Origin of the sequence: Solitalea agri, from assembly GCF_023914155.1 — a bacterium.
Lineage (GTDB): Bacteria > Bacteroidota > Bacteroidia > Sphingobacteriales > Sphingobacteriaceae > Solitalea > Solitalea agri.
In genome coordinates, this window is the sequence record NZ_JAMWYS010000050.1 from 1 (window position 1) to 57,671 (window position 57,671).

Consider the following 57,671-nt stretch of genomic DNA (forward strand, 5'->3'; position numbering starts at 1 on the left):
AATTCTCAATCAAAAAATATACAGTCAATTCTCGGCAACTAAAAAGGCTGCCCCTTTTGAGACAGCCTCTTTTCATTAAACCCTCAATGGGTTTGATTTAACCTTGAACAGTTTTTAGCTTCTTTCTTTTTTTTATCTTTGGCCACTATATGAATTTATCTATCAACGAAATTATTTCTGTAACAATGATCCTTTTTGCGATCATTGATATTCTGGGCTCTATTCCTATTGTTCTTGAATTACGTAACCGCGTAGGTCATATTCAGTCGGAAAAGGCCACTTTGGTAGCCATGGCATTAATGATCTTATTTCTTTTTGTTGGAGAGAAGTTATTGAATATTATCGGCGTTGATGTTAAATCGTTTGCTATCGCCGGTTCACTGGTTATTTTTTTTATTGCGATGGAGATGGTACTAGGAATTCATTTTTTTCGCGATCAAATGCCTGAAACTGCCTCAATAGTTCCTTTGGCATTTCCACTAATTGCCGGAGCCGGAACTATGACCACTCTCCTATCATTAAAAGCCGAGTATCAAACTATAAATATCGTTTTAGGCATTATTATCAACTTACTTTTTGTTTATTTTGTACTGAAAAACGTAAGCATACTGGAACGGATTCTGGGTAAAAATGGGGTGGAAATATTACGAAAGGCCTTTGGCGTAATTTTGTTGGCAATTGCCATCAAGTTGTTCAGAAACAATACCGGTTTATAATCTTAAAATAGTTTTACGAACCGGGTCAAATTGATTAACTAAAACAATAAATACATACATAAACAAGGTTGATAATCCAAAGTGATCAACTATGAACAGATAAAAACATGGGAAGAGCATTTGAAGCGAGAAAGCAAAGTAAAATGAAGCGTTGGGGTAAAATGGCCAAGCTATTTACCCGTATCGGTAAAGATATTGTAATTGCTGTTAAAGCCGGCGGTCCCAACCCGGAATCGAATGCGCGCTTACGCGTAATTATGCAGAATGCCAAAGGTGCTAACATGCCGAAAGATCGCATTGAAGCAGCTATTAAACGTGCAACCGATAAAGATACATCTAGCTACGAAGAGATTGTATACGAAGGATACGGCCCTTACAAGGTTGCTATCTTGGTTGAAACTTCTACCGACAACATCAACCGTACCGTTGGTAATGTTCGTAGCTATATTACCCGCTCAGGAGGAACTTTAGGTACCTCAGGTTTATTGAACTTTATTTTCGAACGCAAAGCCGTATTCCGCATTGCTGCTGACGGAGTTGACGTTGAGGAGCTTGAACTTGATCTGATTGACTTTGGCGCTGAAGAGGTGTTCCAGGATGAAAATGAGATCACTATTACTACCGAGTTTGAAGATTTCGGTAAAATGCAAAAAGCTCTTGAAGATAAAGGAATGAACATTATCAGCTCTGAGTTCGAGCGCTTTTGTACTACCTTTAAAGAAGTTACAGCTGAACAAGAAGCTGAAGTTCAGAAATTGATCGACAAATTAGAAGAAGACGATGACGTGAATGCTGTATATCACAATATGGCTCCTCGCGACGAGGCATAAGTCACAATATACTCATAAAAAATCCCATCCAAAAGGTGGGATTTTTTTATTGCCCATGCTACGATGAAAGATCCTGCCAGATTTCTCATAAGGAATAAATCTTAATACGATTAATTAAATTTACACTACAAACCAAAAGACAAATCACTTACTTTAGCATCATATGAAAAAAAGCATCACAATCTTCGTTTTAGCACTATTCACTTCTGTTTCCTTGTTTGCTCAAAGTGCCAACAAAGCCGACAGCCTTTACCAGGTAGCCCTTAACTTTTATGATAAGCAAGATTCGCAGAACGCTATTGTTAACTTCGAAGAAGTTTTAAAGCTGAACCCTAAACACGTTGATGCCCTATATAACCTGGCTGTTTTGCAATATGAACTTGGCAACAAGCAAAAGGCAATCGAACTGTTTCAACGTTCGGCGGCTTTGGGCGATACGCAATCAAAAGAAATTTTGAAACAGAAACTGAATGTTCGCTTAAATTACGCTGATACAATGGACATTGCTGATGTAGACAAGCTACCACAATTACTTTTAGATGGAAAAGCCGAGGATCTGCTATTTAACAACAGTATCAACACCAAATTATTAAAGGAAATTGCCAATAATATTGTCGCATCAAAAGATATAAAGTCTCGGGTCTTTGATATAGAAGCGGCTAATAAAAACATTGATGTAACTACCATCAATGAAGTAAAATTAAAGGTGGGCCTGCTATTTGGTAAAGATGGCTCCATTACGGTCATTCCAACCGATGAGAATTTCATCGACCGAAAATTAGTGTTAGAAATGATGAAAGCTTCGGCAAAACTCGGAAAAGTTACGCCGGCACAATATGCTGATAAAGTTGTTTGCACAAGGTATTATTCAATTCCTTTGATGTATTACAAGGAAGAAAATAAATAACCGCTTAAAATGCCGTTGCTAAATCTTCAAAAGTATTTCCGCATAGCACTTTTCAACTTCTTTATTCTTTCATTAGTTGGCTTGCTGTTGCGATGGCTTATGATTAGTCCGATCAAAGGGCTGAACTATCAGTACATTTTACATGCTCATAGCCATTTCGCTTTTAGTGGTTGGGCATTTATGGCTTTAATGCTGGCACTTAGCCACTGTTTCATTCCGGCGAAATTATTTGAACAAAAGAATTTCAAAAACCTGATTTGGTTGACTGTTTTTACAGCCTATGGAATGTTGCTTTCATTTCCGTTTAAGGGTTACTTCGTTGTTTCTATCGCTTTCTCAACATTATTCATTGGAGTAAATGCCTGGTTTATCGTATTCTTTTTCAAAGCAACGTATAACAACCCCAAAACGCTTTCCCTTAAAACAGCCCAACTGGGCTTAATATTTTTAGGTTTATCATCCATCGGCCCATTTACCTTAGGGCCTATTATTGCCAATGGCTTATCAGGCTCTCCGTTTTATTATAATGCCATTTACTTTTACCTGCATTTTCAATACAATGGTTGGTTATGCCTAGGCGTTTTATCATTACTAATAAATCTAGTTGAAAAAAAAGGATTTATATTTCCCCCAATCAGTTCAAAACTGATTTATTCGTTGTTGCTCATCTCGGTTTTATTAACCTATTCACTTTCGCTCCTATGGAACAAACCGCCGGCATTAGCTTATGTTATTGGAGGTCTTGGAGCCCTGCTGCAATGTTTTGCATTATTATTTCTGTTTAAAACCTTTCAATGGAGAATACTATTCTCCTTGCCACGACTTCAAAAAACGTTGCTGCTTTTAGGTGTATTGGCTTTCACTCTAAAAGCCAGTATGCAACTACTCTCTGCCCTTCCCTATTTTGCTGATCTAGCCACTCAAATCCGCCACCTGATCATCGGTTATCTGCACATGGTATTTTTAGGTTGTTTTAGTTGTTTGGTTTTGTTTTACAGTATTTATAACAAGCTGATTTTAGTTTCCAAACCATTTTCTACTGCAGCTTATTTATTTATTGCAGGTATTATTATTACCGAACTATTGCTATTCGGTGGAAGCCTACTTATGAACAGCAAATCATATATCCCTCATTTTCAACACATTTTAATCTTGGCTTCAGCAATCCTTCCTCCAGCGCTATTTGGCCTTTGGTTCTACTCAAAAAAAGAGTAGAAAAATAAAAGACCTTTTTATCTTTTATTTGAAATATGTTTTTATCTTTGACTTATAAACGAAGATAAAATATGAACACCATGGAAATATTAGATGTTACCGTTCTGGAACCTAAACACAAGCATCCAACAATCTTTAACCGATTTGATCAACTTCAAGCAGGTGAAGGTTTTATTATTCATAATGACCATGACCCTAAGCCGCTTTACTATCAGTTATTAGCTGAACGCGGAGCGACATTCAGCTGGGAATATCTAATGGAAGGCCCTGAATGGTGGAAAGTTCGAATCACTAAAAATTTAGTTGGCGAGAATGACAGCACCGTAGGCGAATTGGTAGCAAAGGATTTCCGCAAGGCTGAAGTATTTAAAAAATTTGGAATCGACTTTTGTTGTGGCGGTAAGAAATCGGTTAAACAAGTGTGCTCCGAAAAAGGAGTAAACTATGACGAATTACAAACCGCACTAAATGCTACAGAAAGCATTGGTACCAAAGCAGAAAACTATGATCAATGGTCGGTAGAGTTTTTAGTTGATTATATTGTAAATAAACATCACACCTACGTAAAGGATTCATTGCCGGTAATGCTTGAATTTGCTCAAAAGGTTGCAAGAGTTCATGGCGCCAATCACCCTGAAAACATTGAAATTGCAGAGAACGTTCATGCGCTGGCAGCTGAACTTAACATGCACCTGATGAAAGAGGAACGAGTACTCTTCCCTTATATTCAGCAATTAGGTAAACTAAAAAGAGAAAACAAACAAGCAGGAACTCCAACATTCGGCACGGTTAAAAACCCTGTAAATATGATGGAAATGGAGCATGATTCAGCAGGAGAATTAATGCAGGCTATCAGTAAACTGTCTAATAACTATACTCCACCAGCTGATGCCTGTACTACCTACCGTGTCTTATATGCGAAACTCAAAGAGTTTGAAGATGATTTACATAATCATATTCATTTAGAGAACAATATTCTATTCCCTAAAGCTATTGAACTTGAAGCAGAGCTGATGGGTAAAGATGTGTCAGTTGAACCATCTGAAAATTCATGTTCTGTAAAACCTTAAAACTATGGAAACAGAAAACTTGGTATTGCTTGATGTAAGGCCATTGCTTGCTCAAAAGCAAGATCCGTTTAAACAAATTATGGAGACGGTAAACACACTCCCTACTGGTAGTGGGTTGCATCTGATTACTCCATTCGAACCCGTTCCGCTCTATGTGATCATGCAATCGAAAGGGTTTGTTTGCCGGACAGAGCGCATAAGTAACAATGAGGTACATACCTATTTTGAACCTGAATCACTAGCGGTTAAAAGCCATTCTAACGAACCTGAAATCAATTTAGATTTCAACGACGAAACATTTACAAGTCTTGTGAATGCCTTTAAAGGCAAATTGCACGAAGTGGATGTAAGAGAACTTGAAATGCCGCAGCCCATGCTCACCATCCTGGCTGAGCTTGAGCACTTACCTGCAGATCATGCATTACTGGTCCACCATAAAAAAGTACCACTTTTCTTGCTTCCTGAATTAAAGGCACGCGACTTTGAGTACCTGATCTATAACAAAGAAAAAGTAGAGCTTCTAATCTTCAGATAACATTAATCTATAAATCATGAGCCACGCTGTATCAGTTAAAACCGTTTCTGCCAAAATGATCTCTGCTCATTATATGGCCGGGAGCATCGCTTATCTGATAGTGTGTGTGCTAGTGTTAATGTCCGGTAACGCGTTTGCCGGGCATTTTTTCCATCCACAACTATTGGCCATGGTTCATTTAGCCGCTTTAGGCTGGATCAGCATGATCATTATTGGCACCACCTACCTCTTGGTTCCGGTTATCCTCGATGTTAACTTATACAGCAACAAACTCGCTTATTTCAGCTTTTTCAGCCTGATAGCAGGCGTTATCGGATTGGCGTGTACATTCTATCACTTTATAACAGGTCCTTTGATGCAAGTTGCTGCATTGCTGTTATTAGCAAGCATCGGGTCATATTGCTTTAATCTTTGGAAAACTACGACAAAACATAAAGCAGAGAATATTCAAGCTGATTTTATTCAAACGGCATTGCTCTGGCTGCTGGTAACTGCAATATTAGGTACGTTACTGGTCTTCAATTTTAGCTACGCCTTTTTGCCTGAAGATCACTTACACTATCTGAAGCTTCATGCGCATATCGGTTTTGCAGGCTGGTTTCTATTATTAGTTATGGGCGTGCTTTCTAAACTGATGCCAATGTTTTTACTTAGTAAAACAACTAACAGTAAACAATTAAGGCTTTGTTGGTATTTGGTAAACGGAGCCATTTGCGGCTTTCTTATCGATATGTTTTTCAACCAGGGCCGGTTAAGCATTGTTTGCTGGCTGTTAGGAGCAGCAGGCATTAGCTGTTTCGCCAACTTCCTGTACTCCGTTTGGAAAAACAGAATGAAACGTAAAGTTGACTTGCCCATGAATACTACATACAAAATGCTGACGCTGGGTCTTGTTTCAGTTATTATTGCAGCCGTTTTATTGATCCTAAATAACAATGAGGTTTTTCTGCAATTGGCAAAAACATATGGCGTGCTATTTTTAGGTGGATTTCTAACCGGACTGGTTCTGGCCCAAACATTTAAAATTTTGCCTTACATTATTTGGCTCGAACTATTTAAAGATATGGCAGGAGCGGAGAGTATCCCACAGCCTGCCGATTTGTACAATAAAAATTGGTTCAATTTGCAATTTACATTTTACATACCTGGATTAGTGCTGTTAATCGCGGGTATCATACTAAAAAGTACAACAGTAATTTCGTTTGGAGGAATGTTATTGCTCCTCAGCGCCTTTTTTTATACTAGCAACATAATAAAACTGATCAGAATGAACGTTAATTGAAATAATGTATGGAAATCGATATTCTGAAAAATAAACCTTTTTTTATCGCGGAATTATATGAAAATTTACGCAGTGTTATCGATCCTGAACTGGGGTTAAATATTGTTGACCTTGGTTTAATTTATAACATTGAGGCATTGGAACCTACAAAAGAAATCAATGTCACCATGACACTCTCCACCAAGGGTTGTCCCGCCGGAGATTTCATCATTAACTGTATTTGGGAACGATTGAAAAATCGTTATTCGGATTGGCAGATTGATGTGCAACTTGTATGGGAACCCGAATGGACTGTAGATAACATTAGCGAACTAGGTAAAACTCAACTTGGATTAAACTAAAAGATATGCTTTCGAAAACCTGTGAATATGCAATCAGAGCTCTTATTTACATTGTTTATAAGAGTGGGGACGGCAATAAGCTGGGAATAAAAGATATTGCCAAGGAAATTGGTTCGCCTGAGCATTTTACAGCCAAAATATTGCAAACACTTTCGAGGCAGGGAATTATTTCTTCTACCAAAGGCCCTAATGGTGGTTTTTACGTAGAAAAAGATACTGCTCCTATACCTATTATCAATGTAATGATAGCCATTGATGGACCAAAACCCCTGGGTACCTGCGTACTTGGACTAAAAGAATGTAACGACTTACAACCTTGCCCGTTACACGATAGTTACAAGGGGATCAAGCAATCATTATTCACCCTTTTCTCAACTAAAACCATTCAGGATTTAGCTGCGGATGTGGCTGATGGTAAAGTCATAAAATTCACTTTAGAAACTAATTAACAACATAATTTAATTTATATAATATGAAAACCAATAGATTATCAGAAAAAAGGACAAAAAGAACTCTATTTCCTTATTTAGCACTTACTATCGTTTCATTATTCCTTGCGTCTTGCGGAGGTTCACAAAACAATACCGATTCCAATCAAACCGCCGAAAACACTGAAGCTACCACTACCGAAAGCAGTGCCGCTGCAGCAGTAGATACCAAAGCACATAGCGACAGTAAAGGGGTTGGAAAATTTACTGAAGTTAAAATTGAAGCATTAAACACTGACTTAGCTAAAAATGGTGAAACCGTATTCACTGCAAAATGTTCGGCTTGCCATAAAACTACCGATCAAAAAGTTGTTGGTCCGGGCTTAAAAGGTGTAACCGAACGCCGTACTCCTGAATGGATCATGAATATGATCACCAATCCTACTGAAATGACCAAAAGTGATCCGGTTGCTAAAGCACTTTTAGAAGAACACCTAACTCAAATGACTTTCCAAAATGTTACGGATGATGAAACTCGCCAAATTTTGGAATTTTTACGTCAAAACGACGGAGCCAAATAATTTTAACTACTAACAGATATAAAGGTCTTTTTATTACCTAATAATAAACTACATGACACCGTTCATCAAACATTCAAAATTAATGTTAGCTGTAGCTGTCGCCACAGCTGCATTTACCGGTTGTAAACCCAAAAAAGCGGAAACTGTAATCTCAGGGGATGCTGCTCAAAAGGTATACGTTGCTCCTGGTAAATTAGACGAAGTTTATTTGTTTGCTTCAGGAGGCTTTAGCGGACAAGTTGCTGCTTACGGTATACCTTCAGGTCGCCTGCTTAAAGTGATTCCGGTATTTTCTCAAAACCCAGAAAACGGATGGGGATATACTGAAGAAACTAAAGCTATGTTAAATACTTCTCATGGTTTTATTCCATGGGATGATGCTCACCACCCTCAGCTTTCTAAAACCGATGGCATGGACGATGGCCGTTGGTTATTTATCAATGGTAACAATACCCCACGTATTGCTCGTATCAATCTGGCTACTTTTAAAACTGAAGAAATCCTTGAGGTTCCAAACTCCGGCGGTAACCACTCTTCTCCTTATTGTACCGAAAATACCGAGTATGTGGTTGCGGGTACTCGTTTCAGCGTGCCTATTGGAAACAATACTGACGTGCCGATCACTTCCTATAAAGAAAACTTCCGCGGAGCTCTTTCATTCATCAATGTTGACCAAAAAGAAGGCAACATGAACATTGCATTCCAGCTATTGGTACCTGGTGTTGACTATGATTTGGCTCGTAGCGGTAAAGGTGTTTCACATGGTTGGATGTTCTTCTCATGCTACAACTCAGAACAAGCTCACACTTTACTTGAAGTAAATGCCAGTCAACGTGATAAAGACTTTATCATGGCGGTAAACTGGAAAAAAGCTGAAGAATACGTAAAACAAGGTAAAGGCAAAAAAATGCCAGCTACGTATTATCATAACAAATACGACGAAAAAACACATTCAGCTAAATCAACCGTAGAGAAAGAAGTATTAACTCTTGATACACGTGAATTAAAAGACATCGTTTATTTCATTCCTTGTCCTAAATCTCCACACGGAGCCGATGTAAGCCCTGATGGCGAAAACATTGTAGCCAGTGGTAAATTGGCAGCGGTAATTCCTGTATTCTCATTTAAAAAGTTAACTGATGCAATTGCTAAGAAAACTTTTGATGGTGAATTCGATAATGTTTCAGTTGTTAAATACGAAGCTGCTTTGGCCGGTGAAGTTCAAAAACCAGGCTTAGGCCCTCTGCATACCGAATTTGATGATAAAGGTTATGCCTATACTTCAATGTTCGTTTCATCAGAAATTGTAAAGTGGAAAGTTGATACCCGCGAAGTTGTGGATCGTGTTCCTACTTATTATTCAATTGGTCACTTATGTGTAGTTGGTGGTGATAACAAAAAACCTTACGGTAAATACGTGATCGCCTTAAACAAAATCACCAAAGATCGCTACTTACCCACCGGTCCGGAATTAACGCAGTCGGCTCAATTGTTCGATATTTCGGGTGAGAAAATGAACTTATTGCTTGACTTCCCAACTATTGGCGAACCACACTATGCACAAGCTTGTCCTGCAGAAGTGATCATGAAAAATCAGAAAAAAATATTTGAACTGAGCAAAAATGAGCACCCTTACGCTGCTAAAAACGAGCAAGAAACTAAAGTGGTTCGTAATGGAAAACGTGTAGATGTTTGGATGACTGCTATTCGTTCTCACCTTGCACCTGATAATATCGAAGGTATTAAACAAGGCGATGAAGTATATTTCCACGTTACCAACTTAGAGCAAGACTGGGATGTACCTCACGGTTTTGCCATCAAAGGTGCTGAAAATACTGAGTTATTAATTATGCCAGGTGAAACTCAAACTATAAAATGGACCCCTAAATCAACTGGAGTGTTCCCTTTCTATTGTACCGACTTCTGCTCGGCGCTTCACCAGGAAATGCAGGGTTATGCCAGAGTTTCTGCTGCAAACTCAACCGTTGCTTTGAAATATGGCGTGGGAGATACCGCTCCTAAAGACCAAGTAGCTCAGAAATAGACACTAATCTGTTTCAGCCTGCAACAACCGTAACCGTTATTTTAGTGCCGGTTACGGTTGTTTTACCTCCTGAAAAGGAGTTCGATTCATCCCCAGGAGAATCAAATCTTAAAATTACACTTACATGAAAAAGTCTTCACGAATATTGGTGCTGGTGTGTGCATTACTGATGCTCGGCGCTTATATTTTTCCAATCTGGACCATTTCATTGGAAGCCCCGCAATATCCCGAAGGCTTGCAAATGAATATATTGATCAATAACATAACCGGCGATGTGGATAAGGTTAACGGTTTGAACCATTACATCGGAATGAAGCACATCCATGCCGAGGAATTTGTAGAACTTAAAGCACTGCCCTACCTTATAGCATTTTTTATAGGTTTCGGCTTGTTAACTTATTGGAAAAATAGTAAAAAATTGTTGTACGCCTGGACAGTTATGCTGCTTGCATTTGGTATTGCAGGTGCTGTTGATTTTTATCTTTGGGAGTATGATTACGGCCATAACCTCGATCCAATGGCGGCAATAAAGGTTCCGGGCATGTCGTATCAGCCTCCGTTGTTAGGATACAAGCAATTATTGAACTTTTTGGCTGGTTCATTTCCGGCAATTGGCGGTTGGATGGTGATCACTCCTATTCTTACTGCATTTACAATTAGTATTGTAGAATTACGTTCGAAAAAGAAAGTTAATCATGAGAAATTATCTGCTTCTTCTGCTGCTGTTAACCGCGGCTTGTAATAAGAAAGGTCCACAATCGATCAGCTATGGTTCTGATGCCTGTGACATGTGCAAAATGAACATCATGGACGATAAATTTGGAGCCGAGATCGTTAACAAAAACGGCAAAGTATTCAAATTCGATTCGGCAGAATGTATGGTTGATTATGTGCTTACCGGTACAGAAAACCTTGAACAGTTTTATGTTACCGATCATTCGCAACCAAAGGAATTAATTAACGTACAGAAAGCATTTTTCCTTCACGGAGAAAACATTAATAGCCCAATGGGAGGTCATTTGGCTGCCCTTGGTACAAAAAAGGAGGCCGAAAAAATGCAACAACAATCAGGTGGTGAATTGTTAACCTGGGAACAAGTGAAAAAGCTTCGTACTCACTAAACATTATTCATCTACCCTATTCATAAAAATTTTCATTTTGTTTTATAAAAGCATTGGCGGTTTCAGCAACTTCCAATGCTTTTTTGTTCTAAGTCTTAGCCATAATATCTTCCTAACTGATTGATTTAACAATTTTAAAATAAAAGATAAAAAGGTCTTTTATTTATTTATTTGATTGTATATTTGCTTTATAATCTTTCAAGATGGCACGAAAAATAGTATTCCTTTTCATACTGCTTATAGCCCAATGCAGCATTGCATTGGCACAGCAAAAGCTGATCGTGGGTCCCAAAGAAAAATACACCACCATTGAAAAAGCACTGGCTGCCAGTAAAAATGGTGATGAAATCATTGTAAAAAAAGGGATCTACACTTCCTTAAATATTACCATTAATAAAAGCATAACTCTTACCGGACAAGGGCAACCCGTTTTAGATGGTAAGGGTAAAGACGAAGTATTGACGATTTTAGTGAACGGGGTAACAGTTAACGGTTTTATTATTAAAAACACCAATATCGGTTCTTCAAAAGATTATGCCGGTATTCGTGTTTTTAAGGCCAATAACGTTAAAATCATTAACAACACCTTACAAAATACATTTTTCGGTATTTATTTATCTGATGCAGATGATATACTGGTAAAAAACAATAAACTGACCGGTACCGGCCACCCTACTCAATCAGGCAATGGCATACATTTATGGCAATGCAATCGCATTAAAATAGAAAACAACACCATTCGCAGGCACCGCGATGGCATTTATTTCGAATTTGCCAAACAAAGCTTGATTCAAAACAACCTTAGTGAGCAAAACAACCGCTATGGCTTACATTTTATGTTTTCTGATGATGACAAATACATTGATAATACCTTTAGAAATAATGGTTCGGGAGTAGCTGTAATGTATACCAAGCGAATTACCATGCTCAAAAATGTATTTGAAAAGAATACAGGCAGCTCGTCATATGGTCTTTTGCTGAAAGACATCAGCGATAGCCGTATTGAACACAATAAATTCAGTTTAAATACTACCGGAATATATTTTGAAGGCTGCAGCCGTATTAATGTTACCAATAATGACTTTTTGCAAAACGGCTGGGCCATACGTTTGCTGGCCAATTGCGAAAGCGATCATTTCGAAAACAATAATTTCAAAGGAAATACTTTCGATCTATCTACCAATGGCACTCATTTTCAAAATAAATTCATTAATAATTATTGGGATAAATACGAAGGTTATGATATGGACCGCAACAAAATAGGCGATGTTCCCTACCGTCCGGTAAGCTTATACTCACAGGTACTTGAAAAAATGCCTTACGCTGTTATGTTAATGCGCAGCCTGATGGTAAACTTGCTGGATAAAGCTGAAAAAGCCATCCCTTCAATAACTCCTGAAATTATTAAAGACGAACAACCACGCATACAATCTATAGCAAGATGATAGAGATAAACCAACTACGTAAATCATTTGGCAAACTGGACGTGCTGAAAGGCATTTCAACAACTTTTGAACCGGGGCAGGTTATTTCAATATTAGGACCCAATGCTTCGGGGAAAACTACACTCATAAAATCGATATTAGGTATGGTCATTCCTGATTCAGGCACTATTTTGTTTGAAGGGAAAGACACCAGCATCGACCCATACTACAAAAAAAAGATTGGGTATATGCCGCAGATAGGTCGCTATCCCGACAATATGAAAATAGGCCAGTTGTTTGAGATGATGAAAGATATTAGACAAGAAAAGGCACATGATGAAGAACTGCTGCACCAATTTGATTTACCTTCCATGTTTAATAAGCCGATGCGAACTCTTTCTGGAGGGACACGGCAAAAAGTAAGTGCGGCTTTGGCCTGCTTGTTCAACCCACCGGTACTAATACTGGATGAACCCACAGCAGGTCTTGATCCGGTGGCTGCCGAAATATTGAAAGCGAAAATTCACAAGGAAAAAGAAAAAGGTAAACTGATACTGTTAACCTCGCACATTATGAGCGAAGTTGACGAACTCGCCGACCAAATTCTGTACATGATGGAAGGTCAAATTAAGTTTAATTACACCATTGCCGATTTGAAAGATATAACCGGTGAAAACAAACTCGGAAAAGCAATTATGGAATACCTTAAAGCTGAAACTTATGTTGAAAGTAACTAAATACGTTTTGCATGATATTGTGCGCAATAAAATTCTTATTGCCTACACTGTATTTTTGTTTGTGCTCTCATGCTGCATGTTTTACCTTGACGAAAATCCTGATAAAGCCGTAAGCAGCTTGTTAACCATTATCAACATTATAGTGCCGCTGGTTTCGATGATCTTCACTACCAGCTATTTTTACAATTCGTACGAATTTATTGAACTGCTGGTGGCCCAACCATTAAAACGGACCAATATTTTGCTGGGCGAATATATAGGAATTGCCGGCTCACTTACTGTGGCCCTGATAATTGGCTTGGGCATTCCTATTTGTATGTATGCGCTAAACCCATTAGCCTTGACTTTATTCTATACTGGTATATTACTATCACTTATTTTTACGTCACTTGCTTTTTTATGCTCTGTTGCCACACGAGATAAAGCAAAAGGCATGGGATTGTCGTTATTGATTTGGTTCTTCTTCTCGGTAATTTATGATGGATTGATCCTTGGCATATTGTACAGTTTTAGCGATTACCCCTTAGAAAAAACGGTACTGGTACTTACTGCATTTAACCCCATTGATTTGGGGCGAATAATTGTGATGCTCCAAATGGACGTTTCAGCCTTAATGGGCTATACCGGCGCATTATATAAAACGATATTAGGTACAAACTGGGGGCTATTTATTTCTGTAGCCATCCTGCTGGTTTGGTTCATTGTTCCCTTATTAATCTGTGTGAAAATTTTTAAAAAGAAAAATCTATAACCTGGTTTTTTATCTTTCTAAAAACTTAAAAACAAAGTAGAAGAGGTCATTTTTTTAGTTGTGTAGCCTGGTTGAATTTCATTATTCTCCAGGCTTTTTTATTATGTAAATCATTAAAAGTTAAAAATATATCATAAAAACAACACAAAATCAATGATTTACATCTAACTCTTATAATGCTTTTTTGGTAAATTAGATAAACCCCAAAAGCGATCTTTTATGAAAACATTCAAAAAAAAACAAATCAGAAACCTATTTACCTCTTTAACAATTATTGCTGTTTCCGTTTTAATGGGATGTGGTGGTGGATCAGAAAAAAAAGAATCTTCAGAATCCTCGGATGCTGAAAACACTGAAGGCACAACTGAATCAGCAGCTGTAGACACAAAGGCTCATAGTGACAGTAAAGGTATCGGCAAATTTACCGACGTAAAGCTCAATGGTTTTGATGTTGAGCTTGCCCAAAAAGGAGGAGCGGCTTTTACTTCAAAATGTTCGGCCTGTCATAAAACAACCGACCAAAAAATTGTAGGCCCTGGTTTAAAAGGCGTAACCGAACGTCGTACACCCGAATGGATCATGAACATGATGACCAACCCTCAAGAAATGACCCAAAAGGATCCGGTAGCAAAAGCGCTTCTGGCAGAACACCTTACCCAAATGACCTTTCAGAATGTTTCTGATGATGAAGCCCGACAAATTCTGGAATTCCTTCGACAAAACGATGGAGCTAAGTAATGTTATCCTTCCTATGCCCAATCATTTTAAGGCCTTAAAAAGTTTAATGGACTAAAACTTAGAAGTAATATTTATTAAACCTCTTTTAATTTGACAGCGTTATTCACCAATTGGCTCTAGATGAGTTACTGAGTCCTCAATGGTAGGCGCGTGGAACTTTATTAATTCCGAAATGTTAAGGGTACAATTATCTGGTTCCTGAATTTCTGCTTCCTTATTGGTAGGATCTTTAAATTTCACTAATTCTGCTAAAGTCATTTCAACAGGTTCCTCAATGTTTCCTTCTGGTTGAGCTTCAATTTTAAACTTTACTAGTTCATCCAAGGTTTGAGTTTCAGAAGGCAATTCATTCACCGGAGCTTTGAACATTATACTTGTATTCGCATGGTAAACCTTTGCCACAGCAATGGAATTTTTAAGCATTACAGGTGACAAGCATGAACTTACCTCTGTTGTCTTATTCTCCAATACTGTATCGGTAGGCATAGTTATAGAAGCGAAAGATTTTTTTAAAGGGACGGTCGACTTATGAGTTCCCCACTGTGAGCTAACAGTCACAACTCCTAATGATAAAGCTATTACTGAGACCATTTTAAAATTTGTTTTAATCGATTTTACAGTTTCCATAGTATTAATATTTAGGTATCTAATTTTTGTTTTTCTGCTTTGTTGTTTGGTAATGATGCCCAAATTTACAATGAGTAGCTGCAATAGATGTTAAATTAACATAACAAGTAAGTTGTATTTAGGTAAATTATATATTACTGAAATTTAAGAAGTTACGACTTACTCTTGCTGAAATTATATTTTGTAAGGTTAGGTTTATTCAAGGGGAAATTTCATTTTTTGGATCAAAAAGAATGTTTAAACAATTAAATTTTATATAAAAATAATTTGCTTAACAAAAACTGCGATCTGTAAAAAATACAAAAGCCCCTCAAAAAGGAGCTTCATGAATTACCAAAAGCAGATTTTAACCGTTGAAAAACGATTATGTAAAACTCAAAGAATGAGAATTTATGGATTATTTTTTGATCAGCCTTGCCACAAACATAGTATCCGCGAAATTTTCATAGCCTTTTAACAGCTGGGAACGCTCAATTTCAAAACCAAGCTCCGAGCTGATAAACTGTACCACTTCTTCGTTTTCCTTTTTAAAAGCTGAACAGGTGATATAAATGAGGGGCTTACCAGGTTTAAGCCATTTTACAATGTTTGCAGCTATACGCTTTTGAAGCGAGCTGAACCAATCAATTTTTCCCTCTTCAAAGTTCGAAACCATTTCAGGTGTTCTCCCCCAGGTACCGGAGCCACTGCATGGTGCGTCCAAAATAATTCCATCAAACTCCCTACCTGGTAAAAATGGTTCTAAATTCTTTGTAAGATCCAGTTCCTTTCGATGATACCCTTTTATTCCGGCTGCTTTAAAACGTTCATCAAGGTTATCCAAAATGCTCTCACGAATGTCGGAAACGAGAAGTTTAATACCCGGTTCCTGCTCATAAAGCATCAACGATTTACCCCCTGAGGCCGCGCAGCAGTCCCACCATTGCTCCCACTGTGCCGGTTTAAAATAAGCACCCGTTAATTGTGAGCTATAATCCTGTATTTCAAAAGGACGAGGAATATCACCTTCGAAAAGATGATCTAACTTAGTAGTATTCTTAAAAGCAAAACAGGTAGAAGAAAGCTCCTCAAACGGAATTTCGAATTCTCTGAGTTTTAGTTTAACTCTTTCGTTTTCCCCTTTCCTTACCCGTATAAAAAGCTTTGGCTGATTTAATTGCGAAAGAACAAAGGCCTCCTTATCTACCCCATCTGACAATTCATTTGAAAAGGGAAATAGTAAAGATGGGTTAAATGCCGGATATAAGGTCTTTAAATAAGTGAACTTTTCATCCAGGGGAAGTTCTATCTGTTGATTAAAAACAGGTTGCAATTGATCGAGCAAAGGGCTGAATGACGAGCGGCATAAGAACTGGGCCACTAACAAACACTCTTCCACCGACTGCTTTTGAAGGGATTTGCCTAAACGAAAAAAAGAATAAACAAGGTCTGAAGCCATTTTACGGTCTTTCGATCCCATTTGTTTATTTTTCCGAAAGTAATTTGCTAAAAAACGAGAAAGCGGCATCTCGAAATTATACTCTTCGATAATAGATGCCGCTATCCTTAATTGGTTGTCGAACCTCATTTTTGTTCTACAAACTTGGAGTTTTCAACCTTTAAAACTTTAAGGCTTTCATTTAAAAAGCCATTTTCAGTTTTAACAAATTGAAAATTGTTATGAATACCGTTATAAAACTTGTTGATGTACTTATCGTAATCGGTTATGTGCGATGATAAAAGCTTTGCAAAGAAGTAACCGATATCAAAACCTTTAATAGCATACTCATTAGGATCAGTAGCGTAAACCTGTTTGTACTTTGTAAAGAAAGCTGCCGTTCCCGGATCGTTCTTTTCAATATGATAGGACGAAGTAAAATACACATTATACTTCTCCAGGTTTTTCAAACCTAATGAATTAGTCAGTTTTTCCGAGCCAGGATAAGCAAAAATGGTAAAGTTGTAATCCTTGGCATTTTTATCCAAAAACTTCAAGAGAGATTGCCAGAAAGCTTTGTTTGCTGAAGACACCAACAGGATATTATTTTGACCTTTCACCAATTTAGCGACCATTGGATCAAAAAGATTAGTTGTGGTTCGATATTCGTTGATCGCCGTTCCAATACTTTGCTCTTCAAAAGCTACTTTAAACGGTTTTACAAAATTATCCTCATCCGAGTCAGAACCTTTTAGGATCATTACCCTATTAGTTTCAAACTTTTTAATAATGAACTCCGCAGCCTTCCTTGCATGGATCTCCAATGGGCAAACAGGCACAATAAAGAATGGATTTCCCTTTACAACTACACGCGGTGAAAGCGGAGAAACAAAATACTGTTGATTTTCGACCGAAATAGGGTTAACTGAACGGATTTCTGCAGGATACAAAGGTCCAATAACCAAATTACTGTTAATGATCGCCTGTTTACGGGCTATATTTCGAGCCTCAACAGAATCGTCTTTACTATCAAAAACCTGTAATTTAATTTTATTACCACTTTGGGTAGCTGAATCCAAACCCAAACGGAAGCCCTGATAAAAATCGAGGGCTACAGCCGAAGGCTCAATATCTTTTTTAGTACTTGCCGTTGATAAGTCAACTTGATCAACATTGAAAGGCAACACTAATGATATTACCGGAATTTTATTTGAATTACGAGAAAACACCGCTGGTTCCTTCGCACTTTTCGCAACATCTTCCTTAACCGTATTTTCCACTGGTTTACTTGAACTTACCGGAGGAGGTACAGCTTTCTTTGAACAAGAAGAAACTGTAATAGTAGCCGTTAAAACAAGCGCACCTAAAAAATTATTCCCACTCAATAGTTGCAGGCGGTTTAGAACTGATGTCATATACAACTCGGTTAATTCCTTTTACGTTATTGATGATCTCGTTAGAAATTTTTGCTAATAACTCATATGGCAAATGGCACCAATCAGCGGTCATACCATCAACTGATTCAACGGCACGTAAGGCGATCACATTCTCATAGGTACGCTCATCTCCCATCACACCTACCGACTGTACCGGTAAGAAAATAGATCCAGCCTGCCATACTTTATCATACCAACCAGAACTTCTCAAATTCTCGATATAGATGGCATCTGCCTGTTGCAATATATGTACTTTTTCAGGAGTAACATCACCTAAAATACGAATTGCCAAGCCTGGACCAGGGAAAGGATGGCGACCCAATAATTCATCAGCAATACCTAATGTTCTTCCAACGCGACGTACTTCATCTTTAAATAATGAGCGTAATGGTTCTACTACTTTAAGTTTCATAAAGTCAGGTAAACCACCTACGTTATGGTGAGACTTAATGGTTGCTGAAGGACCTTTTACCGATACTGACTCAATAACATCAGGATAAATCGTTCCTTGTCCTAACCATTTAACATCTTCAATTTGGTGTGCCTCATCATCAAACACTTCAATAAACACTCGGCCAATAGCTTTACGTTTTGCCTCAGGCTCTTTTAAACCTGCAAGTGCATCGTAAAAACGTTGTTTAGAGTCAACTCCTTTTACGTTAAGGCCCATGCCTTCGTATTGTTTTAATACGCTCTCAAACTCGTTTTTGCGTAATAAACCGTTATCAACAAAGATGCAGTAAAGGTTTTTACCGATAGCTTTGTGTAATAATACTGCTGCTACGGTAGAATCTACTCCTCCTGAAAGACCTAAAACCACTTTATCATCACCTAATTTTTCTTTCAAATCGGCAATGGTAGTATCTATGAACGAGTTTGGCGTCCAGTTTTGTGACAAGCCACAAACCTGTACCAGGAAATTATCCAGTAACAATTTACCCTCCAAAGAGTGTGTTACCTCCGGATGGAATTGGATACCATATGTCTTAGTGTTTTTAATATGGAAAGCAGCCACGCGAACACTGTCGGTGCTGGCAATAATTTCAAAATCTTCCGGAACCTCAGCAATTGTATCACCATGTGACATCCATACCTGCGAGTTATCCGTCAAACCCTTCATCAACTCATGGTCGTTGTTGATCGTGCTTAAGTTAGCGCGACCGTACTCACGGATCTTAGAAGGTAAAACATTACCGCCCATGGTTTGCGCCAGGAACTGTGCTCCATAGCAAACACCCAATAATGGATATTTATTATGAAACAGCGATAGATCAACGCTAGGGGCATTTTCTTCACGAACTGAGTGTGGTGACCCTGAAAAGATGACACCTTTTACGCTTTCATCAAACTCAGGAAGGTGATTATAAGGATGAATTTCACAGTAAACATTGAGTTCTCTAACTCTACGGGCAATTAATTGAGTAAACTGAGAACCGAAATCAAGGATGATAATTTTTTCCAGCATGCGCAAAGATAGGCTTTTCAAATAAATTTGACAGAAGAAGTTGAGAATTAGTCAGTCTGAAGTACCTAGTCCGCAATAAACAGTCGGCAGTAGTCCAGTCTGCATGAAGTTAACATTGCTCAGACAGATAGGTTTATATAAATCTGCCCTGATTTCGAACTGGAGACTGTGAATTGGAGACTGCCTAATGGAGACTAGACTGAAGACTAATGACTGGAGACTGAATACTGCCTACTAGAGAGTGCCCACCGGTTCATACTTAGCAACCTCTACTCCAAACTTCCGTAAAAAGTCAACACCTTCATCGCTTGGCAACCCTTTATACTCTGCATATGATTTCAAATAATGAACCTTTTTAATTCCTGAGGTAAAAATAATTCGGGCGCAAGGCAAACACGGAGATAAGGTAATATATAGTGAAGACCCTTCTAACGAGGCGCCATTTTTTACAGCATACAAAATGGCGTTTTCTTCGGCATGTAATGCCAATGAACAGCTTCCTTTCGAATCTCTTGCGCAACCGTGCTCCGGCCACTCTTCGTCGCAATTATGCGTTCCGGCAGGAGGGCCATTATAACCAATTGAAATAATACGGGTATCTTTTGCCAGTACTGCTCCCACATGTGCTTTCACACAATGTGACCGTTCTGCCAGTTCAATAGCCAAATGCATGAAAATATCGTCAAACGCTGGTCGCTTCATTTATTGCTTTGTTCTGATTAAAGTTCAAAATAAACACAAATAATTTGGGTTTTTAAGCTAGAAGTAAGATTTTTACCGAAACCTTTTGGAAACTTTCGGATGCTTTTGGCCATTATTGCGGGAATTCTTGTTGGATTAGTACTCTCTTTACTTACAGGCCCGACCTTTTTTTCATTACTTAAAATAAGCATCAGTAAAGGCTTTAAATCAGGCGTTTATTTTGCATTTGGCGTATTTTTAAGCGATATTATTTACATACTTTTAGCTGTAGTTTTCAGCTTATTGATTGGATTTGAAGAGCAATACCGACAAATAATTTATATTGTTGGTGGCTTGTTTTTAACAGGTATTGGTGGCTTTTATATCTTTAAAAAAGTAAAAATAGTTTACGAACCTACCAAAGTGCTGAAAAATACCGCTTACTTTTTCAAAGGCTTTTTAATGTGCATGCTTAATCCAATGATGCTGTTTTATTGGATCACCATTTCTACAAAGGCGAAAGAAACTTTTCAGGCTCGTGATATTCATTCACATTTTGAACCATCAGAATTGCTAGCCTTTTTTCTGGTAGCTACTTCATTGACCATCCTTACCTCCGATATTTTCAAATCATACTTTGTAAGCAAATACCGGAGTAAAATCAGCGAGCGACATATACTTTGGCTTAATCGTGTGGCAGGAACCATTATTGCTGGCTACGCCATTTTCCGATTGCTGATTCCTGTTATTTTAAAGCACGTTTAAAGAAGTTGGATTTTAGAAGTACGAAGTTAGATTTAGAATCGGCATAGAAGTTCTTACTGGTTGATAATCATAATCAACAAATCATAATCTTGTACTTTCTGCTTTGAATTTCTATTTAATCATAAATCTAAAATCCGAAATCACCAATCCCTCCTCCTATCTTACACTACAATTACCTATTTTTCAGTAACTTAGCTTACTAAAATCCTACACTATGACTACACACGCCATTAACTGGTTTGAAATTCCTGTTTCGGATTTTGAACGAGCGAAGAAGTTTTATTCGCATATTTTAGCATTTGATATGGTTGAAATGCTCATGGGTACTGACAGAATGGGCTTTTTCCCGAGCGAAGCAGGAAGCGTAAGCGGAGCCATTGTGTCCGGGAAAAATCATCATCCGGGACCAACGGGTGTATACATTTATTTGAATTGTGGCGATGACATGTCGGAAGTGTTAAACAAAATACCTGAAGTTGGCGGCAAAATTGAAACACCAAAAACAATCATCAACCCGGAGTATGGTTATTACGCATTTATTATAGATTCTGAAGGGAATAAAATTGGTTTGCATTCTCATCATTAAACCCACCCATTTTATCTCGATAAATAGGAACGTAAAAACGAAGGGACGAATATTTCTATTCGTCCCTTTGTAAGTTATTAAGTTAACAACATTATGTTAATTATGCATAAGCACGTTGGTTTCTGCCTTCCATAAAGTTAATAAAGGCTTTGTTTACCACTTTATTACCTCCCGGAGTTGGATAATCACCGGAGAAATACCAATCACCTGAATCATTAGGACAAGCTTTATGTAAATTATCCAAGGTTTGGAATATTACTTCTACTTCAGCATTAATACCTTCAGGAGTTACGATTCTTGATATTTCTTTCGAAATTTCATCATCGGTAAAAGGCTCATAAATTTCCTTTACAAAGTTTTTAACTTCTTCTTTCGGAAGTTTCTCCTGCGCTTTACATTTATCGTAAACATCTTTGATCAATTGCTCTTTTCCTGCTTTCTTAAGCAACGAAATTGCAGCCTGAAAAGCCACAAATTCACCCATACGGCTCATGTCAATACCATAGCAATCAGGATAACGAATTTGAGGAGCTGACGAAACAATAACGATCTTTTTAGGTCCAAGTCGATCGAGTATACGGATGACACTTTGCTTAAGTGTGGTTCCTCTAACAATTGAATCGTCAATGGCTACCAAATTATCAATGCCTTTCTGGATAACACCATAAGTAACATCATAAACATGGTTTACCAGGTCATTACGATCAGAATCTTGGGTAATGAATGTACGAAGTTTGGCATCTTTAATAGCCAGTTTTTCAACCCGAGGTTTCAGCTTCAAAATCTGATCGATCTTTTCATCTGTAAGCTGATCAGCATTTTTCAGCAAATCTTTTTGCTGGCAACGGATATAATCATGAACACCTTCCACCATTCCGTAAAATGCAACTTCAGCGGTATTTGGTATAAATGAAAATACTGTATTTTGAAGATCTTTATTTACCGAGTCGATAATAGCCGGAATTAGTAGCTTACCAAGTTTTTTACGTTCCTGATAAATACTTGTATCGCTTCCTCTTGAAAAATAAATACGTTCGAATGAACACGATTTACGCTCAAGTGGTTCGCGGAACATTTCCTGCGAATAGCTTCCGTCTTTTTTAATGATTAAAGCGTGACCAGGTTTTACTTCAGAAATCGATTCTACAGGAATATTAAAAGCAGTTTGAATGGCTGGTCGTTCAGAAGCCACTACAATTACTTCATCATCAATGTATTTAAATGCCGGACGAATACCAGATGGATCACGCATTACAAACGCATCACCATGGCCCATTAATCCACAAATAGCATATCCACCATCCCAGGTTTTTGCTGAACGTGTTAATATTTTATTAACATCTAAATGATCAGCGATAAGCTTTGAAATTTCAACATTCGAGTAACCATCTCTTTTAAATTTATCAAACAAGGTTTGATTCTCATCATCTAAAAAATGACCGATTTTCTCAAGCACGGTAACTGTATCAGCTCTTTCTTTAGGATGCTGACCCAATTCATATAGCTGTGCTAAAAGCTCTTCAACATTGGTCATGTTGAAGTTACCAGCAACTACCAGGTTACGTGTTTGCCAGTTATTCTGGCGTAAAAACGGATGGCAGTTCTCAATACTGTTTTGACCGTGGGTTCCATAACGCAGATGCCCCAACAGCACTTCGCCCATAAAAGGCATATGCTCTTTCAGCCATTGTGCATCATGAAGAAGTTCAGGATTTTTTCTATGAAGGTCGGCATATTTACCTAAAACATATTCGAAGATTTCGGTTACGGCTCTTGAAGAAGTAGAGCGTTGGCGGCTAATGTATCGATTTCCAGGTTCGATATCTAATTTGATGGTTGCAATACCGGCCCCGTCTTGTCCACGGTTTACCTGTTTTTCCATCATTAAATACAGCTTGTTTAAACCGTATAGCGCCGTTCCGTATTTTTCCTGATAATAACTTAAAGGTTTACGTAATCGGATGAGTGCTATACCGCACTCGTGTTTAATCGCATCACTCATGAAAAAGTATCCTTCGGACTAAGTCCTTTTTTGAAGCCGCAAAGCTACTAATATTTTATTCAAACTTTTAGCAAATAGCCAATTTGAATATTTATAATAATATCATTTCCATGTAAATTGTTTTACGGCTAACAAACTGATAATCAACAACTATCCAAACAGTATAAAATTTACACGATTACAATCCTATCGCAACCCCGTCACCTTCATAACTGATTGGTTAATCCATACTTTGCCCGAAGGTGAGTAGATTATTATCGGGATCGAGCAACGAAAATTCTTTTTGCCCCCAAGGCTTTGTTTGTAACCGCCCATTAGGATGTATATCCAATTTTTTCTCCAATAGCCATTGGTACAAACTCTCAATATCATTGGTTCGGATGTACAATTGTCCATAATTTTCGGCCGGATCCAATTCTTTAAATTCAAAAAAGTGAATTTGAATCTGATCCTTTTGCACCATCAGGTAGCCCTCGAAATCGGCGGCCCCAAACTCAACAAACTCCAATTTATTTAAATAGTAATCCCTCGTAATTGCCTTATTACGCATGGGTAGTTTTGGATTGATCGATGTTAACATAAGTTCACCATGTTTTTATACTCCTAAATATCACAAGGATTGAGCAATAAAAGAAAATGAATTATTTATCAATTTCAGAAACCATTTTAAGCTTTAATGTACCACCCTTTAAAACATTACCTGTTCCTATAAGCAAATCAACATGAGCGCTAACCTTTAAAACTGATATAAAAAGAATAAGAAAAATGTATTTCCGCATGGTTTATGTTATCAGCTACTTTCTATGATTGGAAATATCACCTAAACCAACTTTGGACAACGTAAGAAGCGAATCAGAATATAAAGATACCTAAGCAGAAAAATGCTTCTTCGCCATTCGCTGAGCAATGAAGCTGCAAATGACCAACTGCATAGCGTGATACAGCATTAACGGCAACAGGATCACCCCTAGTGAAGGATTATTAGGAAAGATCACTTTCGACATAACGGTTCCATGGACCAGCGATTTCTTAGAACCACAGAAAAGTGCGGTTATCCGATCATCGCGTTTAAAATTGAGCAAACGGGAACAGGCCAAAATGAGGAAATAAACGGCAAAGAAAAGAGCGATCATTAATGCACCAAGCAAGAGCAATTCGGATAATGAATAGCCATCAAATACGTGGTTGGCAAACGATTCACAGAAAGAGGTGTAAACGATCATCAGTATTACCGATTGATCAAAATATCGAAGTTGTGCTTTGTGCTTTTCCGCCAGGCGGCCAAAACGAGGGTTTAACCATAAGCCCAGTATGACAGGAATCAGCACCTGGACTATTAATTTCATGACCACATCGCCAACGTCAAATGTTCCAGCCGATGATGAGAAAAAGATCTGAAGCCAAAACGGAGTAAGAAAAACCCCCATCAGACTGGATATGCTGGCGTTAAAAATTGCTGCCGGAATATTTCCATGAGCAATTGAAACCATCACCACAGACGAAGAAACTGTTGAGGGAATAGCAGAAAGGAACAAGGCTCCGACCCACAACATCGGCATATTTTCAGGGCCAAACAGTTTATACACTGCAAATACCACCACCGGAAAAATAAAATAAGTCGAAAGCTGAACCATTAAATGCAGATGCCAGTTGCTTAAGCCTGTGACCAACTTTTCCTTATTCAACTTTAGTCCGTAAAAGAAGAAGATTAATGACGCACCGTAGGTAGCAAATGATTTTAATGAAACTGTGCCATGATAAACACCCGGCCCCGGAAAGAAATAAGCTAACAGGATTACACCTAAAATTCCAAGGATGAAGCCATCGAGGCCAAACTTGGCCAGGAAACTAAAAAAGTGTCGTATGAGTGATGGTTCTTGTCGTTGCATTAAAAAAGTCCATGGACCATGGTCGATAGTCCATAGAGGAACCCAGACTATGGACCATGGACTATTGACTATTGTCTTAAAATTAAACTGCCGGCTCTTGTTGACTCAAACAATGGAAACTACCCAATCCCCAAATAATATCTGTTGAATCAAGTCCGATTACCTTACGATCAGGGAAGCATTGAGTTAAAATATCTAGTGCTAGCTCGTCATTTTTACAACGATACGTTGGCACTACCACCGCCGAATTAGCAATATAGAAATTAGCATACGATGCAGGTAGGCGAGTATCTTCATAGATCACCGCATCAGGCATAGGAAGCTCAATAATATTCAATTGTTTATCGTTGATCAATCGCATTTTTTTCAACAATTCCAGATTCTCTTTTAGCGGCTCATAGTTTTCGTCCTTTTTATCATGCTCAACAACAGTAACTACTGTATCTTCATTTACAAAACGAGTGATATCGTCCACATGGCCATCAGTGTCGTCTCCAATAATACCATCACCTAACCACAATATTTGTTCAGCACCATAATAGTTACGCAGGTACTCTTCAATTTGCCCTTGGTTTAAGTGTGGGTTACGATTTTTATTCAAAAGGCATGCTGAAGTGGTTAAGATAGTTCCAGCACCATTAAAATCAACTGAGCCTCCTTCCATTACAATTCCAGGATAGTAAACCGGTAAATCATAATGTTTAGCAATTCTTGTTGGAATCACATCATCCAGCTCATAAGGAGGATATTTATCACCCCAGGCATTATATCCCCAATCAACTATGATCTTTTTCTTCTCCTTTGGATTGATCAAAAAAGCAGGACCATGATCGCGACACCATGCATCATTAGTTGGATGCATAAAGAAAGAAACTTTTGAAAGGTCAACACCTTGCATTTCGAGTTGGGCAATGGCGAATGACTTCATCTGCTCATCATTTACATTGATGCATACCTGTTCTCCTTCAGCAACCACTTTAATAAACTGGGCGTACACTGGATAAATGGTATCCAGCTTACCCGGCCACGATGCTTCTTTATGAGGCCAGCTTAACCAAGTGGCAGTATGTTTAGCCCACTCAGCAGGAAAATAATAGCCAGCAGGAATTGGATTGTTAGGGTTTGTCATTAGTTAGTTCATAGTTCATAGTTCATGGTTTGTAGCATGAACTATGATATATTAAATTATTTACTTTAAAGAATTACGCATTGATGTTATCATTTTCACAAGCACTTCATATTCGGAATAAAGAAACTGAAACCTTTCTTCATCGACATATTTCCTGCGTTTAGCAATAAAAAGACATCCCACTACTTCAATTGCAGAACGCAATGAATAACCAAGAAAAAGTTTAAATACCGTCTTAGTTTGTCCTGTAGATCCTTCTGCTATGTTAAGAACTATAGAATCCGAGGCCCTGCGTATTTGCGAAGTCAGAACATATATTTCTTCTTTAGGAAAAGATTTTGTGAGTGTAAAAATCTGGTCGTTTAGTTCCATGGCTCTATGCCATATATTAAGTTCTTCGAATCGAAAAGGCATTTGATTTTATTAGCTATAAAACCAATATATCAATTTTCTACGAGCTTATATTCCGTTAAAGAATGCTATGAACTATAAAACCATCAACTATTTCCCAAAATTATTCCTCGTCAATAAATCTTTTTGTAATAGGCTGATAACTGTCGATACGACGATCACGTAAGAACGGCCAATGAGTACGATAGCTATCGCTTTTAGCCATGTCGATATCTACTACGGCAACTTCTTCTTCCTCGTGTGAAGCCTTGTAAAGCAATGAACCAAAAGGGTTACTTACAAATGAACCACCCCAGAATTTCATCAATCCATCTTGTTCAAAACCTACACGGTTAACACTCACCACAGGGACCCCGTTAGCTACTGCATGCGAGCGCTGAATAGTTTGCCATGCATTATATTGCTCGGTATTGGTTGCTTCATCTTGTGAAGTAGCCCATCCGATAGCAGTTGGATAAAATAAAATTTCAGCACCTTTTAATGCGGTAATACGGGCAGCTTCAGGATACCACTGATCCCAACAGATTAACACGCCAATATTTGCAAACTTGGTTTTAAATGTTTTATAACCCAAATCTCCAGGGGTGAAATAAAACTTCTCATAGTATGCAGGATCATCAGGAATATGCATTTTTCGGTATTTCCCTAAATAAGAACCATCAGCATCAATTACAGCAGTTGTATTATGATAAAGGCCTTGTGCACGCTTTTCAAACAATGAAGCAATGATTACCACACCTAATTCAGCGGCAACCTTTTGCAAAGCATCAGTTGATGGACCAGGGATAGGTTCTGCTAATTTAAAGTTCTCATAATCCTCTACATCACAGAAGTATAATGAAGTAAAGAGTTCTTGCAAACAAACAATCTGTGCTCCTTTAGCCGCGGCTTCACGAACTTTAGTAATTGCCTTCTCAAGGTTAAGGGCCGGCTCTTTTACGCACGACATCTGAACTAATCCTACTTTTACCACTTTTATAAGGTTTTAAATTTGCCGCAAAAGTACGATTTTTTGAACAGAAATAGATCAACCGGCAGTACTCGGTAAGCAGTCACCAGTAGGCAGTAAGCAGTCGGTGGCAAAGCTGATGACAGAAAATTACTGCTAATCACGTACAAAAGACGGATCTAAAACTATTTCCAATCTTTTATGTTCCACCTCAAAACAACTGAATGAAAGCATTATGTTTCGACCACTTTGGTGGCCCTGAAGTTTTATATTATGGAGATGTTCCGACTCCAGTTTGTAAACCGGGAGAAATAATGGTAGAAATGAAGGCCATAGGCCTCAACTTTGCCGATGTTTACCGACGAAAAGGGAATTATCATTTAAAGGGCACTCCCCCTTTTATTGCAGGATATGAAGGAGCCGGAGTGATTGTTAATGCCAATGGATCTGATGTCTATAAAATTGGTGATCGCGTTGCCTTTGCCGATGTACCTTTCGCCAATGCCGAACTGGTGAAAGTTCCCGAGAACCATATCATTCCACTTCCTGATTACATTAGTTTTGATACCGCCGCTGCTCTATTATTACAAGGGCTCACGGCTCATTATCTGGCAACCGACAGTCATTCGGTAAAAGAAAACGAAACCGTTTTGATTCATGCTGCAGCAGGCGGAGTCGGTCAACTACTTACTCAAATTTGCAAGTTAAAAGGAGCAAAAGTAATTGGACTTACCTCAACAATTGAAAAGACCGAGATTGCTAAAAAGACTGGCTGCAATGATGTTGTTTTATATACTGAAGATTGGAAAACGAAAATATTATCCCTTACGAATGGCAAAGGAGCAGATGTTGCTTACGATTCAGTAGGTTCCACTTTACAAGATAGTTTTGCGGCAACAAGAGATACAGGGCATGTGGTATTCTATGGTATGTCGGGTGGCGATCCAGCACCTGTTGATCCACGTATGCTCATGGATACCTCCAAAACATTAACAGGTGGTGACCTTTGGAGCTATCTTACTTCAAAAGAAGAGCGAATAAAACGATCGGCACAATTATTTGAATGGATCAATTCTGGCGCAATTAAACTGGATGAACCGGCCAGATTTAAGCTAAGCGAGGGAGCCAAAGCCCATCAATATCTCGAAAGCAGAAAGAGCACTGGAAAAATCCTACTCATTCCATAATTTTTTTTCGCGCAGGTTTGCATGCTTTCTAACTGAAAATTATATTGCATAGCAAACCTGCTAAACGTTTATGAAGCTTAGATTTACAAAGATTGCTCTCTTTATTGTGCTGCTAATTTTTGGCTTCCAACTTTGGTCTCAAAGCGGAAGAGTAAAATCAGAAACCCCTTCGGCTGATGAAATTACCTTAACAGAAGAAAAGGGCACAAAATCCTCAAAAGGTAATCTATTGGGAATACAGCCTTATCTTTACCCATCCGATTATGCCAACGAAAAAACCTTTTATAATAAGCTTTCCGGATATTTAAAAGAAGCTCAAAAAAAAGATTGGCTAACCGACAACACCATTGTTGTATTCCCCGAATACATCGGAACCTGGCTGGTAGCAAGCAATGAAAAATCGTCGGTATACTCAGCTTCAACAGTTACCGATGCAATGACAACTATTATTTTAACGCATCCGTTGAATTTTGTCAAAAACTATTTTTCGGCGCCAGCAAATGACAAAGCCAAATACGCTGTATTTGCTATGAAATCAGAGGAAATGGCAGGAATTTACGAACGTTGTTTTTCTCAGCTGGCCAAAGAATACAATGTTACTATTGTAGGCGGATCAATTGTTTTGCCGGAACCAATAGTACATAACGGACACCTTCGAATTACAAAAGGAAGCCTCTACAACGTCTGCGGCATCTTCACACCAAACGGCGAGCTTAAATCGCCTTTGGTAAAAAAAACATTTCCAGTTGATGAAGAAAAAGCATTTACCTGTTCAGGCCGGGTCGAAAACATTCCTGTTTTTCAAACTGATGCGGGTAAGTTAGGTGTGGTCATTTGTGCCGACTCATGGTACCCTAAGGTATATGAAACGTTAAAGCAACAAAAAGCTGATTTGATCGCCATTCCATCCTATTCGGCTCCAAACAATATCTGGTCGTCAATTTGGCAAGGTTATAATGGAGGGGCCACTCCATCCGATATCAACAAAAACGATTTAAATGAAATTACTGAGCGCGATGCATGGTTGAAATACAGTATGGGAGGTCGGGCTGCAAGGGCAGGAATTTCAAATGGCATAAATGTTTTCTTAAGAGGAAAACTCTGGGACCTTGGTTCTGATGGAAGTACCATTTATTTAAAGAATGACACACTAGGAAACTCTTCGAACAAAAACGGAGCTTCCATCGTGAATATCTGGCTGTAAAAAATTTTAAGCATCTTTGCGTGCTAGATAAAGATAAAATGCAAGAAGTAATTGAAAATATAGAAATCGTATTTAAGCTTTGCAGAAAACATGATGCTGAATGCATTGCAGAGCGCGAGAACATTTTAGTGTTTAAATATGACGACAATAAAACGGCTCGTTTTGTACTGCAGGAACGTAAGAAAGACTATCTTATAGAGATTTCCTGTATAAAAGCAGAAACGCCTTTCTTCGCCAATGAATTTGTTCCCAAATGGAAAACAATAATTGACGAGGACCTGCAAATAGGTAATGTTTATGGTAATTTAACCGAATAAAAAACAAGAAGCTGAAGCAATTCGGCTTTTTTTACGCCCTCCTATTACTCCTCATTTAAATCTTTTTATTTCTTAAAAGGCTATAATTTTCAATTTGAGTATACAATCTTAACCTTTTGATTCGTAATTTTAGTGGCATTCTAAATTTATGACGACCAGGTACTTGTTAATTACCTTTACGCTTTCTTTTCTTTTCGGCTGTAAAGCCCGTCCTGATCAATCAACTACCGTTAGCACTGCAGATAGCGTCGATTCTCCTTTAAGTCGTTTCTACGGAAACTGGTTGTGCAAAGACTATCTTGATGAATTGCATACAAAGCGAAATTCGGATTATAATCGCTCTATTACCCAACCTCATTTTTTTGAATTGATGCTGTCTGAAAATAGTAAGGATAGTGTTTGGTTATTAAATCGGACGAAAAAATTGGAAAAATTTGCCGCAAAGGTGATTGGAACGGATACTTTATTAGTGTATTCGCAAGCGAATGACCCATTAATTTTCGTTTACGATAGATTCACAGATCAACTGAATTTAAAAAACACCGACCAGGAGAACCGAAGAAAAGTTCGACCTGACTGCATTTTTGAAAAGGCCAAGGCAAAGTACCTGAATAGTACATCTTCCTTTGAAAGCACTTTTGATTGGGCGGTAAATGAAAATACGGTAGCAAACAACTATGTTAATACTCGCGATACAACCGGCAATATCACCAGTTTTACATTCGATGGAACGATTTCAGGACTAGATGATTATGAAAAATTCAATGTATGTATTGTAAACTGTTTAAATGGAGCTAAGTTCGAACGGAATATTATCTATCTGACTGCTAACGATAAATCGCAACCATTTGCCTGGAGGATCTCTGGCAATTACGACACTTTATATATTTATTCATTAAAAGAAAGTGAGAAACAGTTTATAGTGGATAAGTTGAAGTACAAACTAGTTGTTACCAAGCCTCGCTAACATTAAAAGGCTTCGCCAACATTCAGGTAAAAACCATTGGAGTTTTTCCCAATCCCATAGTCGATTGAAATATTTGTACGTGATATTTTATTCAACTTAATTCTTAATCCTAAACCTCCTGCCGGATTCATGGTATTAAACAAATGCTCTGCTGTATCATCATTGCTCGTAGTGGAACAATTTAAAAATGCAACCGCACCTAACAAACCGTTGGTTGACAGATCTAATCTATATTCGGTTTCGGCATAAACCATTGAGCTTCCTCGGAAGCGTCCCTGCACATAACCTCTACCCGAATTCCCATAAGTATCCCATCCAATAGAAGGCAATTCCATATATGGAGCTCTTCCATTGGTTAAAAAGCTGCCATAGTACCAAAAGGCCAATCGTTGGTTATGTTTTTTAGCGAGAGGTAAATAAGTTTTAAACTCTGTGCCTATGCTTTGCCATTTACTCGATCCTCCCAAAACTTTATCATAGAAAAAGTAAGATGTCCTGAAATAAATGCCCTTATACGCATTAATAATATTGTCCCGACTATCAATCCCTGCTGATAAGTTCAGCCCAGCCGAAGTATACTCATTGGGATTAAAATCATGATTAAAACAATAAAGCGAGTAAGCGTCGTACGAAACCGGGACTCCTTCAGTTACGTCTACCGGTGTGTATCCTCCAATTGAATAATGTCGCTGGTAATTAATTCCACCCCCAGCATACAGGCTCTTATAAATTTTTCGCAAGGCCGTTTCATAGAATCTTATCATATTAAAAGTTAGAGGCACTTCTGCATTGCCAGTACTGGCAGACCCCAAGCCGTAAGTTGACTGTGAATATTTATAAAAGCGCGCGTCTCCCACTAAAATCCAATTATCATTATTGGTAAAAATGATGGTTCGAAGATTGGTTGTGAACTGCTTTTTGGTTGTATATGCAGCCCCCATGGTCATATTCGACAATCGGGTGGTAGTATGATCACCAAAATAAGCGGCCAAATTACCAAACACACCGAATTCAACACCCGTTGCCGGATTGATAGAAGCATAAGGGAGCAAGCCTTTCTGGATTTTATGCGCTTCTTCATCTTCAATAGATTCCACCTTTTTAGGAGAAACAATATCCCAAAGATCTTTTTGAACTACTTTAGAAGAATCGCTTGATTGAGAATAGCCTGGTGAGCTAAAAAATAAAAATGCAAACAGTAAACAGCAGAGCAATGCCTTCATTAGGCTAAATTTTGGGCGCAAAGATAGTTAAATTACCTTAGCAACAAATCGCAAAGTCGTTCGGCCACTTTGCTTCCCAGCGCTACCCCCATGCCATTGAAACGAAATCCGGCTACGATCCGCTCTCCTGATTTAGCTATTTCTGGAGTTATTTCTTTGCCAAAAGCCATGATCCCTGACCAACGATAATCAATAGTAAACTGCTGATCAGGTAAAATCATCTCTTTTAAATAATACTCCAGGTTTTTCTGAATTATGTCGGTTAAAGCAAACTCATCAGTAGTTTCCGTATCATAATCGATATTACGAGCACCGCCGAATAGAATGCGATTATTGATATTGCGGAAATAATAATAACCTTCAGTGAAGTTAAAAGTTCCTTTAATAGGAAGATTTGGAATTTCTGAAGTACAGATTACTTGCCCTCTTCCGGGTTCAAGATCAGCATTTGGAAAAAAGCGTTTACTGAAAGCATTGGTGCAAATAGCTACTTGTTGTGCCTTAAATTTCAGATAAGAGCTATCACCTAAAACATAATTTTTAACTGTGACCTCCACATTGTTCGCTGTTTCATTTAGATCCATCACATCGGCCCCAGATATTACATTAACCCCAAGTTGCTGCGCATACTTCAACAATGAGGTCATCATTTTCCCTGTATCAATCTGTCCTTCCAGTGAATTATAGATCATGGTTTTTACAAACGATCTGTTAAAACCAAATCGATCTGCTCCTTGCTTATCTTCCTTATAAACGTCCTTTTTAAAATATGGCCTGAAAAGATCATTGACACGTTCTATTCCGGCTTGATAATCATTCTGATAATCTTCGGAATCGGTGTGAAGCACTAATTCATACCCGCCGTTTTGTTGAAAATCGATGGCCTTATCACCTAAACGTTTTCGCAACAACCCAAGACCCTCCCAACGATCGATAGAAAGTTGTAGCAGTTTTTCTTCCGACAAGTTTCGAAGATCATCGGTAATTTCTCCCACATTACCAAAGCAGGCAAAACCGGCATTTTTGGTACTTGCTCCGGTTGGAAATATTCCTCGCTCTAACACCAATACTGATGAATTGGGTGATCGCTCTTTTAAACAGCAAGCAGTAGATAAACCGGCAATACCGCTTCCTACCACAATAAAATCATAATGAATAAACGAGGTTTGTTCCCAATAGCTCAGCATACATTAAAAATAGAAAATGTTAAGGTAAATAAAAGGAAGGTATCATGGATAACAATTGAACGAGTAATAGTTCTTATCAATTTTTCAGAAGAAAAGGGCAAAAAACCATTATTCACAAGCGATTTCATTTGAGTATTTTTGCAGTGCCAGTAAATTGTCATATGGGGGGAACGCTACTACTCAGTTTAAAAAATAAAAGTCCTAAGTCATGGTACCGGGTTTCGGTTGCCGCTCATTATTTTATCTATGGACTCGTGTTCGCCAGTTGGGCCAGCAGGATACCGGATATTAAGCAGGCTTTAGGCATGAACGAAGCCGAACTTGGCGGAGTGCTGTTTTTTATTCCTATCGGACAAATGACAGGAATGGCACTTTCGGGCTGGCTGGTGAACAAATTCGGCAGCAAAAGCATCTTATTGAAAGGAGCAATTCTTTATCCTTCAATGCTGGTGCTTTTAGGTTTAGCAGGTACTCTTTGGCAACTTTCAATCGGACTATTTCTCTTTGGTATCTCTTCCAATCTTTTTAATATTTCGGTTAACACCCAAGCTGTGGGAGTTGAAAGACTTTACAAGGGAAGTATCATGGCTTCGTTCCATGGTTTATGGTCATTGGCCGGATTTATTGGTGGCTTGATCAGCACCTTGATGGTTGCCATGTATATTAGCCCGTTTACCCACTTTTGTATCATTCTTACACTCACACTGCTTATTTTAATGGCAATGAGTGGCTCGGTACTTCCACGCGATGAGCAACGTTTGGAAGACAAAAGTTCTATAAGCAAAAACGAAAGAAAGAAATTCACCCTTCCTGATAAACAGATTTGCATACTGGGTTTAATAGCCTTTGTCTCATTAGTTTGTGAAGGCACTATGTTCGACTGGAGCAGTGTTTATTTTGAAGAAGTGATCAATCCACCTCAAAACCTGGTACGGCTGGGTTATATAGCAGCCATGTTCAGCATGGCCGGAGGACGGTTTGCAGCCGACAGTTTAATTACCCGTTTTGGTGTGGTTAATATATTGAAACTCTCAGGAACTACTGTTGCATGCGGTTTACTTTTATCAACGGTTTTCCCTACCCTGCCTACCGCCACTATTGGATTCTTCTTAATTGGACTAGGCGTTTCAGCGATAGTTCCGGTGACGTATAGTTTGGCTGGCAGATCAAAAACAATGCAGCCAAGCGTTGCCATTGCCATTGTTTCAAGTATTGGATTTTTAGGATTTTTACTTGGACCTCCGGTAATCGGCTTTATTGCACATGCTACAAGCTTACGCTGGGCAATAGGCTCGATTGCTATAATTGCACTACTAATCACCATTCTCGCTCCTCAGTTGAAAAAGGAAAATTAATCTTCAATGAGTTATCTTTAGATCAAAAGAAACACTCATGAATAAAAGAGTAAAATTTGATTTCGAGATTTACTTTACCAACGGAGGTTGCATTAAAGGAGAGGACTTCAGACTTGATATCGTTGGAGATGATATTTCTGACAAAGTCCTGGTTGATTACCTCGTTGACGACATGCGTTTATTGATGGTAGGTGAAACTAAAATTTTAAAGAAGGAAATAATAACTGAACCTCATAAAAGAAAACCTATTAACGAAACAAACCAAAACTCTTACCTGATCGATTTAAGTCATAACATTGAAAACGGTTTAGTTACCTACAAAGGACTTCCCGCTCCTATCATTTGTGATTATTTAAGTCGTGAAGAATCCCGGAAGTTTTATGCCCCTGGCACCGAATTTCAGATTGGGAAAATTGAAATGGTTACCAATACTGGTACCTATATAGATTGTCCCTTCCACCGGTTTGAAAGTGGCAAAGATTTCTCGGAAGTCGGTTTGGAAGCATTCACAGATTTGGATGCTGTGGTAATTAGAGTGCCCCATATAGAAACGCTAAGCATTACCGAAGCGCATGTAAGTAATTATGAAGTCAGGAACAGGGCCGTTTTAATTCATACGGGTTGGGATGAACACTGGAATACAGAAATGTACTATGAAAATCACCCTCATTTAACAGAACAAGCGGCGCTATATTTAAGAGATTGTAATGTGAAATTGGTTGGTATTGACTCCCACAATATTGACAACACCAATGGCCGATCGAGGCCTGTGCATACCACCTTGTTAGGGGCAGAAATTCTGATTGTAGAACATTTATGCAATCTTTATTTGTTACCTGATGATGGCTTTACCTTCAGCGCCATTCCGCCAAAATTTAAAGGGGTTGGAACATTTCCGGTAAGAGCTATGGCGAAGTTAAAGAGATAATAACTACCAATTTAAGCGAGATTAAGATTAATTAATCGAATTAAATTTCCGTTGCCACAAAGCCTGCTCGTCTTTCCTCAAGCCATGATCGGTTTCTTCATCATATTGCGTTTGTAAGGCTTTAAGCTCTGCATAATACTTTAGATAAAGTTGATGAATAGATTGGGCATAATTCTCATCTAAGCTCAATGAAGCCAATTGGTTCTTAAAATGTTCCGACTGTCGTTTGGTAATATCAAAATGCAATTGTTCATGCGAAAGCTCATACGCTCCTTTGGCATTTGCTTTCACCCACGATTTACTTTTGATAAAATAAGTAGAAATGATGACGGTAATAACAGTCCTATTCTCATCCGATAAAGAGCTCCATTTATAACCGAAACCACTATTAGTCATAGCCGCAAATGGAAAATTCTCATTAGGGTTTGCTGCAAAATCTTTCCACTTCAGGCTAGTTGAAGTAGTGTGATAAATGGTGTCGGATGCATTCGAATAAGGCTTAACAATTTCAACGATCTTTAGCACATATTTATCTTGGGCAAAAGTTGTTTTGGTAACAATGGAAAGCAACCAAATGGAAACAAGGAGCAATTGAATTCTATTCATTCGTGATGAATGCTATTTAATTATTAGCAGAGGAGAAAATTAGCTAAATCATTTATGAAACAGCAAACCCCAAAGAAAAAAGGATGAATTTAGTTGGAGGCCAACCATTCCTTATGGCTCATAATTCCTATCCGATTTTCAGTTAATTTCAGATAGTTGAGCTTAATGATCCAAATAGTGCCTGTCATAATCTTAGCAAATGGATATTTAGCATAATATGCTTGTTTAGCAAGTTTATGCAAACTTTCTTCAGGTTCAATTAATACTTCTCCATTAAATTGAACTCCTTGGATATGGGTTTTATCAAGCACATCCTGTCTGACCGCACCGGCAACTTTAACCTGCTCAATTGCCATTTGCATATGTTTTGTTGATTCTTTTGATTTAAAAACCAATATATTTTCTTCAGGGTGATATACATAATAACACATGCAACAATGCAGGTCGCTGAAATCGCTTACTGCTAATGTTAAAACTGTTTGATTAAGTAAAAAGGTAGTTATTTTTTTATCTGGGCTATTCAACATCTCGTGCACACTTATTCTTTGCCGCAAAATTATTGAAAAGGATACTTTCTTAACATGATAAATATCAAGTTCAATAAAATTTCCTTATAAATTGATCAAACCCATTAACTCACAACAAGATTAAATAACTTTCTAAACAAAAAACAGGCTGTCGATGATTATCAGCCTGTTTTCATTCTTAAACTTAATATAAACTAGAATTTTAAAGAGAGACTTTTTCCATTTTGGATCGTATAGATTTTATTTTTTCCACCTTGTTTAATTTCTAATAAAAGCAGATCGCCTTTCTTTCGTTTAACAGTTAAATCAAACACTTGGTTAAAAGCATGGATGTTTTTCAATGACATGTAAGGCCAATCGTTGGGTAAATGTGGAGTCAAAATAAATTGACTTAAGCCTGTAGGACGAATACCAAACAAACCTTCAGTAAAAACACGGCAATATAAACCGCTTTCTGCTGATAAGTGGCGCTGATTTCCTTCCGGAAAGGCTTCTACAGGATAAGGTACGTGCTCGCCCAACAAACGCCGTTGTGAATAATAACGCAAATAAGCCATCGATTTTTCTGTTTCGCCTGCAGCCAGCATTCCACGCAAGGCATACAGGGTAGATCGATCCCAGAAAGTTTTATCGCCGGCTTGGGTAGCCAAGCCATCTGCTGTCCATAAACGTGAAGAAAGTAAGGCATCGATCGTTTCTTTTTTCCGATCTAAAATATTAACCGTTAGCGGCATGCAAATCCATGAACGCAAGATGTCGTTTTCTTTGTAATAGCGATAGGTATTAAAGCCTTCCACATTGGCTCCAAAGTAGTTCTCGATCGCTGTCCGTAGCTTCTGAGCATTATCCTGATAGTTGAGTGCAATCTTTTTATCAAGGTTCAATGAAGTACTTAGCATAGCTGCTGATAATAAAGCATCATAATACAAAGTACTGGTGCATAAATTTGCCTTACCGGCAGGGAATCGTCCTTCCAACTCATCACTGTCTGATGTTATTACTCCCTCAGCATTTAGTTTACGGTGGCAAAATTCTAAACACCATTCGATTAACGGCCATAACTGTTGAGCGGTTTCTTTTTTACCGTAAGCCAGGGCAAAACGTGCCGCACCATAGGCAATCATCGCTTGATCGCCCCTATCGCCGGCACCGTTCCAATAACCATCACCTTCGGCAACAATCGAACTTGGAATGGGTTTGTACGAAGGATTCATATAACCTGCAAACAAACGATAAGCATTTATAGCCGATTGACACGCTAATGAATCGCCCAGCATGGCAAAAAACGGATTCACATACTCAGCCTGGTCATTGGCCCAAATCGCTGCATAATAAGATAATCCACCTGGAGCATGCATTAATCCACCCTTAGTAGCGAAAATACTTTCCGTGGCTCTTATCTTGGCAAAGGCAAAAGCTGTATTCAATAATGTATCAGGTGTTTGTAATTGCAATAAAGAAGCAAATTCAGCAATTCGTTTTCTTCTGGCTTGTTCCTCATTATTCACATTCACTTTTACCGTTTGCGATTCGTTTCTTGCCGCCTGATAACTTACTGAGAAAGAAACTGAATCGCCTTGCTTTATCCATTTTATGCCATCATTTATTGTCTGGCAAATAACTCTATACGGCCCGTTTACACTTCGTGAGGTATCGGTTTTGGACTCGCGATAAGCATATTCCATTTCGAGTTTTACTGGTTTGGTATCTATATTAACAAACACAAATGTTTCGATTGCCAGAGGTTTATCAACCGAAGGATATAGATAGCGTTTCAGGGTTAATGATTCCTCTTTCTTCAATTTACTATCAATCCCCATAATTCCCTTGTGGTAAATTCCGGTAGTTTTTTGAGGGAAATTGCTAAAATGTCGACCATTGATAATATCTGCAGCAAGTGGTTTCCCATCGATGAAAAACCGAGGCAAGTCATCATCGCCAAATGAGTACATTAAACTGGCATGTGTATCATTTGGTTTCATCCGGAAAGAAGGAAACACCAGCGTTCTGCTCATTGTTAATTGCTTTGCAGTATCAACAGTATATTTCAGCCATAATGAAATCTGCTGACCGCTCATTTCAATATGATCAGAATGTGGCAATTTTGAACCTTCTATTTTCCAGTAAATGCTCCCATTCGGTTCAATACGCCAACGATTTTTGATTGATTGAGCATGAACAATAGAAAAAGTAAAAATGAAAAATAAGAACGCTGATAAACCTTTCTTAAAAAGTGGAATCATTTGGCTTAGTTATTTATTTCTTAATTGTTATAAAATCAAAGTGGCAATTTTTTAGTCAATTTTAACATCAGCACGTCATGTCCAGGAATAGTACCGACGATATTATCTTTCGTTGTTCCAATATCTTTATGTTTCCAAAGATCTCTGACAGTGTAGGAATCATCAACCTTCATCTTTTTGATGGTAGTTTTTAAATCCTGGTTAATTGAAATCGGCTGGTTGCTTCTGTTAATGAAACAAAATGCATAATTACCGTCACTTAAAGGTTTAAACCAAACCTCTAAATCACCATATTTCATCCATCTTGTAGCAGAAATACCCAATTTATCCTGATCAATATCAAGCACCTCTTTGTTTGTTAAAGTTTTTAATGTTTCGGCCGACATATTACGGATGTCGTTACCTGCAATTAGTGGCGCTGAAAACATGGCCCACATACTCATGTGCAGTCTTTCTTCAGGTTGAGTTAACACTCCATTGCCAATTTCGAGCATGTCAGGGTCGTTCCAATATCCTGGACCCGAATAATCGCCTATTTCAGTATGTAAATCAATAATTTGCAGTACTCCTAAGCCTCCCCAATTATTCTTACAATCAAAGCAATTGATAATGTCTTCGGTAGTCCTCCATAAATGTCCAACGGTTTTACCCCATTCCCAAGGCTTGTTAGTACCCCATTCACAAATACTAAATACAATTGGTCTTCCAGCCTTATAAAGTGCATCTCTCATTGTTGTATAAGAAGCTTCGGCGTTTTGCTTTCCATGATTACACCAGTCGTATTTCAAGTAATCTACTCCCCAACTGGCATAGATTCTGGCATCCTGAAACTCATATCCCCTGCTTCCAGGTCTGCCTTGGCATGTTGCAGTTCCGGCATCAGAATAGATTCCAAATTTTAGCCCTTTTGAATGAACATAGTCAACTAAACTTTTCATTCCCGAAGGAAAACGTTCAGTGTCAGCCATAATATTTCCTAAACTGTCTCTTCCTATTTGCCAACAATCATCCACAACAACGTATTCATAACCCGCAGCTTTCATCCCGTTAGAAGCCATTGCATCGGCAACCTCTCTGATGATGCTTTCATTTATTTTACACTCAAATTTGTTCCAACTGTTCCATCCCATGGGAGGTTTTTGCGCCAAACCTTCAAATTTCTGAGCAAACGTTGAAGATAGCGTGATACATAATGCCAAAGTCAATAATATTCTCATAATAAATCAATAATAAGATGTGTTTAACATCCCTTGCATTTAGGATGTTTGGTTTTAAAACAGATTAATCTATTCTATTCTATACTATTAAACAAATATAAAAACATTATTCCGTTATCAAAATTTATTTTGATAAACAGGCAGTTAGTTAGTTTTTTGATGGAAAGCGAATAGAAAATAAAGTCCGAGTAGAAGAAAAAGGCAATATATGATAGGTTAGACCAACATATAGTTAATCGATCTGAATCGTTTTCTAGGTACTAAAGTGACTTTCTTCTGATTAATGCAGTAGGAATTACTTCGCGGACTTTTTCTTTGGTAAGTACAAAGTGGGCTGCTTTTTTGGCCATTTGAACAAAATCAGTAGAATAGGTGGTAATGCCATCGCAAATAATTTCTTTGATTGGATCATCGTCCTGAGAAAGAATGCCAACATCTTTTCCCAAGATCAGATTTTGCTCTTTGCAATCCTTAAGCATCATCCAGGTTTGTGTGTCGTTGGTAGAAAAGTAAACCTTCCCTTTTTCTATTGAACCAGCAATGTACTTTGTTTTAATATCGTGCTTAATATTTTGATCAGCCACAAACTTTTTAAAGGAAGCGAGAATCTCTTGTGGAGAATCAGAATCAGGGGGTCTTGAAAAGAAAACCAATTCATCAAATTGCTTTATCGTATTATGCAGCTCCATCAAAACCTGATAAGTTGATTGTTCAAACTCCTGTACTACATATGAAAAATCCCCGGCAATTTGCTCATAGCGGTCAATCATTAAGAACTTATTCAATGGAATTGCTTGTAAGATTTCTGCAATTCGTGGATGTGGCATAGGTGCAATAATATACGTAGCATACCTGCCTGCTACTTTGTTTACTATGGTTTCAAATATGTCAATGTTATGGTTGTGGAAGAAAATATCGATATGAACACTCGGATCAAGAGCAGCCCTGAATGCATTGTAAAAAGTTTCCTGAACAGAGTCGAATGCATAGAGAATGAGGGCTATGGTAAGTTTTTGATTCGTATTTTCACTCGCCACAAAATATCCCATTCTATTTTTCGACTCAACAATACCTCGCTCAATTAGCTCCTTGTACCCTTTTACAATGGTTTCTCTTGCAAAGCCGGTTTCTTTAATCATACTATTAACAGAAGGTAGCAAATCACCTTGTCTAAGTAGCTTTTCATCAATAGCATCTATAAACCCCTGAACTAATCGCTCATGCTTAGAGTAGCCTGAAACTTCTTCCAACTTATGGATTTTATCGAAAATGTTCTTCATAACAAATTTCAAAGGTGTTATTGTAGGTAACTCTATTCTATTTTGTACCATACTCACAACACAAACATAGAACATTTTTTAATTATGCGAATTTATATGAGCGACTGTCATAAAAACAAAAGTAGATTGAAGCATGATGCTCCGATCTACTTTTGTTTACTTCTTGACCAAAATATAATTCAAATAAATTAGTACAACGGATTTTGAGCTAACAAACTATTCTTTTCTTTTTCATATTGAGGTATAGGGAATAAATAATTAGCTTCATTAAATTTCCGTTCTTGCAACGTATAGTATTCATAACTGAAACTTCCATCAGTGTTTTTGGTGATGTTCACTGCTCGCAAAGGTTTATTCTCAGTTTGTTCTGCTATCTTCCATCTGCGAACGTCAAAGAAGCGATGTCCTTCAAAACATAACTCAATTTCACGTTCACTACGAATTGCATCTTTAAGTCCGTCGCCACTGGAAGTTATAGCCGGCATATGTACGCTGTTTCTGCTACGAATCAGATTTAAATAAGTACGTGCTTCACTTTCATTACCGAGCTCAAATTGAGCTTCGGCATAGTTCAGATAGATTTCCGATAAACGGAAAATAATCCAATTTTGAGAACTTCCATTCGTATTCAAATCATTCGATTCATCGGCATACTTTCTCCAGTTATAACCAGTAAGAGTAGCATTCCAGTTTTCAACCGGGCTTTGCGGACTGTCCAATCCTCCTTTAAAATACTCTGCTTCTCTACCTTTAAACAGCGCTCCATTGTAAAGTACGGTTGCGTAAAAACGAGGGTCTCTGTTTTCATATGGTTTTGCCGGATTATATCCAGAAGTTGGATCTGTTATCGATTTGCCATTAGCCATTTGAAAATCATCTACTAAATTTTGAGAGGGGGCATAAACAGACCAACCATGATACCCATTAGGACCAATGAATATGTCAAGTAAAGATTCCCAATAGGTTCCGTTTATGCCATAAGATAATATCACTTCTGAATTAAACTTCTGAAGAAAAATCTGCTTATAATCCGCACCTTGGTACAATGAATAAGAACCCAGATTAGCTAAATCAATTACTGCCTTTGCAGCATCAGCAGCGGCCTGCCATTTGTTTTTCTCTTTTGAAGAGTTATGGAGCGCGCTGGCAGCGTACAACAATACTCTCGATTTTAAGGCCAATACTGCTCCCTTGGTGATACGACCCAGGTTAGAGCCATTGTAGCTTTCTGGCAATAAAGTAGCGGCTTCATTAAGTTCAGAAGTTATAAAATTCACACACTCATCGTATGAGTTGCGGGCAACTTCAAATGATGGATCTTGTAAAGAGTACGGCTTAGTGATAATCGGAACACCTCCGTAACGAGCAGTGAGATCAAAATAACACCATGCTCGAAGAAATTTCATTTCACCTTTCAAACGTTTTTTCATGTTTTCATCTCCACTTACTCCGTCAATCTTTTGAAAAAAAGTATTGCAATCTCTAATATAGCTATAATCTGTAGTCCAGCTATCCATTGAAAGGTTATCAGGACTCATAGTTCCTTGATTCCACTGAAACACATTTTCGTAATTGAACCTAGAATAACCTTCATCACTTGCAGCAGATAAGCCGGTGCCACTGGCCACGTCCCAATTATAAACATGTGGCAAAACTCTGTACTTTGAATTTACATAGGTTTCGACCAGATTTAAATCTGTCCAAACATCCAGTTCGGAATAAGTATCAAGTGGTTTTCTATCAAGAAAATCTTTTTCACATGCACTCAGTCCAACAAAGAGACTTGAGAGAAGGATAATCATGTATATTTTATTTTTCATTCTTATCTATTTATTAATTAGTGATTAAAGAGAAATATTAACGCCGGCGCTAATAATCCGGGTTTGAGGATAGTAACTGCCTGTTACTGAGCTTAGCTCAGGATCATAATCTTTGATGCTGCTAAAGGTGAACAGATTGAAACCGTTAACAAATACACGCATGTTTTGCAAGCGAAGCGATTGTGTAAGGGTTTTAGGGAATGTGTAAGAGAGTTCAACTGTTTTTAAGCGCAAGAATGCTGCATTTCTCAACCAAAAATCAGAATAGCGGTTATTTATAAGATCATTACGATCAAATGAGGCTGGGAATGAGCCATTTGGATTTTCAGGAGTCCAACGATCATTAAACAACCAAGTTGGAGGAGTAACCGCATTACCTTGTTGAGGGAGAATCAGCTGTTGGGCATTGGTTTGCCCTTGCCACAACATACTTAAACCTACTCCTCTAAAGTTTACACCCATAGTAATACCATAAATACCTCTAGGCGTATTTCCTTCGTAAATTCTTACTCTATCGTTAGAAGTAATTTGCTTATCACCGTTAATATCCACATAGCGAATATCGCCCGGACGAGTTCCGGGTAAGTGTACAGAATTATCGATTTCCTCTTGTGTACGATAGATGCCTTCCGATTTATAGACTAACCACGAATCTATCGGAAATCCTTGTCTTTTTTGCCATTCAGGAACATTAGCGGCTTCGTCCATAAAGGCCACTTCATTTTTTGTATAAGTGAAGTTTGCCCCGATGTTATAAGAGAAGCTTTCATTTACAGAACGTTGATGCGATACCTCTAATTCAATACCTTTATTATTTACCTCACCAATATTCTCTGCAGGTAACTTACCATTTAAACCTGTACTTGAAGGTACTGAGGCGTTACGTGCAATTAAGATATTATTACGCTTCGAAATGAAATAATCAGCATTTACAGTCAACAAACCATTCCAAAAAGATGACTCGATACCAAAATTGGTAGTTTTTGCCACCTCCCAAGTAATATTAGGATTTGGCGTAACTCCGGCAGAAAGACCTTGAACAAGCTGGCTATCTCCTCCGAAATAATACCCTCCATCTAAATAATACTGCTGAATGCTTTGATAAGGAAGAACTTTGTCGTTTCCTAATTCAGCCCATGAAGCTTTTAATTTAAGATGACTTACGAAAGGAGCATTATTTTTCAGGAATGGTTCCTCCGAAACCCTCCAACCCAAAGAAACACCTGGGAACGTTCCCCAACGTTTGTCTTTTGGAAAAATGTAAGAACCATCATGACGCAGAACTAAATCAACAAGGTACTTCTGTTTATAGCTGTAACTTAAACGGCCGAAAATATTCTGACGGGCTGTTTGAGCTGCATTACCTCCATTATCCTTGTCTTTATCAGCACCAATAAACATCTGGTCAATCTTATCACTTAGGTAGCCTGTTCTATAAGCAAAAATCCCTTCGTTATAGCTGTCACTTTGTTCATAAGCAATGAATGCACTTACATCGTGTGCTCCAAACACACGCGTATAACCTATTTTAGCATTATAAGTCTTAAGTTGATAATTACGATAATCTGATCTTAAGTTGATTGGCCCTTCTGAACTGCGAACATTTTCGTATTCCTCAGTATTACTATTATATCGGTAAGCATCCCAATTGTCCTTGAAGGTTTTTTGATTTCTGAATCTAAAATCATAGGCCATCAAACCGCTTACATAAAGCCCCTCAGTTACAAAAGGGAGTTTCAAGTCGAATGATAAATCCGACAAAAGATTGTAATCCTTAATCTTATCATAGCCGGTTGCCCCTGATGCCATAAGCACTGGATTACGTCCGCCGGCCAAACCCGGCCCAGGAAGTCCGTTTGGATAATAAGCAGGAAGTGTTGGATAAGCCGACAAAACTTCCCCAAAAATGGAACCACTTCCATAATTTGAAAAATTACGATCTTCCAAACGACCAGAAAGATTTAAGCCCATTTTTAAAATCGGAAGAATCTGGGTATTAATATTTGATCGGAGATTATATTGTTTGTAACCAGTAGAAGATTCATGATAAATCGCCTCTTGCTTCAAATATTCACCAGAAAGGAAAAAATCCGTTTTTTCGCCACCGCCATTTAAAGATAAAGCATGACGACTTTGAGGTGAATTATCCTTTACCACCTCTTTGTACCAGTTGGTACTAGGATAATTTATTGGGTCGCTTCCATCATAATATTTTTGAATATCTTCATTTGAATATTGATGAGGCTTACCATAACGATCATTTACCTCATTGATATAAGTAGCATACTGCCCAGCATTCACAGGATCAGGCATGCGGGTCGGTTGAGTTGTACCGTAGCTTCCGGTATAGGTTATAACCGATTTACCTGATTTTCCCTTTTTAGTGGTAACCAATATTACCCCGTTAGCAGCCTGAGCACCATAAATTGCTGCAGAAGCATCTTTCAATATTGAAATACTTTCAATGTCATCTGGATTTAGTCGTTCGAAAGCTCCCCGATTCGCTACTCCATCAATTACCACCAAAGGACTATTGTCATTTAAGGTTCCTTTTCCCCTGATTAAAAGCGTAGAAAAATCATTTCCCGGTTCCCCTGAACGATTAGAAGCAATAACACCTGGTGCACGACCAACCAGTGAATTTGAAAGATTGGCAGAAGGACTTTGCTTAATTTCATCACCTTTTACCGTAGCAACAGAACCTGTTACCGTTACTTTTTTCTTTACACCATAACCAACCACTACAACCTCCTCCAATGCTTTTGAACTTGGCAATAACTGAACATTAATCACCTCATTTGAACTTACAGTAACTTCTTTACTTGTGAATCCTGTAAATGAAAAAATGAGGGTTGTTTTTCCTGTAGGAACACTGATTGAATAATTCCCAGAAACATCGGAAGTGGTGCCTTTCGATGATCCTTTAATTGTTACTAATGCACCGGGCAATTCTAGTCCCCTTTCATCTGTAACCTTCCCTTTTACGGTTCGCTCTGCATGAACATTTACGGATTGCGCCTGAGCATTGGTTACCAGGCCAACTTCCCCTCCACAAACGGATAATGCCAGCAGCAATAGTTTAAGAGTAGTTTTTGTCTTCATATAAAAAATTTAGATTATTTAATTATTCTATTCTATGCTATACTATTACGAACATAAAACATTCTTTTTTATTTTGCAAATCATTAACTGTTAAAACTTTATTTCGGGAAAATGAATGAACTGATTTAAAGATGTTGTTGGGAGATGATGATTGGAAATTATAACTCTACGAAAGGATAAGCGCGCATAACAAGTTAAAAAGTGGGACTTAACGGTTCAAAAAGAACTTGCACATTTTTATGACATTAAATTTTCTATTTAAATGAAACGTGCTGCAACTATTTGTGTAATATTTAAACGAAGTTGTTCGTGAGCCAATTCATAAGGATAACGAGCATTAGGCTTTAACTCCGATTTACTCTTTAAAAAGTAGATTGAGGAGTATACTATGATACTTGTTAATCGACAATTGAAGAAGAGCTCCATTTATAACCAAATCTGCTATTGGTAACTGTGGCAAAAGACAGGGAAGCTGTTAGAAAATCATCCCAATTAATTTGTGGCTTGAAGTAGAATAGATGGTATCCTTAGAAGACGAAAAGAGCGTTGAAATCCCTTTTACAAAAAGCATTTAGTCATTTTTAGTTTGATTGCGCAATGCCATGCATTCACATCAAACTAAAAATGACAAACAAAAAAAAGTTTAGAAACCTCATTACACTTACCAATTCATCAGTCCCATTAGTTTACTAGGGAAGATTCCTAAAAATAAGGTAAACAAGGCCAAAAAGATAATAATTACTGAGAAAAGCAGATTTCCTTTTTCAAGAGAGATCTCTGTTTTGGCTTTTCGTAAATAAAGGTTTAATGGAATTTTAAAGTAATAAAAAAGGGAAACCACTGTGTTTACCACACCGAAAATGACCATGATCAATAGTAAAACATTTCCCCCAATCATGTAAGCTTCTACTGCTGCAGAAAAAATAAAGAACTTACCTACAAAGCCTGCTGTTGGCGGTAAACCCGTCAGACTTACCAGAAATATCACCATTGCAACCGAGATCAATGGATATTTCATTCCCATTCCTTTATAGTCCTCTAATTCTTCTGAATGGAAAACGTTTGAGAAATAGCCGATAACCAAAAACGCTCCGATATTAGCCAGGGCATACACAAAAAGGAAAAACAGGATAGCTTTTTGCCCAGTCATTGAATAAGCAGCAACACCCATCAAAATAAAACCTGAATGACCAATGGCCGAATAAGCCATCAGACGTTTTACATTGGTTTGCCACAAAGCAGAGAAGTTACCAATGGTCATCGTTACGATAGCCACTACCGCCAAAAGACTTTCTGTGGAGGCTAAAAACACAGACCCGGTGGTAGTATTGGTTGAATTTACAGCAGTTATAAAAGTAATAAGAAGGGCTATTCCAGCCACTTTTGGAGCAACTGAAAGGAAAGCTGTTATAGGAGTTGGGGCACCTTCATAAACATCGGGAACCCATACCTGCATCGGAAATGCCGAAATCTTGAAAAACAAACCAGCCAAGGTTAATAAAAGTGCAACGGATGCACTCATTAAGCTTATAGAAGCCAATCCATTATAAAATGCTGAACTGGTGATATCCAGCGTTCCTGTAAAGCCATACAACAGCGACATACCGTACAACATTACAGCTGAAGCAACAGCACCAAACAAGGCATACTTCATACCCGATTCTTCCGATCGTTTGTTTCCGGTTAAATAAGCGGCCAAAATATAGGAGCAAACTGAAACAAATTCTACTGATAAATAGATCATCAGTAAGTTTTGAGCCATTACCATAAAGTTTAAACCTATAGTAACTACCAACACCAAACTGAAGTACTCGCTTCCCCCTTTCTCGGTATTGCGTAACTGAAAATCTCGTAATGAAAATAACATCACCAATAACCCGGATAACTCTATCAGTAATTTATACCAAACTGAGGATACACTCAGTTTTATCATACCCCCGAATAAAGGAATTGCGGATGAATGGATGAGCAGAAACTGATCGAGTGTTTCAAGAATGGTAATAAAAAGACCTGAAACAGCGATTATTGCCACCAGGTTTTTGATTCTTTTTGCCCAAAATAAATCGGCAACAATCATCAGAATAAAAATGAAGGCAAGGGAAATCTCGGGAAGCAGATAGATCCAACTTCCTAAAGTATCATTAATTGACGATTGAATAATTCCAACAAAGTTTTCCATCCTTAATTCAATAATTTACTTAAGGTTTCAAGATGCTGCCCGCCACTTTTTAAGGTTGCATTAACAAGTTCAACCATGGCAGAATTACTCATATCGAAAAATAAAAACGGCATAATACCCAAAAGTAAGGCAACAATAGCCATCGGACTTAAAGCGATAACTTCTCTTAAATTAACATCCGAAAGTTTTGCTGACCAGTCTTCTCCCCCTTTAAAACGGGCTTTACCAAAGAACATACGCTGGAGGGTCCATAAAAAGTAAGCCGCCCCTAGCAAAATACCTACTGCTCCAACAACCGCCATCCAACGCGGAATAGAGTTAGAATTAAATGCGCCAATTAACGAGAATGCTTCGGCAATAAAAGCCGAGAAGCCCGGTAATCCAAGGGAGGCAAAAAAGGCAATAAACACAAACACCGAATAGGTTGGCATTTGTAGGTACAACCCTCGAAAATTTGCTATCTCCCGATCATGAACGCGATTGTAAATAACCCCTACAAGGAAGAATAACATACTTGATAACACCCCGTGGCTGATCATTTGGAACATCGCTCCACTGACACCTTCAACGGTTAACGAAGCTATTCCCAATAACACAAAGCCCATGTGAGAAACCGACGAATAAGCAATCAATCGCTTCAAATCTGACGCAGCTAAAGCACTCATCGCTCCATAAATAATCGATACCACTCCAATTAAGCCAATAACCCAGCTAAAGTATATGGCTCCGTCAGGGAAAATACCCATACAAATCCGGATAATTCCATAACCGCCAATCTTAAGTAATACTCCAGCCAGAATGATCGAAATTGGTGTAGGTGCCTCCACATGAGCATCAGGTAACCAGGTATGTAATGGTACAATTGGCACCTTAATCGCAAAGGCGATAAACAGTACGGCAAAAGCTAAAAGTCGAGGTGATACCCCAAATAACAATGCTGAAGAATGAATATCGAAGATTGAGCCCTGAACATAATTAGCCGGGTTCATCATTGAAAGCATATCAAAAGTGTGAGCTCCGGTTATTGGATCTTTTACTGAGAAATATAAACCAATAATAACCAATAACATGAAAACCGAACCCAATAAGGTATATAAGAAGAACTTTATTGATGCGTACTCTCTTCTTGCTCCTCCCCAAATACCAATTAGGAAATATAGCGGCAACAGCATCAATTCATAGAAGATATAAAACAAGAAGAAATCAAGCGCACTGAAAACACCCATAATTGCCGCATTGAGCAATAAAAACAAGCAGAAATATCCTTTTTCATTGGTTTTAATTTCCCATGAAGCCAGAGCGGCTATGGCCATTACGAAGGTTGAAAGCATTAACAAGCCAATACTAACACCATCGATACCTAAAAAATATTGGATTTGGAGTTTACCCAAAGTTCCCAGATTCAGGTTTATCCATGAGTGTTTCTCAACAAACTGAAATGATTGCTCATTGAAAACACCCGGTAAGCTGTGATTAAAATGAAGGTACATATATCCGGCAATGATCAACTGAATAATTGAAACTGCCAGATTTAGGTATTTAAATGTATTCTTAAGGGCTTGAGGCAAAACTGCCACCAATACCATAAAAAGAATAGGAAGAAAAATGAGTATACTAAGCGTCATTTATCAAAAAATATAACTCAAAACAATAATTAAAATCAAACCAAACACACCAAGTGCCATGTATTGCTGCACTCTTCCTGTTTGAAACCCGCGAATAAAATCGCCAATTCGCGCGGCTAACCACGCAATGCCGTTAACAGAACCGTCTACAATGTTTCTATCGATCCAATCAACAACCGCTGATAGTTGATGAACTAAAGTTGCAGCTCCATTAACAATACCATCAACAATATTGATATCGAACCATCGTATAAAATTAGCTAAAAGCACTACCGACCTCACTATAACCGAATTATATAGCTTATCAAAATACCAGGCATTATAAGAGAATTTATAAAGAAAATTGTGTTCTGTAAGAAACGTCATCTTTTGTTTATAGTAAGCTATTCTAGCTACTAAAACCATTGCAACGGCTAAAACAACCGTTATAATTGGCACCCAACTTTCGGCAAACTCTGTGAACTGAATTTTAGGATTAAACGAATTTAATGGAACAACTAATCCTTCATAAATCCATGAATGAGCTCCATGTAAAGGATTGATACTGAAAGCTGCGAAAAGAGAGAATATTGCCAAAACCATCATCGGAATTGTCATAGCTTTGCCCGACTCATGCACACTTACATCAATATTTTCAACTGTTTTTTGCAGACGATTTTCACCCCAAAACACTTTAAAGATCATTCGGAATATGTAGAAAGCCGTTAATGCTGAAGTTACTGAAAGAAGAACTGCAATGATTGCCGAGCCCGGTTTCTCCCATGACCACGCTCCTATTAAAATAAGGTCTTTTGATAAGAAACCCGAAAATAGAGGCAAGCCTGCCAACGAAAGAGACGCAACTAATAAAACCATGTAAGTAACAGGCAATTGCTTACGCAAACCACCCATTAAGCGCATGTCCTGCGGATCGAAATCGAGATGATATTTATGCTGAACGTGGTGAAGTTGATGGATCACTGAACCAGCCCCTAAGAACAATAAACATTTAAAAAAAGCATGAGTTACTAAATGAAACAAAGCAGCTTGCCAGGCTCCGATTCCCAAAGCGGTTATCATAAAACCTAATTGAGAAATAGTTGAGTAAGCTAGCACCTTCTTTAAATCGTTTTGCGTTAATGCTATCGTTGCGGCCATAAAAGCAGTAAATGCTCCGATGTAGGTAATTACAGTCAATGCATCAGGACTAAACAAAGGGAATACACGGGCTGTTAAATAAACACCAGCTGCAACCATGGTGGCAGCGTGGATCAATGATGAAACGGAAGTTGGACCCTCCATGGCATCAGGCAGCCAAACGTGTAAAGGAAATTGAGCTGATTTAGCAACTGCTCCTGCGAAAATACAAAGACCTGCAACTGTTAACATGGAGGCGTTTAGTGTTTTTGCATTTCCAGATATATCTGTAAATTTCCATAATCCGTTCTCAACTACTGATTGCTGAATTAACCCTGCTTTGTCAGCAGTGCCAAACAAAGCGCCTAAATCCAATGTCCGAAACTGGGTGAACAAAATCATAATGCCCACAAAAAATGCAATATCTCCTATCCGGTTAACAATAAAGGCCTTTTTATTTGCTGCAGCAGCCGAATCACGATCGAACCAAAATCCGATTAACAAATAAGAAGAAAAACCTACCAGTTCCCAGAAAATATAAATGAGCAACAGAGAATCAGCTAAAACAACGCCCAGCATCGAAAACATGAATAAACTTAAATGAGCAAAGTATCGATGATAATACTTTTCACCTTTCATGTATTCGGTAGAATAAATAAGAACCAATGTAGTGATCAAGGTAACCAACACCAGCATTAAAGCGGAAAGATTGTCAAGTGTTAAACCTGCATTCAGCTTTATTATTCCAGTATTTAACCATTGAGCAGAATAATGATAGCTCTGAAGATTCCAGATATTGGTAAAGCAATAAAGAGAAAGCAGAAAACTTATAAAAGTAGAGCAGATTGCCAACCAATCGCCTTTACGGGGTTTAAAGAAACTAATAATTAAAAACGACAGCAGAGGCAAAAGCAATGCTCCTAGTGCAGCTCCTATTACAGTTGTGATATGTTGTGTTTCAATCAATTTTATACTTTCTACTTCCAACAATTACTAATATTTCATTTCTTCCACCTGATTCGGTTCAACAGTTTTAAACTGTCGATAAACGTTTAGAATAATCGCCAGGGCAACGGCTACGCCTGCAGCTGCCAGAACAATTGCAAACAAAGCAAATACCTGACCCTCATTCTTTTGTTTGTCAAAGGCGCCAAATACAACCAGATTTAAAATACCGGCATTGATCATCAGTTCAATACCGATCAAAATCATAATAGCATTCTTTCTGCTTAAGACAGAAAATAGGCCTGCGCTAAACAAAATAGCGCTTATGATCATAAAATGTTCTAAAGGTATTCCGTTTAACATTATCGTACCCTCTTTCTGCGAGCCAAATAAGCCGCTCCGATTAAAACTGCCAATAAATAAACCGATATAGCTTCAAAAGGAAGCAGATAGGTGGTCATAAAATTCACGCCCAACACATGAGCAGAGTTTTCGCCACCTACATAAGAAATATTTTCAAGAGTATTCTGCTTTATCCATTGCAGTTGACCAACATTAGCCAGCCAAACAATGGTCAATAGACCTGCAAGTACTACCAGCGACAACAAAACCCCTCCTATTACATTTATGGGAAACAAATTGGTTTCGGCTTTAGGTTCTGTTAGTACTGCAAAAACATTCCGGTTTGATAGCATTATACCGAAAAGCATAAGAATAACGATTCCGCCCACATACACCATTATTTGCGTTATGGCGATAAAATCGGCAAAAGCAAATACATAAATACCGGCTAAGCAAAAAAGCGTGGAAAAAAACACGAACACTGCGCGGGCTAAATTCCGGCAGGTAACTGTATAAATTGCAGAAGCAACGGTTATAAAACTTAGAATGTAAAAAATCGCCTTTAACAATGCTTAAATCTACTAGTTAACTTAATCTTTCTTAGTTGCAGCGGCTTTTGCTGCGGCGCGCTCTTCATTAAACTTATCGAGCATTAATTGCTTTTCAACAGCCTGCTGCTCGGTCATTACCGAAAATTTACGATCCATTTCTTTAATGTCAAAAACACTGACATCGTACTCATTAGTCATAATAATACATTCGGTAGGACAAACCGTTGTACACAAGCCACAATACATACATTTAGCATGATCAATAAAAAACTTAGAAGCATGCAAACGTTTTGTGGTTCCGTCGGATGTTTTTCCAATATCTTCAACCGCCTTAATAGATTCGATGGTAATGCAGTCGACCGGGCATATTTTAGCACAAAGGTCACATACCACACAATCATCTATTTTCACATCGAGCTGATAACGTCCTATTTCTGGAACAGGAATCTCCTGGTGAGGATACTGAATCGTAACTATACCTTCCTGTTGTTCAAAATAATTATCATTAGCCACTCCATCAAACTTACGGCCATTTCTGGCTGCCCAAACGTGTTTAATGGTGAGTCCCATACCTTTCAGTACTGAACCAATTCCGCTAATAATATTTGAACCTTTATTTTTCAATTTATATCTGATTAATTTAGAATTTCCTGTTTATAAAACATTTGTTTAGAGCGGTAGTTTTTTACATCACCAGCAATCGCCAAATACCTGAAATAAACAAACAGGCAAAGGCGGCAGGAGTAAGTACTTTCCATCCAAAACCCATTAATTGATCCACTCTAAAACGCGGCAATGTCCAACGTATCCACATTTGTACTAACACAAGTGTTAGTGATTTACTCATAACCCAAAAAATGCCCCAGAAAGCGCCAGTTGTCCAGGTTGCTAATTTAAGTGGGCCCATATTTGGGAGAATAGTATTCCATCCTCCTAAAAATAATACCACCGCTACCATCGACACTAACAACATCATTCCATATTCTGCCAAAAACACTAAAGCAAAACGAATTCCGGTATATTCAATGTGAAACCCAGCAACAAGTTCTGATTCTGCTTCCGGAATATCAAACGGTGTACGATTCGATTCGGCCAAGGAAGCGGTAAAATAAATTAGAAAAGCGATGAGCATATGCGGAGCTTGGAAAATATTCCAGGCAAGTATTCCACCCACCTCATTTACTTTCCAAAAACCTAAAAACTTAATAGTATCTGTTGCTAAAATGCCCTGATTTAATGAGATAGTATGCAAACTTAAACTTTGCACCAACATTACTGCGGAAATGATCGCAATGCCTGCAGGAATTTCATAAGAAACGATCTGCGCTACAGATCGGGTTGCACCATACAAAGCATACTTATTGTTAGAACCCCAACCTACCATTAAAAACCCAACCACTTCAACTGATATTATGGCAAGAACATAAAACACGCCTAAGTTCGAATCAGTACCAATAATCTCCGGAGCTAATGGAATAGCCGCAAAACCCATATAAACAGATACGAAAATAATTATTGGAGCAATAACGAACAGCCACTTATCGGCTGCTTTAGGAATAATACCTTCTTTTTGTATCAGTTTTAAAATATCCGCAGCGGTTTGCAACAAACCAAACTTTCCAGTTTCCATTGGCCCCAAACGGTCCTGAATAAATGCTGAAACTTTACGTTCGGCCCATACGGCTGCAAGTGCATACGTAACAATGAATAAAAGAATGCTGATTGCAATTATCATTCGGTTTTTGCTTTAGGCTCTTGGTACAAAGAAACTAAATTATTCGGAGGAAATACGAATCAAATAGCGAAAACTCTACAATCCTTATAGTTTTAGAATAGAATTCAAAATTTAAATCTTCCATTACAAGCAAAAGAATTACAAGACATTAAAGTAAAAAATTCTATTTAATCGCTCTTAAAAAAGAAAAGCAGTATGAAATCTTACTGCTTTTAGATCAATATTTATAATTATTATTTAGTGGATCATTTGAAAATGATTTTTATAAACCAAAGGCAAAACCCAATTATCTCAATAAAAAAACTGCCGATAACCTCAATTACCGGCAGTTTTTTATAAGCACTTATTAAAACTTAACTGAATTCAATTTCGCATCTATCAATAAGCCATCAACTGCTTTAAGGTCGAACTTTATTTTCTTCTTGGCTTTAAAACGTAAAACAAATAAGTCTTGATTGCCTTTTAATGTTTCCTTATTACCAACATTAATAAAGGTTGGATACAGTACCTTTTTACCATCGGTATGTAACCTGTCATTGGTAAAGTTTTCCATGTCTTTAGTATTCAACTGCTTTACTCCTACAAACTCATAATCTTGAGGGTTATAAGGAATGGCAAAACTTAGCGCATTTACCGAGGTCAAGTCCACACCTTTAACAGTAACTTCAATGATTTCATCCTTTGTATAATCTTGTTTTGGAACTCGTAGCTCCAGACGCCCAGCAACTTTTTCAGTGTTAGTAGCGTCAACTCCACCCTCTAATTGAGTAGCTACCACAGAGATATCATAAGCATCGATAATATCGTTTTTATTGATGTCACCATTACTGATATAGCCCTCAAAATCAGCATCTCCTTTCTTCAATCCGGTATAGTTGATGTAAGAAGTTAAGTCATTACCATCAATTAAACGGTCGTTATTAATATCGCCAGGTAAATAGCTTTCGGTTCCGGGAACTTTAAATACATATAATTCCCTGCCCGAACCAAAGTTTCCAACTGCACTGGTAACAGCAATTTTGATATAACGCGCACTAGGCTGACCACTAAACGTGAATGTTTTTAAGTCGTTATTACTTTTCCAATCAATAGTTCCGGCAGAAGTCCAGGTTTCTTTATTATTGCTATAGTAAACGCTGCCTTTTAATAAAACGCCGTTTTTCCCACCATTACGAGGTAAATAATCAAATCGATCTAAGTGATTCACAGTTTTTAAATCCAGCACCATATCAAATGGAACCGAGTTTCCATCCCAGGTGGTATGCCACATACTACTTTCATCAAAATCGAAAAGATTTGAAACCTCTTCACCTTCCTGGTCGTTGGCAGTTGATTCAGCGGAAATATTCTGAATGGCAAATTGTAATGGATTCGCGTTGGTTGTTGCGGTAAACTGGTCCCAATTTGAATAACCGTCTTTATTTACCGAACGAATTTTAAATGTATAGGTAGTTTCAGGAGATAAACCTTCAAATAATAACATGGTATCTTTAATCGTACTGTAATTCATGTCATTAAAAAGTATCTCGTAATAGTCGGCATTGGCAACTTTAGTCCAAGTAGGCTTTAAAGTATATGACGTAGCGTTTTTATCAGCAACTTTCGCATTAAGCATGGTTGATAACTTACCGGTTTTTACACGCTGCTTATCGGTAGGTTCAAATTTGAAGCCTTTAATTTCTACGGTAGTTGCGTTAGCAGTAATATCGCCTGAAGCTAACTTTACAAGAAACTGTGGATTTTTGGTGATTGTTGTCTTTTCAAAATTACTCCCTTTGGTTGCGAACTGATTTAAATTTGGCGCAGCATTGTAGTAATACACATTTTCAGATTTGTTAAAATCACTCAACGACTTTGCTTCCGATAGTTTCAATTGCTGCTTGCCAATTTTTACCGAAACAGCTTTAGGCTTTTCTGTTACATTAATTCTAAGCTCTG

54 protein-coding genes (1 of these 54 running past the window's edge) are annotated in these 57,671 nt (G+C 38.0%); 25 read left to right on the forward strand and 29 right to left on the reverse strand.

What is annotated here, in order from left to right; all coding sequences use genetic code 11:
* Positions 1-149 precede the first annotated feature (149 nt).
* The 17 genes from NF867_RS13820 to NF867_RS13900 all read left to right on the forward strand — a co-directional run bounded on the left by NF867_RS13820 (position 150) and on the right by NF867_RS13900 (position 14,720).
* Positions 150-716: a MarC family protein gene (locus NF867_RS13820; RefSeq protein ID WP_252588660.1), complete on the forward strand. Its 567-nt coding sequence runs from the start codon at positions 150-152 to the stop codon at positions 714-716.
* A 107-nt stretch (positions 717-823) separates the two neighbouring features.
* Positions 824-1,546, forward strand: a complete 723-nt coding sequence (locus NF867_RS13825; RefSeq protein ID WP_252588662.1) for a YebC/PmpR family DNA-binding transcriptional regulator — start codon at positions 824-826, stop codon at positions 1,544-1,546.
* A gap of 163 nt (positions 1,547-1,709) precedes the next feature.
* The gene (locus tag NF867_RS13830) at positions 1,710-2,453 is read left to right on the forward strand and encodes a tetratricopeptide repeat protein (RefSeq protein WP_252588665.1); all 744 of its coding nucleotides are present in this window, start codon (positions 1,710-1,712) and stop codon (positions 2,451-2,453) included.
* Between the two features lie 9 nt (positions 2,454-2,462).
* Positions 2,463-3,668, forward strand: coding sequence for a hypothetical protein (locus NF867_RS13835; RefSeq protein ID WP_252588667.1), 1,206 nt, complete (start codon positions 2,463-2,465; stop codon positions 3,666-3,668).
* An 80-nt stretch (positions 3,669-3,748) separates the two neighbouring features.
* Positions 3,749-4,738 (forward strand): iron-sulfur cluster repair di-iron protein, encoded by a 990-nt coding sequence (ric, locus tag NF867_RS13840; RefSeq protein WP_252588669.1) that lies wholly within the window; start codon positions 3,749-3,751, stop codon positions 4,736-4,738.
* A gap of 4 nt (positions 4,739-4,742) precedes the next feature.
* The gene (locus tag NF867_RS13845) at positions 4,743-5,273 is read left to right on the forward strand and encodes a DUF2249 domain-containing protein (RefSeq protein ID WP_252588671.1); all 531 of its coding nucleotides are present in this window, start codon (positions 4,743-4,745) and stop codon (positions 5,271-5,273) included.
* Between the two features lie 16 nt (positions 5,274-5,289).
* Entirely contained in the window at positions 5,290-6,555 is a 1,266-nt protein-coding gene (locus NF867_RS13850; RefSeq protein ID WP_252588673.1) for a hypothetical protein, read from the forward strand.
* An 8-nt stretch (positions 6,556-6,563) separates the two neighbouring features.
* Positions 6,564-6,896, forward strand: coding sequence for a metal-sulfur cluster assembly factor (locus NF867_RS13855; RefSeq protein ID WP_252588674.1), 333 nt, complete (start codon positions 6,564-6,566; stop codon positions 6,894-6,896).
* Positions 6,897-6,901: 5 nt separating this feature from the next.
* Positions 6,902-7,345, forward strand: coding sequence for an RrF2 family transcriptional regulator (locus NF867_RS13860; protein ID WP_252588676.1), 444 nt, complete (start codon positions 6,902-6,904; stop codon positions 7,343-7,345).
* Between the two features lie 23 nt (positions 7,346-7,368).
* Complete coding sequence (locus NF867_RS13865; RefSeq protein WP_252588678.1) at positions 7,369-7,905, forward strand: c-type cytochrome; 537 nt, start codon at positions 7,369-7,371, stop codon at positions 7,903-7,905.
* 52 nt (positions 7,906-7,957) lie between these two features.
* On the forward strand, positions 7,958-9,949 hold the full coding sequence (nosZ, locus tag NF867_RS13870; RefSeq protein ID WP_252588681.1) for a Sec-dependent nitrous-oxide reductase: 1,992 nt from the start codon (positions 7,958-7,960) through the stop codon (positions 9,947-9,949).
* A gap of 124 nt (positions 9,950-10,073) precedes the next feature.
* A complete protein-coding gene (locus NF867_RS13875; protein WP_252588682.1) occupies positions 10,074-10,691 on the forward strand; it encodes a hypothetical protein in 618 nt (205 codons plus the stop codon).
* The gene (locus NF867_RS13880; protein WP_252588684.1) at positions 10,645-11,070 is read left to right on the forward strand and encodes a nitrous oxide reductase accessory protein NosL; all 426 of its coding nucleotides are present in this window, start codon (positions 10,645-10,647) and stop codon (positions 11,068-11,070) included. Before NF867_RS13875 ends, NF867_RS13880 begins: the two co-directional genes overlap by 47 nt.
* Positions 11,071-11,273: 203 nt before the next feature.
* Complete coding sequence (locus NF867_RS13885) at positions 11,274-12,515, forward strand: nitrous oxide reductase family maturation protein NosD (RefSeq protein WP_252588686.1); 1,242 nt, start codon at positions 11,274-11,276, stop codon at positions 12,513-12,515.
* Positions 12,512-13,231, forward strand: coding sequence for an ABC transporter ATP-binding protein (locus tag NF867_RS13890; protein WP_252588688.1), 720 nt, complete (start codon positions 12,512-12,514; stop codon positions 13,229-13,231). Before NF867_RS13885 ends, NF867_RS13890 begins: the two co-directional genes overlap by 4 nt.
* Positions 13,215-13,982, forward strand: a complete 768-nt coding sequence (locus tag NF867_RS13895; RefSeq protein WP_252588690.1) for an ABC transporter permease — start codon at positions 13,215-13,217, stop codon at positions 13,980-13,982. The genes NF867_RS13890 and NF867_RS13895 overlap by 17 nt, the downstream gene beginning before the upstream one ends.
* Positions 13,983-14,201: 219 nt before the next feature.
* Complete coding sequence (locus NF867_RS13900; RefSeq protein ID WP_252588692.1) at positions 14,202-14,720, forward strand: c-type cytochrome; 519 nt, start codon at positions 14,202-14,204, stop codon at positions 14,718-14,720.
* Between the two features lie 99 nt (positions 14,721-14,819).
* Here NF867_RS13900 and NF867_RS13905 read toward each other — a convergent pair whose 3' ends face one another.
* From NF867_RS13905 to NF867_RS13925, 5 genes are all read right to left on the reverse strand, one after another.
* Entirely contained in the window at positions 14,820-15,347 is a 528-nt protein-coding gene (locus tag NF867_RS13905) for a hypothetical protein (protein ID WP_252588694.1), read from the reverse strand.
* 397 nt (positions 15,348-15,744) lie between these two features.
* On the reverse strand, positions 15,745-16,914 hold the full coding sequence (locus NF867_RS13910; RefSeq protein ID WP_252588696.1) for an RsmB/NOP family class I SAM-dependent RNA methyltransferase: 1,170 nt from the start codon (positions 16,912-16,914) through the stop codon (positions 15,745-15,747).
* Positions 16,911-18,179, reverse strand: coding sequence for an ABC transporter substrate-binding protein (locus NF867_RS13915; protein WP_252588698.1), 1,269 nt, complete (start codon positions 18,177-18,179; stop codon positions 16,911-16,913). The genes NF867_RS13910 and NF867_RS13915 overlap by 4 nt, the downstream gene beginning before the upstream one ends.
* Positions 18,136-19,665 (reverse strand): glutamine-hydrolyzing GMP synthase, encoded by a 1,530-nt coding sequence (gene guaA, locus NF867_RS13920; protein WP_252588700.1) that lies wholly within the window; start codon positions 19,663-19,665, stop codon positions 18,136-18,138. Before guaA ends, NF867_RS13915 begins: the two co-directional genes overlap by 44 nt.
* Positions 19,666-19,899: 234 nt before the next feature.
* Positions 19,900-20,367, reverse strand: coding sequence for a deoxycytidylate deaminase (locus NF867_RS13925; RefSeq protein WP_252588702.1), 468 nt, complete (start codon positions 20,365-20,367; stop codon positions 19,900-19,902).
* Between the two features lie 99 nt (positions 20,368-20,466).
* Here NF867_RS13925 and NF867_RS13930 point away from each other — a divergent pair, with 99 nt between their 5' ends.
* Complete coding sequence (locus NF867_RS13930; RefSeq protein WP_252588703.1) at positions 20,467-21,111, forward strand: LysE family translocator; 645 nt, start codon at positions 20,467-20,469, stop codon at positions 21,109-21,111.
* A gap of 214 nt (positions 21,112-21,325) precedes the next feature.
* Positions 21,326-21,697, forward strand: coding sequence for a VOC family protein (locus tag NF867_RS13935; protein ID WP_252588705.1), 372 nt, complete (start codon positions 21,326-21,328; stop codon positions 21,695-21,697).
* Positions 21,698-21,797: 100 nt separating this feature from the next.
* Here NF867_RS13935 and NF867_RS13940 read toward each other — a convergent pair whose 3' ends face one another.
* The 7 genes from NF867_RS13940 to NF867_RS13970 all read right to left on the reverse strand — a co-directional run bounded on the left by NF867_RS13940 (position 21,798) and on the right by NF867_RS13970 (position 28,107).
* Entirely contained in the window at positions 21,798-23,699 is a 1,902-nt protein-coding gene (locus NF867_RS13940) for an amidophosphoribosyltransferase (protein ID WP_252588707.1), read from the reverse strand.
* 220 nt (positions 23,700-23,919) lie between these two features.
* Positions 23,920-24,279, reverse strand: coding sequence for a bleomycin resistance protein (locus NF867_RS13945; RefSeq protein WP_252588709.1), 360 nt, complete (start codon positions 24,277-24,279; stop codon positions 23,920-23,922).
* 61 nt (positions 24,280-24,340) lie between these two features.
* A complete protein-coding gene (locus tag NF867_RS13950) occupies positions 24,341-24,478 on the reverse strand; it encodes a hypothetical protein (RefSeq protein WP_252588711.1) in 138 nt (45 codons plus the stop codon).
* 90 nt (positions 24,479-24,568) lie between these two features.
* Positions 24,569-25,588, reverse strand: a complete 1,020-nt coding sequence (locus tag NF867_RS13955; RefSeq protein ID WP_252588713.1) for a bile acid:sodium symporter family protein — start codon at positions 25,586-25,588, stop codon at positions 24,569-24,571.
* Positions 25,589-25,670: 82 nt separating this feature from the next.
* Positions 25,671-26,717, reverse strand: a complete 1,047-nt coding sequence (locus NF867_RS13960; RefSeq protein WP_252588715.1) for an agmatine deiminase family protein — start codon at positions 26,715-26,717, stop codon at positions 25,671-25,673.
* 60 nt (positions 26,718-26,777) lie between these two features.
* Entirely contained in the window at positions 26,778-27,131 is a 354-nt protein-coding gene (locus tag NF867_RS13965; protein ID WP_252588717.1) for a four helix bundle protein, read from the reverse strand.
* 100 nt (positions 27,132-27,231) lie between these two features.
* Positions 27,232-28,107: a carbon-nitrogen hydrolase gene (locus NF867_RS13970; RefSeq protein ID WP_252588762.1), complete on the reverse strand. Its 876-nt coding sequence runs from the start codon at positions 28,105-28,107 to the stop codon at positions 27,232-27,234.
* Between the two features lie 194 nt (positions 28,108-28,301).
* Between NF867_RS13970 and NF867_RS13975 the strand changes: the two genes are divergently transcribed.
* From NF867_RS13975 to NF867_RS13990, 4 genes are all read left to right on the forward strand, one after another.
* Complete coding sequence (locus NF867_RS13975) at positions 28,302-29,264, forward strand: quinone oxidoreductase family protein (RefSeq protein WP_252588719.1); 963 nt, start codon at positions 28,302-28,304, stop codon at positions 29,262-29,264.
* Positions 29,265-29,334: 70 nt separating this feature from the next.
* Positions 29,335-30,468 (forward strand): carbon-nitrogen hydrolase family protein, encoded by a 1,134-nt coding sequence (locus tag NF867_RS13980; RefSeq protein ID WP_252588721.1) that lies wholly within the window; start codon positions 29,335-29,337, stop codon positions 30,466-30,468.
* Positions 30,469-30,506: 38 nt separating this feature from the next.
* Positions 30,507-30,785: a hypothetical protein gene (locus NF867_RS13985; RefSeq protein ID WP_252588723.1), complete on the forward strand. Its 279-nt coding sequence runs from the start codon at positions 30,507-30,509 to the stop codon at positions 30,783-30,785.
* Positions 30,786-30,933: 148 nt separating this feature from the next.
* The gene (locus NF867_RS13990; RefSeq protein WP_252588725.1) at positions 30,934-31,752 is read left to right on the forward strand and encodes a hypothetical protein; all 819 of its coding nucleotides are present in this window, start codon (positions 30,934-30,936) and stop codon (positions 31,750-31,752) included.
* A gap of 2 nt (positions 31,753-31,754) precedes the next feature.
* On the opposite strand, the gene NF867_RS13995 is transcribed toward NF867_RS13990, so the two are convergent.
* Together NF867_RS13995 and NF867_RS14000 are read right to left on the reverse strand one after the other, a co-directional pair.
* A complete protein-coding gene (locus NF867_RS13995) occupies positions 31,755-32,975 on the reverse strand; it encodes a BamA/TamA family outer membrane protein (protein WP_252588727.1) in 1,221 nt (406 codons plus the stop codon).
* Between the two features lie 32 nt (positions 32,976-33,007).
* Positions 33,008-34,162 carry an NAD(P)/FAD-dependent oxidoreductase gene (locus NF867_RS14000; protein WP_252588728.1) on the reverse strand — a complete coding sequence of 385 codons (1,155 nt, stop codon included), beginning with the start codon at positions 34,160-34,162 and terminating at the stop codon, positions 33,008-33,010.
* A 161-nt stretch (positions 34,163-34,323) separates the two neighbouring features.
* Between NF867_RS14000 and NF867_RS14005 the strand changes: the two genes are divergently transcribed.
* Positions 34,324-35,517 (forward strand): MFS transporter, encoded by a 1,194-nt coding sequence (locus NF867_RS14005; protein WP_252588730.1) that lies wholly within the window; start codon positions 34,324-34,326, stop codon positions 35,515-35,517.
* A gap of 37 nt (positions 35,518-35,554) precedes the next feature.
* Positions 35,555-36,445 (forward strand): cyclase family protein, encoded by an 891-nt coding sequence (locus tag NF867_RS14010; protein WP_252588732.1) that lies wholly within the window; start codon positions 35,555-35,557, stop codon positions 36,443-36,445.
* A gap of 27 nt (positions 36,446-36,472) precedes the next feature.
* Here NF867_RS14010 and NF867_RS14015 read toward each other — a convergent pair whose 3' ends face one another.
* From NF867_RS14015 to NF867_RS14085, 15 genes are all read right to left on the reverse strand, one after another.
* Positions 36,473-37,051 carry a hypothetical protein gene (locus NF867_RS14015; RefSeq protein WP_252588734.1) on the reverse strand — a complete coding sequence of 193 codons (579 nt, stop codon included), beginning with the start codon at positions 37,049-37,051 and terminating at the stop codon, positions 36,473-36,475.
* An 89-nt stretch (positions 37,052-37,140) separates the two neighbouring features.
* Complete coding sequence (locus NF867_RS14020) at positions 37,141-37,578, reverse strand: hypothetical protein (RefSeq protein WP_252588736.1); 438 nt, start codon at positions 37,576-37,578, stop codon at positions 37,141-37,143.
* Positions 37,579-37,772: 194 nt separating this feature from the next.
* Positions 37,773-39,821: a hypothetical protein gene (locus NF867_RS14025; RefSeq protein WP_252588737.1), complete on the reverse strand. Its 2,049-nt coding sequence runs from the start codon at positions 39,819-39,821 to the stop codon at positions 37,773-37,775.
* 35 nt (positions 39,822-39,856) lie between these two features.
* Entirely contained in the window at positions 39,857-41,038 is a 1,182-nt protein-coding gene (locus NF867_RS14030) for a glycoside hydrolase family 27 protein (protein ID WP_252588739.1), read from the reverse strand.
* 260 nt (positions 41,039-41,298) lie between these two features.
* Positions 41,299-42,318: a GntR family transcriptional regulator gene (locus NF867_RS14035; protein ID WP_252588747.1), complete on the reverse strand. Its 1,020-nt coding sequence runs from the start codon at positions 42,316-42,318 to the stop codon at positions 41,299-41,301.
* A gap of 188 nt (positions 42,319-42,506) precedes the next feature.
* Positions 42,507-44,138 carry a RagB/SusD family nutrient uptake outer membrane protein gene (locus tag NF867_RS14040; protein WP_252588749.1) on the reverse strand — a complete coding sequence of 544 codons (1,632 nt, stop codon included), beginning with the start codon at positions 44,136-44,138 and terminating at the stop codon, positions 42,507-42,509.
* A gap of 24 nt (positions 44,139-44,162) precedes the next feature.
* Positions 44,163-47,240 (reverse strand): SusC/RagA family TonB-linked outer membrane protein, encoded by a 3,078-nt coding sequence (locus tag NF867_RS14045; protein ID WP_252588751.1) that lies wholly within the window; start codon positions 47,238-47,240, stop codon positions 44,163-44,165.
* 661 nt (positions 47,241-47,901) lie between these two features.
* The gene (locus NF867_RS14050; protein WP_252588753.1) at positions 47,902-49,419 is read right to left on the reverse strand and encodes an NADH-quinone oxidoreductase subunit N; all 1,518 of its coding nucleotides are present in this window, start codon (positions 49,417-49,419) and stop codon (positions 47,902-47,904) included.
* A 2-nt stretch (positions 49,420-49,421) separates the two neighbouring features.
* Positions 49,422-51,044, reverse strand: a complete 1,623-nt coding sequence (locus NF867_RS14055; RefSeq protein ID WP_252588754.1) for a complex I subunit 4 family protein — start codon at positions 51,042-51,044, stop codon at positions 49,422-49,424.
* Positions 51,045-51,047: 3 nt separating this feature from the next.
* The gene (gene nuoL / locus NF867_RS14060; protein WP_252588756.1) at positions 51,048-53,126 is read right to left on the reverse strand and encodes an NADH-quinone oxidoreductase subunit L; all 2,079 of its coding nucleotides are present in this window, start codon (positions 53,124-53,126) and stop codon (positions 51,048-51,050) included.
* Positions 53,127-53,153: 27 nt separating this feature from the next.
* A complete protein-coding gene (gene nuoK / locus NF867_RS14065) occupies positions 53,154-53,468 on the reverse strand; it encodes an NADH-quinone oxidoreductase subunit NuoK (protein ID WP_252588758.1) in 315 nt (104 codons plus the stop codon).
* A complete protein-coding gene (locus NF867_RS14070; protein WP_256471425.1) occupies positions 53,468-54,016 on the reverse strand; it encodes an NADH-quinone oxidoreductase subunit J family protein in 549 nt (182 codons plus the stop codon). The genes nuoK and NF867_RS14070 overlap by 1 nt, the downstream gene beginning before the upstream one ends.
* Positions 54,017-54,037: 21 nt before the next feature.
* Positions 54,038-54,622 carry a 4Fe-4S binding protein gene (locus tag NF867_RS14075; protein WP_341870050.1) on the reverse strand — a complete coding sequence of 195 codons (585 nt, stop codon included), beginning with the start codon at positions 54,620-54,622 and terminating at the stop codon, positions 54,038-54,040.
* A 61-nt stretch (positions 54,623-54,683) separates the two neighbouring features.
* Positions 54,684-55,733: a complex I subunit 1/NuoH family protein gene (locus tag NF867_RS14080; RefSeq protein WP_252588760.1), complete on the reverse strand. Its 1,050-nt coding sequence runs from the start codon at positions 55,731-55,733 to the stop codon at positions 54,684-54,686.
* A 346-nt stretch (positions 55,734-56,079) separates the two neighbouring features.
* Positions 56,080-57,671: the 3' end of a TIM-barrel domain-containing protein gene (locus tag NF867_RS14085; protein ID WP_252588761.1), read on the reverse strand. 2,260 nt of this gene lie beyond the right edge of the window; 1,592 of the gene's 3,852 nt are visible here — the last part of the coding sequence; its start codon lies beyond the right edge, outside the window; the stop codon is at positions 56,080-56,082.

What these genes read in the sequence shown, in the direction of transcription:
- NF867_RS13820 (WP_252588660.1), top strand. Translation starts at nt 150, where the DNA reads ATGAATTTATCTATCAACGAAATTATTTCTGTAACAATGATCCTTTTT.
- NF867_RS13825 (WP_252588662.1), top strand. Translation starts at nt 824, where the DNA reads ATGGGAAGAGCATTTGAAGCGAGAAAGCAAAGTAAAATGAAGCGTTGG.
- NF867_RS13830 (WP_252588665.1), top strand. Translation starts at nt 1,710, where the DNA reads ATGAAAAAAAGCATCACAATCTTCGTTTTAGCACTATTCACTTCTGTT.
- NF867_RS13835 (WP_252588667.1), top strand. Translation starts at nt 2,463, where the DNA reads ATGCCGTTGCTAAATCTTCAAAAGTATTTCCGCATAGCACTTTTCAAC.
- ric (WP_252588669.1), top strand. Translation starts at nt 3,749, where the DNA reads ATGGAAATATTAGATGTTACCGTTCTGGAACCTAAACACAAGCATCCA.
- NF867_RS13845 (WP_252588671.1), top strand. Translation starts at nt 4,743, where the DNA reads ATGGAAACAGAAAACTTGGTATTGCTTGATGTAAGGCCATTGCTTGCT.
- NF867_RS13850 (WP_252588673.1), top strand. Translation starts at nt 5,290, where the DNA reads ATGAGCCACGCTGTATCAGTTAAAACCGTTTCTGCCAAAATGATCTCT.
- NF867_RS13855 (WP_252588674.1), top strand. Translation starts at nt 6,564, where the DNA reads ATGGAAATCGATATTCTGAAAAATAAACCTTTTTTTATCGCGGAATTA.
- NF867_RS13860 (WP_252588676.1), top strand. Translation starts at nt 6,902, where the DNA reads ATGCTTTCGAAAACCTGTGAATATGCAATCAGAGCTCTTATTTACATT.
- NF867_RS13865 (WP_252588678.1), top strand. Translation starts at nt 7,369, where the DNA reads ATGAAAACCAATAGATTATCAGAAAAAAGGACAAAAAGAACTCTATTT.
- nosZ (WP_252588681.1), top strand. Translation starts at nt 7,958, where the DNA reads ATGACACCGTTCATCAAACATTCAAAATTAATGTTAGCTGTAGCTGTC.
- NF867_RS13875 (WP_252588682.1), top strand. Translation starts at nt 10,074, where the DNA reads ATGAAAAAGTCTTCACGAATATTGGTGCTGGTGTGTGCATTACTGATG.
- NF867_RS13880 (WP_252588684.1), top strand. Translation starts at nt 10,645, where the DNA reads ATGAGAAATTATCTGCTTCTTCTGCTGCTGTTAACCGCGGCTTGTAAT.
- NF867_RS13885 (WP_252588686.1), top strand. Translation starts at nt 11,274, where the DNA reads ATGGCACGAAAAATAGTATTCCTTTTCATACTGCTTATAGCCCAATGC.
- NF867_RS13890 (WP_252588688.1), top strand. Translation starts at nt 12,512, where the DNA reads ATGATAGAGATAAACCAACTACGTAAATCATTTGGCAAACTGGACGTG.
- NF867_RS13895 (WP_252588690.1), top strand. Translation starts at nt 13,215, where the DNA reads ATGTTGAAAGTAACTAAATACGTTTTGCATGATATTGTGCGCAATAAA.
- NF867_RS13900 (WP_252588692.1), top strand. Translation starts at nt 14,202, where the DNA reads ATGAAAACATTCAAAAAAAAACAAATCAGAAACCTATTTACCTCTTTA.
- NF867_RS13905 (WP_252588694.1), bottom strand. Translation starts at nt 15,347, where the DNA reads ATGGAAACTGTAAAATCGATTAAAACAAATTTTAAAATGGTCTCAGTA.
- NF867_RS13910 (WP_252588696.1), bottom strand. Translation starts at nt 16,914, where the DNA reads ATGAGGTTCGACAACCAATTAAGGATAGCGGCATCTATTATCGAAGAG.
- NF867_RS13915 (WP_252588698.1), bottom strand. Translation starts at nt 18,179, where the DNA reads ATGACATCAGTTCTAAACCGCCTGCAACTATTGAGTGGGAATAATTTT.
- guaA (WP_252588700.1), bottom strand. Translation starts at nt 19,665, where the DNA reads ATGCTGGAAAAAATTATCATCCTTGATTTCGGTTCTCAGTTTACTCAA.
- NF867_RS13925 (WP_252588702.1), bottom strand. Translation starts at nt 20,367, where the DNA reads ATGAAGCGACCAGCGTTTGACGATATTTTCATGCATTTGGCTATTGAA.
- NF867_RS13930 (WP_252588703.1), top strand. Translation starts at nt 20,467, where the DNA reads ATGCTTTTGGCCATTATTGCGGGAATTCTTGTTGGATTAGTACTCTCT.
- NF867_RS13935 (WP_252588705.1), top strand. Translation starts at nt 21,326, where the DNA reads ATGACTACACACGCCATTAACTGGTTTGAAATTCCTGTTTCGGATTTT.
- NF867_RS13940 (WP_252588707.1), bottom strand. Translation starts at nt 23,699, where the DNA reads ATGAGTGATGCGATTAAACACGAGTGCGGTATAGCACTCATCCGATTA.
- NF867_RS13945 (WP_252588709.1), bottom strand. Translation starts at nt 24,279, where the DNA reads ATGTTAACATCGATCAATCCAAAACTACCCATGCGTAATAAGGCAATT.
- NF867_RS13950 (WP_252588711.1), bottom strand. Translation starts at nt 24,478, where the DNA reads ATGCGGAAATACATTTTTCTTATTCTTTTTATATCAGTTTTAAAGGTT.
- NF867_RS13955 (WP_252588713.1), bottom strand. Translation starts at nt 25,588, where the DNA reads ATGCAACGACAAGAACCATCACTCATACGACACTTTTTTAGTTTCCTG.
- NF867_RS13960 (WP_252588715.1), bottom strand. Translation starts at nt 26,717, where the DNA reads ATGACAAACCCTAACAATCCAATTCCTGCTGGCTATTATTTTCCTGCT.
- NF867_RS13965 (WP_252588717.1), bottom strand. Translation starts at nt 27,131, where the DNA reads ATGCCTTTTCGATTCGAAGAACTTAATATATGGCATAGAGCCATGGAA.
- NF867_RS13975 (WP_252588719.1), top strand. Translation starts at nt 28,302, where the DNA reads ATGAAAGCATTATGTTTCGACCACTTTGGTGGCCCTGAAGTTTTATAT.
- NF867_RS13980 (WP_252588721.1), top strand. Translation starts at nt 29,335, where the DNA reads ATGAAGCTTAGATTTACAAAGATTGCTCTCTTTATTGTGCTGCTAATT.
- NF867_RS13985 (WP_252588723.1), top strand. Translation starts at nt 30,507, where the DNA reads ATGCAAGAAGTAATTGAAAATATAGAAATCGTATTTAAGCTTTGCAGA.
- NF867_RS13990 (WP_252588725.1), top strand. Translation starts at nt 30,934, where the DNA reads ATGACGACCAGGTACTTGTTAATTACCTTTACGCTTTCTTTTCTTTTC.
- NF867_RS13995 (WP_252588727.1), bottom strand. Translation starts at nt 32,975, where the DNA reads ATGAAGGCATTGCTCTGCTGTTTACTGTTTGCATTTTTATTTTTTAGC.
- NF867_RS14000 (WP_252588728.1), bottom strand. Translation starts at nt 34,162, where the DNA reads ATGCTGAGCTATTGGGAACAAACCTCGTTTATTCATTATGATTTTATT.
- NF867_RS14005 (WP_252588730.1), top strand. Translation starts at nt 34,324, where the DNA reads ATGGGGGGAACGCTACTACTCAGTTTAAAAAATAAAAGTCCTAAGTCA.
- NF867_RS14010 (WP_252588732.1), top strand. Translation starts at nt 35,555, where the DNA reads ATGAATAAAAGAGTAAAATTTGATTTCGAGATTTACTTTACCAACGGA.
- NF867_RS14015 (WP_252588734.1), bottom strand. Translation starts at nt 37,051, where the DNA reads ATGAATAGAATTCAATTGCTCCTTGTTTCCATTTGGTTGCTTTCCATT.
- NF867_RS14020 (WP_252588736.1), bottom strand. Translation starts at nt 37,578, where the DNA reads ATGTTGAATAGCCCAGATAAAAAAATAACTACCTTTTTACTTAATCAA.
- NF867_RS14025 (WP_252588737.1), bottom strand. Translation starts at nt 39,821, where the DNA reads ATGATTCCACTTTTTAAGAAAGGTTTATCAGCGTTCTTATTTTTCATT.
- NF867_RS14030 (WP_252588739.1), bottom strand. Translation starts at nt 41,038, where the DNA reads ATGAGAATATTATTGACTTTGGCATTATGTATCACGCTATCTTCAACG.
- NF867_RS14035 (WP_252588747.1), bottom strand. Translation starts at nt 42,318, where the DNA reads ATGAAGAACATTTTCGATAAAATCCATAAGTTGGAAGAAGTTTCAGGC.
- NF867_RS14040 (WP_252588749.1), bottom strand. Translation starts at nt 44,138, where the DNA reads ATGAAAAATAAAATATACATGATTATCCTTCTCTCAAGTCTCTTTGTT.
- NF867_RS14045 (WP_252588751.1), bottom strand. Translation starts at nt 47,240, where the DNA reads ATGAAGACAAAAACTACTCTTAAACTATTGCTGCTGGCATTATCCGTT.
- NF867_RS14050 (WP_252588753.1), bottom strand. Translation starts at nt 49,419, where the DNA reads ATGGAAAACTTTGTTGGAATTATTCAATCGTCAATTAATGATACTTTA.
- NF867_RS14055 (WP_252588754.1), bottom strand. Translation starts at nt 51,044, where the DNA reads ATGACGCTTAGTATACTCATTTTTCTTCCTATTCTTTTTATGGTATTG.
- nuoK (WP_252588758.1), bottom strand. Translation starts at nt 53,468, where the DNA reads ATGTTAAACGGAATACCTTTAGAACATTTTATGATCATAAGCGCTATT.
- NF867_RS14080 (WP_252588760.1), bottom strand. Translation starts at nt 55,733, where the DNA reads ATGATAATTGCAATCAGCATTCTTTTATTCATTGTTACGTATGCACTT.